Annotated in this window: 50 protein-coding genes and 30 pseudogenes; 36 read left to right on the forward strand and 44 right to left on the reverse strand. The window is 59.5% G+C overall.

Annotation, left to right across the window (positions count from 1 at the left end):
• Positions 1–373: 373 nt before the first annotated feature.
• The 3 genes and pseudogenes from EIO60_RS00005 to EIO60_RS00015 form a co-directional block, all read right to left on the reverse strand.
• A complete protein-coding gene (locus EIO60_RS00005; RefSeq protein ID WP_258575528.1) occupies positions 374–1,360 on the reverse strand; it encodes an apurinic/apyrimidinic endonuclease family protein in 987 nt (328 codons plus the stop codon).
• Positions 1,361–1,489: 129 nt separating this feature from the next.
• The gene (locus tag EIO60_RS00010; protein ID WP_374058063.1) at positions 1,490–1,873 is read right to left on the reverse strand and encodes a DMT family transporter; all 384 of its coding nucleotides are present in this window, start codon (positions 1,871–1,873) and stop codon (positions 1,490–1,492) included.
• 1 nt (position 1,874) lies between these two features.
• A pseudogene (locus EIO60_RS00015) lies at positions 1,875–2,307 on the reverse strand (DMT family transporter).
• A gap of 96 nt (positions 2,308–2,403) precedes the next feature.
• Here EIO60_RS00015 and EIO60_RS00020 point away from each other — a divergent pair.
• Together EIO60_RS00020 and EIO60_RS16305 are read left to right on the forward strand one after the other, a co-directional pair.
• Positions 2,404–2,601, forward strand: a pseudogene (locus EIO60_RS00020) (helix-turn-helix domain-containing protein); the annotation flags it as partial.
• Between the two features lie 19 nt (positions 2,602–2,620).
• Complete coding sequence (locus EIO60_RS16305) at positions 2,621–2,671, forward strand: hypothetical protein (RefSeq protein ID WP_374058070.1); 51 nt, start codon at positions 2,621–2,623, stop codon at positions 2,669–2,671.
• A gap of 8 nt (positions 2,672–2,679) precedes the next feature.
• On the opposite strand, the pseudogene EIO60_RS00025 reads toward EIO60_RS16305, so the two are convergent.
• From EIO60_RS00025 to EIO60_RS00080, 11 genes and pseudogenes are all read right to left on the reverse strand, one after another.
• Positions 2,680–2,923 (reverse strand): annotated as a pseudogene (locus tag EIO60_RS00025) (Lrp/AsnC ligand binding domain-containing protein); the annotation flags it as partial.
• A gap of 57 nt (positions 2,924–2,980) precedes the next feature.
• On the reverse strand, positions 2,981–3,184 hold the full coding sequence (locus EIO60_RS00030) for a hypothetical protein (RefSeq protein ID WP_508278727.1): 204 nt from the start codon (positions 3,182–3,184) through the stop codon (positions 2,981–2,983).
• Entirely contained in the window at positions 3,090–3,515 is a 426-nt protein-coding gene (locus EIO60_RS17195; protein ID WP_258575529.1) for an SLC5/6 family protein, read from the reverse strand. The genes EIO60_RS00030 and EIO60_RS17195 overlap by 95 nt, the downstream gene beginning before the upstream one ends.
• A gap of 22 nt (positions 3,516–3,537) precedes the next feature.
• Positions 3,538–3,996 (reverse strand): purine-cytosine permease family protein, encoded by a 459-nt coding sequence (locus tag EIO60_RS00040; protein WP_258575530.1) that lies wholly within the window; start codon positions 3,994–3,996, stop codon positions 3,538–3,540.
• 19 nt (positions 3,997–4,015) lie between these two features.
• Positions 4,016–4,446, reverse strand: a pseudogene (locus tag EIO60_RS00050) (cytosine permease).
• A gap of 221 nt (positions 4,447–4,667) precedes the next feature.
• A pseudogene (locus tag EIO60_RS00055) lies at positions 4,668–5,920 on the reverse strand (aldehyde dehydrogenase family protein).
• A 74-nt stretch (positions 5,921–5,994) separates the two neighbouring features.
• A complete protein-coding gene (locus tag EIO60_RS00060; RefSeq protein ID WP_258575533.1) occupies positions 5,995–6,168 on the reverse strand; it encodes a hypothetical protein in 174 nt (57 codons plus the stop codon).
• 288 nt (positions 6,169–6,456) lie between these two features.
• Entirely contained in the window at positions 6,457–6,606 is a 150-nt protein-coding gene (locus EIO60_RS00065) for an LLM class flavin-dependent oxidoreductase (RefSeq protein WP_258575534.1), read from the reverse strand.
• Positions 6,582–6,812: an LLM class flavin-dependent oxidoreductase gene (locus EIO60_RS00070; protein WP_258575535.1), complete on the reverse strand. Its 231-nt coding sequence runs from the start codon at positions 6,810–6,812 to the stop codon at positions 6,582–6,584. Before EIO60_RS00070 ends, EIO60_RS00065 begins: the two co-directional genes overlap by 25 nt.
• A gap of 20 nt (positions 6,813–6,832) precedes the next feature.
• Entirely contained in the window at positions 6,833–7,204 is a 372-nt protein-coding gene (locus EIO60_RS00075; RefSeq protein ID WP_258575536.1) for a hypothetical protein, read from the reverse strand.
• Positions 7,205–7,268: 64 nt separating this feature from the next.
• Positions 7,269–7,493, reverse strand: a complete 225-nt coding sequence (locus EIO60_RS00080) for a flavin reductase family protein (RefSeq protein ID WP_258575537.1) — start codon at positions 7,491–7,493, stop codon at positions 7,269–7,271.
• Here EIO60_RS00080 and EIO60_RS00085 point away from each other — a divergent pair.
• The 3 genes and pseudogenes from EIO60_RS00085 to EIO60_RS00095 all read left to right on the forward strand — a co-directional run.
• Entirely contained in the window at positions 7,476–7,601 is a 126-nt protein-coding gene (locus EIO60_RS00085; protein WP_258575538.1) for a hypothetical protein, read from the forward strand. The two genes, EIO60_RS00080 and EIO60_RS00085, sit on opposite strands and share 18 nt — an antisense overlap.
• Positions 7,602–7,649: 48 nt before the next feature.
• Positions 7,650–7,907, forward strand: a complete 258-nt coding sequence (locus tag EIO60_RS00090; RefSeq protein WP_374058071.1) for an FCD domain-containing protein — start codon at positions 7,650–7,652, stop codon at positions 7,905–7,907.
• A pseudogene (locus EIO60_RS00095) lies at positions 7,898–8,282 on the forward strand (manganese catalase family protein); the annotation flags it as partial. The gene EIO60_RS00090 and the pseudogene EIO60_RS00095, both read left to right, overlap by 10 nt.
• 474 nt (positions 8,283–8,756) lie before the next feature.
• Here EIO60_RS00095 and EIO60_RS00100 read toward each other — a convergent pair.
• Positions 8,757–9,411 (reverse strand): annotated as a pseudogene (locus tag EIO60_RS00100) (iron-containing alcohol dehydrogenase); the annotation flags it as partial.
• A 172-nt stretch (positions 9,412–9,583) separates the two neighbouring features.
• Between EIO60_RS00100 and curA the strand changes: the two are divergent.
• Positions 9,584–10,534: pseudogene (gene curA / locus EIO60_RS00105) on the forward strand (NADPH-dependent curcumin/dihydrocurcumin reductase); the annotation flags it as partial.
• Between the two features lie 138 nt (positions 10,535–10,672).
• On the opposite strand, the pseudogene EIO60_RS00110 reads toward curA, so the two are convergent.
• From EIO60_RS00110 to EIO60_RS00120, 3 genes and pseudogenes are all read right to left on the reverse strand, one after another.
• Positions 10,673–10,840 (reverse strand): annotated as a pseudogene (locus EIO60_RS00110) (NAD-dependent dehydratase); the annotation flags it as partial.
• Positions 10,841–10,931: 91 nt separating this feature from the next.
• Positions 10,932–11,069 (reverse strand): hypothetical protein, encoded by a 138-nt coding sequence (locus EIO60_RS00115; RefSeq protein WP_258575539.1) that lies wholly within the window; start codon positions 11,067–11,069, stop codon positions 10,932–10,934.
• 99 nt (positions 11,070–11,168) lie between these two features.
• On the reverse strand, positions 11,169–11,834 hold the full coding sequence (locus EIO60_RS00120; RefSeq protein WP_258575595.1) for an SOS response-associated peptidase family protein: 666 nt from the start codon (positions 11,832–11,834) through the stop codon (positions 11,169–11,171).
• Between the two features lie 1,218 nt (positions 11,835–13,052).
• Here EIO60_RS00120 and EIO60_RS00125 point away from each other — a divergent pair.
• Positions 13,053–13,184: a hypothetical protein gene (locus tag EIO60_RS00125; protein ID WP_258575540.1), complete on the forward strand. Its 132-nt coding sequence runs from the start codon at positions 13,053–13,055 to the stop codon at positions 13,182–13,184.
• Between the two features lie 51 nt (positions 13,185–13,235).
• Entirely contained in the window at positions 13,236–13,400 is a 165-nt protein-coding gene (locus EIO60_RS00130) for a hypothetical protein (RefSeq protein WP_258575541.1), read from the forward strand.
• A gap of 39 nt (positions 13,401–13,439) precedes the next feature.
• Here the strand turns inward: EIO60_RS00130 and EIO60_RS00135 are convergent.
• A pseudogene (locus tag EIO60_RS00135) lies at positions 13,440–14,618 on the reverse strand (zinc-dependent alcohol dehydrogenase).
• 296 nt (positions 14,619–14,914) lie between these two features.
• Here EIO60_RS00135 and EIO60_RS00140 point away from each other — a divergent pair.
• Positions 14,915–15,568, forward strand: a pseudogene (locus EIO60_RS00140) (phage antirepressor KilAC domain-containing protein).
• Positions 15,569–15,848: 280 nt separating this feature from the next.
• On the opposite strand, the pseudogene EIO60_RS00145 reads toward EIO60_RS00140, so the two are convergent.
• The 3 genes and pseudogenes from EIO60_RS00145 to EIO60_RS00155 all read right to left on the reverse strand — a co-directional run.
• Positions 15,849–16,364: pseudogene (locus EIO60_RS00145) on the reverse strand (manganese catalase family protein); the annotation flags it as partial.
• A gap of 56 nt (positions 16,365–16,420) precedes the next feature.
• Entirely contained in the window at positions 16,421–16,924 is a 504-nt protein-coding gene (locus EIO60_RS00150) for a ferritin-like domain-containing protein (protein WP_258575542.1), read from the reverse strand.
• Between the two features lie 58 nt (positions 16,925–16,982).
• Positions 16,983–17,459 carry a YciE/YciF ferroxidase family protein gene (locus tag EIO60_RS00155; RefSeq protein WP_258575543.1) on the reverse strand — a complete coding sequence of 159 codons (477 nt, stop codon included), beginning with the start codon at positions 17,457–17,459 and terminating at the stop codon, positions 16,983–16,985.
• A 471-nt stretch (positions 17,460–17,930) separates the two neighbouring features.
• On the opposite strand from EIO60_RS00155, the gene EIO60_RS15950 reads away from it, so the two are divergent.
• The 14 genes and pseudogenes from EIO60_RS15950 to crtB all read left to right on the forward strand — a co-directional run bounded on the left by EIO60_RS15950 (position 17,931) and on the right by crtB (position 31,052).
• A complete protein-coding gene (locus EIO60_RS15950) occupies positions 17,931–18,329 on the forward strand; it encodes an MFS transporter (RefSeq protein WP_309484659.1) in 399 nt (132 codons plus the stop codon).
• 74 nt (positions 18,330–18,403) lie between these two features.
• Positions 18,404–18,814 (forward strand): hypothetical protein, encoded by a 411-nt coding sequence (locus tag EIO60_RS15955; RefSeq protein WP_309484660.1) that lies wholly within the window; start codon positions 18,404–18,406, stop codon positions 18,812–18,814.
• Positions 18,815–18,951: 137 nt separating this feature from the next.
• Positions 18,952–19,859: pseudogene (gene glsB, locus EIO60_RS00165) on the forward strand (glutaminase B).
• Positions 19,860–19,981: 122 nt separating this feature from the next.
• The gene (locus EIO60_RS00170; protein ID WP_258575544.1) at positions 19,982–20,416 is read left to right on the forward strand and encodes a DUF2946 domain-containing protein; all 435 of its coding nucleotides are present in this window, start codon (positions 19,982–19,984) and stop codon (positions 20,414–20,416) included.
• Positions 20,417–20,489: 73 nt separating this feature from the next.
• Positions 20,490–22,208 (forward strand): DUF2534 family protein, encoded by a 1,719-nt coding sequence (locus tag EIO60_RS00175; protein WP_258575545.1) that lies wholly within the window; start codon positions 20,490–20,492, stop codon positions 22,206–22,208.
• 127 nt (positions 22,209–22,335) lie between these two features.
• Positions 22,336–22,650, forward strand: a complete 315-nt coding sequence (locus EIO60_RS00180) for a pirin family protein (RefSeq protein WP_258575546.1) — start codon at positions 22,336–22,338, stop codon at positions 22,648–22,650.
• 207 nt (positions 22,651–22,857) lie between these two features.
• Positions 22,858–23,028: a hypothetical protein gene (locus tag EIO60_RS00185; protein ID WP_258575547.1), complete on the forward strand. Its 171-nt coding sequence runs from the start codon at positions 22,858–22,860 to the stop codon at positions 23,026–23,028.
• 438 nt (positions 23,029–23,466) lie between these two features.
• Positions 23,467–24,051: a YtfJ family protein gene (locus EIO60_RS00190; RefSeq protein ID WP_258575548.1), complete on the forward strand. Its 585-nt coding sequence runs from the start codon at positions 23,467–23,469 to the stop codon at positions 24,049–24,051.
• 226 nt (positions 24,052–24,277) lie between these two features.
• The gene (locus EIO60_RS00195; protein ID WP_258575549.1) at positions 24,278–25,186 is read left to right on the forward strand and encodes a polyprenyl synthetase family protein; all 909 of its coding nucleotides are present in this window, start codon (positions 24,278–24,280) and stop codon (positions 25,184–25,186) included.
• A 34-nt stretch (positions 25,187–25,220) separates the two neighbouring features.
• On the forward strand, positions 25,221–26,252 hold the full coding sequence (fni, locus tag EIO60_RS00200) for a type 2 isopentenyl-diphosphate Delta-isomerase (RefSeq protein ID WP_258575550.1): 1,032 nt from the start codon (positions 25,221–25,223) through the stop codon (positions 26,250–26,252).
• Positions 26,249–27,463, forward strand: a pseudogene (locus EIO60_RS00205) (glycosyltransferase). Before fni ends, EIO60_RS00205 begins: the two are co-directional and overlap by 4 nt.
• Complete coding sequence (gene crtY / locus EIO60_RS00210) at positions 27,447–28,610, forward strand: lycopene beta-cyclase CrtY (RefSeq protein WP_258575551.1); 1,164 nt, start codon at positions 27,447–27,449, stop codon at positions 28,608–28,610. The pseudogene EIO60_RS00205 and the gene crtY overlap by 17 nt, the downstream one beginning before the upstream one ends.
• Positions 28,607–30,088, forward strand: coding sequence for a phytoene desaturase (locus EIO60_RS00215; protein WP_258575552.1), 1,482 nt, complete (start codon positions 28,607–28,609; stop codon positions 30,086–30,088). The genes crtY and EIO60_RS00215 overlap by 4 nt, the downstream gene beginning before the upstream one ends.
• The gene (gene crtB / locus EIO60_RS00220; protein WP_258575553.1) at positions 30,081–31,052 is read left to right on the forward strand and encodes a 15-cis-phytoene synthase CrtB; all 972 of its coding nucleotides are present in this window, start codon (positions 30,081–30,083) and stop codon (positions 31,050–31,052) included. Before EIO60_RS00215 ends, crtB begins: the two co-directional genes overlap by 8 nt.
• Here crtB and EIO60_RS00225 read toward each other — a convergent pair.
• A complete protein-coding gene (locus EIO60_RS00225; protein ID WP_258575554.1) occupies positions 30,982–31,482 on the reverse strand; it encodes a sterol desaturase family protein in 501 nt (166 codons plus the stop codon). The genes crtB and EIO60_RS00225 overlap by 71 nt on opposite strands.
• Before the next feature lie 249 nt (positions 31,483–31,731).
• Between EIO60_RS00225 and EIO60_RS00230 the strand changes: the two genes are divergently transcribed.
• Together EIO60_RS00230 and EIO60_RS16320 are read left to right on the forward strand one after the other, a co-directional pair.
• Positions 31,732–32,028, forward strand: coding sequence for a glutathione S-transferase N-terminal domain-containing protein (locus EIO60_RS00230; protein ID WP_258575555.1), 297 nt, complete (start codon positions 31,732–31,734; stop codon positions 32,026–32,028).
• A pseudogene (locus tag EIO60_RS16320) lies at positions 32,025–32,192 on the forward strand (glutathione transferase GstA); the annotation flags it as partial. The gene EIO60_RS00230 and the pseudogene EIO60_RS16320, both read left to right, overlap by 4 nt.
• An 8-nt stretch (positions 32,193–32,200) precedes the next feature.
• On the opposite strand, the pseudogene EIO60_RS00240 reads toward EIO60_RS16320, so the two are convergent.
• From EIO60_RS00240 to EIO60_RS00250, 3 genes and pseudogenes are all read right to left on the reverse strand, one after another.
• Positions 32,201–32,880: pseudogene (locus tag EIO60_RS00240) on the reverse strand (alcohol dehydrogenase catalytic domain-containing protein).
• 19 nt (positions 32,881–32,899) lie between these two features.
• Positions 32,900–33,439, reverse strand: a complete 540-nt coding sequence (locus EIO60_RS00245; protein ID WP_258575556.1) for a flavin reductase family protein — start codon at positions 33,437–33,439, stop codon at positions 32,900–32,902.
• 124 nt (positions 33,440–33,563) lie between these two features.
• Complete coding sequence (locus EIO60_RS00250; RefSeq protein WP_258575557.1) at positions 33,564–33,833, reverse strand: hypothetical protein; 270 nt, start codon at positions 33,831–33,833, stop codon at positions 33,564–33,566.
• Between the two features lie 250 nt (positions 33,834–34,083).
• Here EIO60_RS00250 and EIO60_RS00255 point away from each other — a divergent pair.
• The 3 genes and pseudogenes from EIO60_RS00255 to EIO60_RS00265 all read left to right on the forward strand — a co-directional run bounded on the left by EIO60_RS00255 (position 34,084) and on the right by EIO60_RS00265 (position 35,866).
• Positions 34,084–34,634 (forward strand): annotated as a pseudogene (locus EIO60_RS00255) (DsbA family protein).
• Positions 34,635–35,293: 659 nt separating this feature from the next.
• Positions 35,294–35,431 (forward strand): annotated as a pseudogene (locus tag EIO60_RS00260) (transcription antiterminator LicT); the annotation flags it as partial.
• A 63-nt stretch (positions 35,432–35,494) separates the two neighbouring features.
• On the forward strand, positions 35,495–35,866 hold the full coding sequence (locus tag EIO60_RS00265) for a PRD domain-containing protein (RefSeq protein WP_258575558.1): 372 nt from the start codon (positions 35,495–35,497) through the stop codon (positions 35,864–35,866).
• Between the two features lie 66 nt (positions 35,867–35,932).
• On the opposite strand, the pseudogene EIO60_RS00270 reads toward EIO60_RS00265, so the two are convergent.
• From EIO60_RS00270 to EIO60_RS00300, 7 genes and pseudogenes are all read right to left on the reverse strand, one after another.
• Positions 35,933–37,170, reverse strand: a pseudogene (locus EIO60_RS00270) (carbohydrate porin).
• A gap of 294 nt (positions 37,171–37,464) precedes the next feature.
• Positions 37,465–38,438, reverse strand: a pseudogene (locus EIO60_RS15960) (family 1 glycosylhydrolase); the annotation flags it as partial.
• A 342-nt stretch (positions 38,439–38,780) separates the two neighbouring features.
• Positions 38,781–39,245 (reverse strand): annotated as a pseudogene (locus tag EIO60_RS15965) (PTS transporter subunit EIIC); the annotation flags it as partial.
• A gap of 9 nt (positions 39,246–39,254) precedes the next feature.
• On the reverse strand, positions 39,255–39,905 hold the full coding sequence (locus EIO60_RS15970; protein WP_309484661.1) for a PTS transporter subunit EIIB: 651 nt from the start codon (positions 39,903–39,905) through the stop codon (positions 39,255–39,257).
• A gap of 978 nt (positions 39,906–40,883) precedes the next feature.
• A complete protein-coding gene (locus tag EIO60_RS00290) occupies positions 40,884–41,102 on the reverse strand; it encodes a hypothetical protein (protein WP_258575559.1) in 219 nt (72 codons plus the stop codon).
• A 149-nt stretch (positions 41,103–41,251) separates the two neighbouring features.
• A complete protein-coding gene (locus EIO60_RS00295; protein WP_258575560.1) occupies positions 41,252–41,398 on the reverse strand; it encodes a DUF2382 domain-containing protein in 147 nt (48 codons plus the stop codon).
• Between the two features lie 23 nt (positions 41,399–41,421).
• Positions 41,422–41,805 (reverse strand): hypothetical protein, encoded by a 384-nt coding sequence (locus EIO60_RS00300; RefSeq protein ID WP_258575561.1) that lies wholly within the window; start codon positions 41,803–41,805, stop codon positions 41,422–41,424.
• A 165-nt stretch (positions 41,806–41,970) separates the two neighbouring features.
• Between EIO60_RS00300 and EIO60_RS00305 the strand changes: the two genes are divergently transcribed.
• Positions 41,971–42,192, forward strand: coding sequence for a hypothetical protein (locus EIO60_RS00305; protein ID WP_258575562.1), 222 nt, complete (start codon positions 41,971–41,973; stop codon positions 42,190–42,192).
• 357 nt (positions 42,193–42,549) lie between these two features.
• Positions 42,550–42,765: pseudogene (locus EIO60_RS00310) on the forward strand (GAF domain-containing protein); the annotation flags it as partial.
• Between the two features lie 388 nt (positions 42,766–43,153).
• On the opposite strand, the pseudogene EIO60_RS15975 reads toward EIO60_RS00310, so the two are convergent.
• From EIO60_RS15975 to EIO60_RS00350, 8 genes and pseudogenes are all read right to left on the reverse strand, one after another.
• Positions 43,154–43,597 (reverse strand): annotated as a pseudogene (locus tag EIO60_RS15975) (M20/M25/M40 family metallo-hydrolase); the annotation flags it as partial.
• Positions 43,598–43,835: 238 nt separating this feature from the next.
• Positions 43,836–43,970 (reverse strand): hypothetical protein, encoded by a 135-nt coding sequence (locus EIO60_RS00325; protein WP_258575564.1) that lies wholly within the window; start codon positions 43,968–43,970, stop codon positions 43,836–43,838.
• Between the two features lie 15 nt (positions 43,971–43,985).
• Positions 43,986–44,333, reverse strand: a complete 348-nt coding sequence (locus EIO60_RS17040) for a hypothetical protein (protein WP_258575603.1) — start codon at positions 44,331–44,333, stop codon at positions 43,986–43,988.
• Positions 44,307–46,525: pseudogene (locus EIO60_RS00335) on the reverse strand (HAD-IC family P-type ATPase); the annotation flags it as partial. The gene EIO60_RS17040 and the pseudogene EIO60_RS00335, both read right to left, overlap by 27 nt.
• 454 nt (positions 46,526–46,979) lie before the next feature.
• Positions 46,980–47,602 (reverse strand): annotated as a pseudogene (locus tag EIO60_RS00340) (DJ-1/PfpI family protein); the annotation flags it as partial.
• Positions 47,603–47,631: 29 nt separating this feature from the next.
• Positions 47,632–47,784, reverse strand: a complete 153-nt coding sequence (locus tag EIO60_RS00345) for a hypothetical protein (RefSeq protein ID WP_258575565.1) — start codon at positions 47,782–47,784, stop codon at positions 47,632–47,634.
• A 156-nt stretch (positions 47,785–47,940) separates the two neighbouring features.
• Positions 47,941–48,147 carry an alpha/beta hydrolase-fold protein gene (locus EIO60_RS16325; protein ID WP_374058072.1) on the reverse strand — a complete coding sequence of 69 codons (207 nt, stop codon included), beginning with the start codon at positions 48,145–48,147 and terminating at the stop codon, positions 47,941–47,943.
• On the reverse strand, positions 48,056–48,529 hold the full coding sequence (locus tag EIO60_RS00350; protein WP_258575566.1) for an alpha/beta hydrolase: 474 nt from the start codon (positions 48,527–48,529) through the stop codon (positions 48,056–48,058). Before EIO60_RS00350 ends, EIO60_RS16325 begins: the two co-directional genes overlap by 92 nt.
• Before the next feature lie 280 nt (positions 48,530–48,809).
• Here EIO60_RS00350 and EIO60_RS00355 point away from each other — a divergent pair, with 280 nt between their 5' ends.
• The 3 genes and pseudogenes from EIO60_RS00355 to EIO60_RS00365 form a co-directional block, all read left to right on the forward strand.
• Positions 48,810–48,980, forward strand: a complete 171-nt coding sequence (locus EIO60_RS00355) for a hypothetical protein (RefSeq protein ID WP_258575567.1) — start codon at positions 48,810–48,812, stop codon at positions 48,978–48,980.
• Positions 48,981–49,107: 127 nt separating this feature from the next.
• Complete coding sequence (locus EIO60_RS00360) at positions 49,108–49,761, forward strand: capsular polysaccharide synthesis protein (RefSeq protein ID WP_258575568.1); 654 nt, start codon at positions 49,108–49,110, stop codon at positions 49,759–49,761.
• Between the two features lie 189 nt (positions 49,762–49,950).
• Positions 49,951–50,334 (forward strand): annotated as a pseudogene (locus tag EIO60_RS00365) (GNAT family N-acetyltransferase); the annotation flags it as partial.
• A 20-nt stretch (positions 50,335–50,354) separates the two neighbouring features.
• Here the strand turns inward: EIO60_RS00365 and EIO60_RS00370 are convergent.
• Positions 50,355–50,711 (reverse strand): AzlD domain-containing protein, encoded by a 357-nt coding sequence (locus EIO60_RS00370; RefSeq protein WP_258575598.1) that lies wholly within the window; start codon positions 50,709–50,711, stop codon positions 50,355–50,357.
• A pseudogene (locus EIO60_RS00375) lies at positions 50,708–51,057 on the reverse strand (ABC transporter permease family protein); the annotation flags it as partial. The pseudogene EIO60_RS00375 and the gene EIO60_RS00370, both read right to left, overlap by 4 nt.
• On the opposite strand from EIO60_RS00375, the pseudogene EIO60_RS00380 reads away from it, so the two are divergent.
• From EIO60_RS00380 to EIO60_RS00390, 3 genes and pseudogenes are all read left to right on the forward strand, one after another.
• Positions 51,057–51,522, forward strand: a pseudogene (locus EIO60_RS00380) (helix-turn-helix domain-containing protein); the annotation flags it as partial. The pseudogenes EIO60_RS00375 and EIO60_RS00380 overlap by 1 nt on opposite strands.
• A gap of 88 nt (positions 51,523–51,610) precedes the next feature.
• Positions 51,611–51,966: pseudogene (locus EIO60_RS00385) on the forward strand (GNAT family N-acetyltransferase).
• 293 nt (positions 51,967–52,259) lie between these two features.
• Entirely contained in the window at positions 52,260–53,156 is an 897-nt protein-coding gene (locus EIO60_RS00390; protein ID WP_374058073.1) for an NAD(P)/FAD-dependent oxidoreductase, read from the forward strand.
• Here EIO60_RS00390 and EIO60_RS00395 read toward each other — a convergent pair.
• A pseudogene (locus EIO60_RS00395) lies at positions 53,053–54,384 on the reverse strand (aldehyde dehydrogenase family protein). The gene EIO60_RS00390 and the pseudogene EIO60_RS00395 sit on opposite strands and share 104 nt — an antisense overlap.
• Positions 54,385–54,647: the final 263 nt, after the last annotated feature.

Raw genomic sequence — 54,647 nt, forward strand, 5'->3', positions numbered from 1 at the left:
CGGCTAAAGTGCGCATAATGTTTATTATGTTAAATAAGTTGCACGTTTACAAACCTTGTTATCATTCTCGCGGAAAAAGGCGTTAACTGTAACAAAATTTTTTTGAATATTTCTGTACACATTTTCTTTTCGATGTACAAATTGTCAATTTTTGACTGATCATCGTTTAACTCATTTTCGGGTTAAAATCATGCGTCAGAGCAACAGCCTTCTCTCATCTTCAGAAGATATCGCACACTATTTTCGTGGATTGATCCCCACCGTCGCGCAGGCGGTGAGTTAACTGCAGCAGCTGCAGGGCGAGCAGGCCGTGCACGCCCGCACCTATATCCTTCAGACCTCCGAACAGATCGATATCCCTATCGCCGCGCGATTACGGCGCAGCTGGGCTAGGATCGATAACCTGCGTCGCCAGCGCATAGTCATAGAGCTGCTGTGACGCAAGGTTCTTCATCCTCACTTCGCACATAATATCGAAGCCGGTAAACGACAGTGCCCAGCCGTTGAGGGTTGGATTGAAGTAGTAATCCGAATGGGCGCGCAGTTTGGTTTTCGCTAAGCCAAGCGCCTCCTGATCGGGGAATCCCTGTTCCGGGATCAGCCCCTCTTGCGAGATGGAGTAGTGCAGCACCGGCCGTACGCCGCGCCACGACTCCTCAATCCGTGCGATGCGTGGGTCATCCGGCAGAATAAAGGCGTTTTCCTTTACCCAGTGGTGATGGATGTCGATCACGATGGGACAGAGCGCCCTCGCCTGCAGCACGTCGTCCAGCGAGCAGGAGATTTCGTCATTCTCGACCGTCAGCATATTGCGCGCCGCCGGGCTGAGCCGCCCAAACGCCTCGCTGAAGCCCTCGAAGCCCCTTTTGCCGTTCATATGGATATTGATTTTGAAATCCCGAAACGTTTTGCCGTAGCCCATCATCACGGCGCACAGCACATGGTACTCCAAATCCTCGATGGCCCGCTGCACCACATCAGGATTATCGGAGGCCAGCACCGAATATTGTCCCGGATGGAAAGAGAGGCGGATGTTGTGCTGTCGCGCCAGCGCGCCGCAGTGCGCGAACAGCGGCGCAAGATCGGGCAGAAATTCCTGATAGAGCGGCGTCGCCTCGGGCACGGTATAGAGCGGTAGCAGATCGCTGCCGATGCGCATCATGCGCAGGGTTTCCGGCTGCGTCGCCAGGGTTTCCATCAGGCCGGCCAGGTTCGTCAGGTTGATACGGGCGAGACCGGCGATCAGCGCGATCTGCTCCTCCCGTGTCAGGCTGAGAAAGCGCGTGCGGGTGGTGCTTTTGAACGGAAAACGTTGTTTGAGGTCTGCATCCAGAAATTTACACGCGAAGCCTAATTTCATATTTCCTCCTGTTAAATACACAAAGTAAGTGTAACCGCTATTTTAAAACCGGCAGGCGGCGGGCGGCTGAGCGCGGTAAAAGTGGACAAAACGCCTGCGCGAGACAGACGTTGAGGTTACTGATGTTTTCTATTCGGGCGGTTGCTGCTGTAGATAAAGAACAGCGCCACGCCCAGGCAGGCGGCCGGGCGAAAAGGCGATCGCCGCATTGCCCAGCCAGCCGAAGTTATCGATCAGCATGCTCATGGCTAGCTGGCCGAAGATCACCGCTACCGTCGTAACAGCGGTGCCGATGCGCTGCACCGCCATGATGACGATATAGGGTACGCCGCACAGCGTGTGCGGCGGCTCGAAAAAGAAAATCAGCAGCGCCGTGACCACCGCGCCCAGCACGAAGGTGAGAAAGTCGCAGCGGAAGACGCCTACTTTGCCGCCGAGCTGGCCGTTAATGGCGGCCTGAATGCTCAGCAGCGCGCCGCCCAGCACGGCCAGACAGATCATAACAATGGTCATATTACCCCTTAGCCACCAGCGCTAACGCGATGATCATAAACAGTAGCTCAATGATGCGTCTGGCATCGATGCGACGGTGCGGCGTGCCCAGCAGACCAAAATGGTCGATCACCAAGCTCTTGAAAACCTGCCCGGCCAGAATGCCGATCATGGTCATGGCGATGCCGATCATCGGCGTCGCCAGCGTCAGGCTCACCACATAGCCGGGACCGAGAATGCCGCCCAGCAGCTGCCAGCCCGGCTGGGCAAAAACGAGGGGTTGTTGCGCGGGCTGAAAACAGTATCAGCAGAAAGGTCAGCACCGCGCCGACGCCAAAGATGCTGAACGTCGCCCAGATATCCCCTACCTGCTGGCCCAGCGGCCCGAGCAGGCCCGCCTCTACCGACAGCCCTATTCCACCGGCGATAACCAGAAAAATAAAAATAAGTTGCATAACGGCTTCCTTTGTATCGAGGCGCAAGAGCATAAAGCAGCGTATTAAGAGAAAAAACGCTATAGTTCGGCAAACACCTTTGCAGGAATTGCATTAATGGACAGTACCGGCTCAATTGACCTGCGGGCACTGCGCTTTTTTCTCAACGTGTTCGATGCGCAAAATTTTTGTGTGGTGGCGAGGCACGAAGGGGTCTCCGCCTCGATGGTGTCGCGCACCATCCTGCAGCTGGAGGATACGCTGGGTCTGCAGCTCTTCTACCGCAACACGCGCGCGGTGATCCCTACCAGCGCATAGCCGACGCTGGTGCAGCATGGAGGTGTGCGGCAATCGCGCCAAGGCGGCGCGCTCGGCGGAGCGGTGAGCGTGGGCTTAGCACGGCGCACCGCCCAGCGGCCAGGCGCTCAGCCCTTTGATCTCCTTTAGCACAAACATGCTCCGCATCTCCTTCAGGCCCGGCAGGCGACTCACCACCGCCATCGCGAAAATCGGCGTAGCTATCAAGATCGGCGGCCACCACCTGCAGTAAAAAGTCGGTGTCGCCGCCGATGCTGTAGCAGGCCACCACGTTCTCCAGCGCGCTGACTTTCTCGGCGAACTTTCTTGCCTGCGCCTCTCCAGGCGCGTGACCGCGCCCAGGCCGCCCATCGCCATAGTCAGCAGCGGCTTATCGCTACGCTGACGCATTTGCCAGGTCACCTCCATCAGGCGGTTGACGTCCAGCGGCGTCTTCGGCATTACGGCGATTTTCAGGATGTCCGAGCCGTGCGCCTCCTGCCATATCAGGCACTGCAGCAATATCGGCATTTTCCGGCGTCCCCTGGAAATCGTGCCAGGAAAGAATCACGGCGACGTGGCGACGGTGCGCCTGCGCCACCAGCAGCTCTACCGGCTGCGCGCCGATGCGCATTTCGATATCGATCAGGCCGGCGAATATGGAACAGCAGGTAGGCACAGCTGGTCACCGCCAGGCTGGTCCCCCAGGAGATATCCGCGCCAGGGATCAGGTGCGCGTAGGGGCCGGTAAAAAAGGCGTTCTCCACAAAGGGGATCTGCACCACCACGCCGCCGAAGTAGATCAGCAGCGCGTTGGTGTTCACCAGCCCGTAGCGACCGCCGTCGGCGCGGAAAATCGCGGCGATGTCGTAGCGCTGCTGCTTCACCACATAAAAGTCGAGCAGGTTGATCATGCTCCACGGGATCAGCACGCCGATCAGCGCCCAGATCAGTTCAGGAAGAAAGTGACGAAGTCGGCCGAAGCCGGCAGCTAGGCCAGACGGAAGGTCTGCACGGGGTGATCAGCGACAGCACCGAGCCATAGAGATTCATTGAGTTGTGACAGATGATGTTCATCAGAAACAGCAACATCAGGATCGGCCCAAGCCAGCCGGTGGCCTGCCGCACCGCCGCCATCGCATCGCCCTCGCCGCCCAACAGGTTTACCGCCACCACGCCGAACAAAAACGCTAGGATCGTGCCGCAGCAGGCGCTGAGCCAGGTGCAGATAAAGGGCCGAAAGACGCCGATATTGGCGGGCAGATAGCGGGAGTAGTCAGAGGTATAGGGCGAAAAGCTGATCTGCCACACCGCGCAGATGCAAAAGGTGGCGAACCAGCCGTTCAGGTTGAAGGTGCCGCGCTGCCAGAAATCGGCAGGCAGCGGACGATCGAGCATCACGATTAACCCCACACCACCAGCGCAATGCCCATTACCCAGGCGCCGACCTTGTCGCCACCGCGCCGAGCACAGTGGCGGAATGAATTGGCAGCGCCGGGATCACGTTATTGATCACATTGCCGGAGAGCGTCACGTTGGAGATAAAGAAGCCGAGATAGATCGCCGTGGTAAAGCAAATCACTAGCAGCGAGCCGTAGCGGCCAAACTGAGTGCGGCTCTGCACCATCTGCGGGATGCCGACGCGCGGCCCCTGCTCACCAGAAACAGCCCGCCAAATAGGTGACCAGCGACAATCGCCGCGATCGCCGACAGGATATTAAGATGGTAAGTCTGGGTTGAAATCGCGCCGGTCACCACCGCCAGCGGCGCGATATTGGTGCAGAACCACAGGGTAAACAGGCTGCGCGCCTTGCCGTGCCGCTCGTTTTCCGGCACATAGTCGACCGACTTATTCTCTATCACGTTGTTTTGAGAAATGTTTATCCTCCGCGCTGGGGATTTTTATTTTTTAATCTGTAGGGTTTGTTACATGAACTGCGGCAAAGCCTGGCCGGAGGCCGTCATGACCCCGACAACAAACGGGCTTCGGGATGCATCCTTTACGTCAGGCGCGCGGCCGACATCCGTGCGGCGCGCGCCTGCGGGTAGCCTCGTCCTGAGGCGGTTCCTGGTATGAAAAGCGGTTAACGTATAACGAAAGGATCGCCGATCGGCTCGTCACTGGTGCGCAGCCACACCGTTTTGGTAGTGATGAACGCCAGCGCCGCTTCCATGCCGCCCTCGCGGCCGTGGCCGAAGAGGCCGTAGCCGCCGAACGGCACCAGCGGCGACACCATGCGGTAGGTGTTCCACACCACGCCGCTGCGCAGCCCTCTGGTCACGCGGTGGGCGCGTGCGAGGTTCTGTGTGAAGACGCCCGCCGCCAGCCCGTAGGCGCTGTCGTTGGCGAGGCGCAGTGCATCGGCTTCGTCGCGAAAGCTGACCACGGAGAGCACCGGGCCGAATAGCTCGTTAACCACGCTCGCGGCACGCGGCGCGGCGGAGCAGTCGAGGATCGTCGGCGGATAGTAATAGCCGGGACGGTCGATGTCATCGAGGCCGGTCACCAGCCGCGCGCCCTGATCCAGCGACTGCGCTACCAGGGTTTGAATACGAGTTTTCTGCTGCGGCGTGCAGAGCGGGCCGAACTGGGTCGCCATCTCGTCGGGCGCGCCAATCACGATACGCTCGACGCGCGCAGTCAGCACTGCCGAAAGCGATCTTTAATGCTTTCCGCCATCAGCAGGTGCGAACCGGCGACGCAGCTCTGGCCCGAGGAGGCGAAAATCGCCGCCACCTGTGCGTTGACCACTCTCTCCAGATCGGCGTCGTCAAAGACGATAAATGGCGACTTGCCGCCCAGCTCCAGCGTGGTTTTGCTCAGGTTTTCCGCGATGTTGCGCACGATATGGCGCGCCGTCTCCGGGTCACCGGTAAAGGCGATATGCGCCACCTGCGGATGGGTGGTAAGCACCGAGCCGCAGCTTTCGCCAAAGCCGGTGATGACGTTGCAGACGCCGGGCGGAAAGCCCGCCTCGGCGAGCAGCGGCGTCGGCACGCTTTCTGCCGCCTTCACCACTAGCGTGCAACCCGCTGCCAACGCCGGGCCGATCTTCATCGCCAAGAGGAACAACTGGCTGTTCCACGGGATAATTGCCGCCACCACGCCCACCGGCTCACGCCGCGTCCAGGTTTCGGTGTCCTCCTTGTCGATGCTGAGCACGCGCCCCTCCAGCTTATCGGCGTTCTGCTCCACCAGATTCGCTAGCCGCATCAGCAGTTTGCCGCGTGCCGAGGCGGTCAGGTCGAGCCAGGCGGGCGCGTTGAAGGCGCGGTTGACCTCTTCCGCGCGCGCTTCGGCGATGGTCGCCCACGGCTGGCCGCTGGCGGGGTTCAGCGAGTAGAACGTCGCGGCACCGGACTCAAATTAGCCGTTAATAAAAAGTTTGAACGATTCCATCATGCCACCTGTTAATGAAATTCAGGCATTACTTGGTTGATAAAGCGCGTCAGCGATGCCTTTTTGCGCTCGAAGGTCATGCCGCTGTCGATCCACAGCGCGAACTCATCATAGCCCAGCGCTTGGTAATGCTTGAGGCGGGTGATCACCTCGTTGGCGCTGCCGATCGCTAAGTTTTTGCGCATCGCCGCAGCGGAGTAGTAGGTGTTAGCGGCGATTTCGGCCTCGCTCAGCTGCTCGATCAGCCCCTGGCTGACCGGACGCGCGTTTTTGAACCAGGCGCCGAAGTAGTTTTAGACGCGGTTAAGCTCTTCTGCCGCCGGCTGCGCGTCCGCTTCGTTCTCCGCCACGTAGCAATACTGCAACAACATGATTTTCAGCGACTTTTCCGGCGCCAGACGCTGGCGCATTTCGTGGAAGCGGTACCAGCTCGCGCATGCGCTGCCCCACCTCCCAGGCTTCCAGCACAGGCATCATGCGCTCATATTCATAGCTGTAGGCGCCGCGCGCGATGCCCACAGCTCCAGCCGCCCGCCGGTGATGATGTCGGTCATCGCCGCCTCGCCCACCAGGCGCAGCAGATGATTGAAGGGCGCGATCACCGTGCCGGTGCCGAGCCGCACTTTTTGGTCCGGTTCGCCAGATCCGCCAGGTTGATAAAGGGATTCGGCGCAATGGTGAAATTCATGCCGTGATGCTCGCCGGTCCAGATGGCGTGCATGTTGCCCTTGTCCGCCATTTCGCACAGTTCCATCATTTCACGGTAAAGCTTGTCCTGCGGCTCATCGGGCGAAATGTGTTCCATATGGATAAAGAGTGACAGTTTCATAGGATACTCCGGTACAGGTTTCAGCTGGCGAATTGTTTTATGGAGCCGTTGATTTCATCGCCGTAATAGATGCTGTAGTTGCCGACGCTATTCTCTCTGACGAAGCGGTTCATCAGCCATTTCAGTGCCGAATCCTTGATGGAAAGCGCAGAAATTTTTGCCAGATCCAGCCATTCGCCCTGCCTGAGCGCGCCGGGTGCGCTGTCGGTCGGCAGCGCGCAGAGAAAGACGATATGCTGCTTGCCGGTCGAGCGGTCGTCATAGATTGAGTAGACGAAGCCCGGCGCGGCGTTGACGCCCAGATCGGCGATCAGCGCGTTCGGGGTGTCGCTGACGCTACCGTCGGTCACGTGGCGCGACGGCAGGCAGACGGTGCCCGCTTGCTGCACCATCACTGCGTGGCCGCTACATTCAATCAGCGCGCTGACTTCGACGCTGCGCCGATCGAGCAGGGTTTCAGCATTGCGATAGGGGGGTGAAATAGGCGCCGCGGTAGAGAGTAGCCCAACCCGGCGGTCGCCTGCAAGCGAAGCCCTCGATGCGGCCAATCATCAGCGCATGGTCGCCCGCGTCCACCACCTGATGCAGCGCGCAATCGAACCAGGCCGAGCTGTCGTCCAGCAGCGGCGTGCCACGCCACCAGCGCGAAGCGATACCTTTAATTTGATGGTTAAAAGCCATTCTCTGAAAATCGAAAACGCGCCGATGACCCTGCGCGAGCTGGCGCTCAATAAGGTGCGTCAGGCCATTATCGCCGGCTACTTCAAGGCGGGCGATCGGCTGGTATAACGCCAGCTGACCGAGCAGATTGGCGTCAGCCGCAGCGTGGTACGCGAGGTGATCCGCTATCTGGAAGCGGAAGGGCTGATTGAGAGCCTGCCGAAGAAGGGACCGATCGTGGCGCGGCTGACGTGGGTAATCGCCGAGCAGATCAACAACATCCGCCTGCTGCTGGAGCAGGAGGCAGCCTTTAGCTGCGCGCAGCGCGCCGGCGAGGCGGACAAGGCGCGGCTGCGCCAGCAGATGCAGGAGATCGCCCAGGCGTCGCGCGAACATAACGACATCAGGCGCGTCGAGGCGTCCCGGGCTTTCTGATGACGCGCGAAGTAGCGCATCAGCTCTCATTCGAGAAGGAACTCTACTCTGATTCGCAACAATTTCCTTCCGGGCAAATTGCCGCCGATCGAGCAGTATTCCAACGTCTACTACAACATGTCAGCCGGTGAAGGCGACATTTGCGGCAGCTGGAATTCTGACGAGAACTTTGAGTACGTTGCCGATCCGATGCCTGCCGTAGACGGCGGCGACAGCGGAGCCAGCGTGATGCTGCCCTCCGATCAGGCGGTGGACGTCACCAGTCTCGCTACACGCACCGCCTCCGATCGCAGCCTGAACCCGACCACCGGGGTGGAGCTGGGATCGACTCTGGGCGAGGCTAATCAGCTCCAATCAGACAAGCCGTGTTCGTAACCTATCTCGCGTCAGTCAGGCAACTGGCTGACGCGCTACGCTTTTCTCCTCTTGCTTTTTGCTTCACGCCATAACGTCATCACGACGTTATCGTGCTTTGTTAGTGAAATTCCGGTTCAGGAAAGTGGCCGCAGTCATTCTGACTGAGAGCAGTGCCAGGCTGGCAGGTTTGCTGACGGGGTTCTGCCGAGGGCTCCGGCTTTTCCGGTGCCATTAGGCCTGAACGACAGGCGCTCAGCAGAGTCATAAACAGGGCAACTACGAAAAAACGCATATCCGCTCCTTGTGATGTCAGGGTTATGGACAAACAAACGTCGGTGGTCAGCCGGAATGGCCGTGACCAGCGGCGCAGATATAAGTGTAGCTGGCGCGGAGAAAGTAGCGAAAAATCAGAATGAAGCTACCGTGCGGCCAGTGGCGTTAAAACAGGGCGAACATCAGGGCAATGGGAAAACTCATCGACTAGGTGGCGCCGACCAGAAAGGCGCTGGCGACGCCGTGCGGCACGTGTAGAAGGCGCCCAGCGGATGCGCCATGCCGTGCACCAGGCCCAACCCGACATTAGAAAAGTCCATGCCCGCGACCTACTGCCCAAGCGCCATCTGCTCGACCGCGTCGGGATCGCCGTTTCGGCATGCTCGCCATCATCTCCGCGTCGACGATGGCGACCTGGGGGATGTCATGCGGATCGATGCAGACAAATTTACGCCGTTGCTCCTCGTCGGTAATGACGTAGTTGATGGTGACCCCGGCGGCGGTGCCGGCGGTTGTGGGAATGGCGAACAGCGTCACGCAGGGATGGCGCGTCGGCGCAAATCCTTCAAGGCTGCGCACGTCGGCGAATTCAGGATTGTTGTTGATGATGCCGATCGCCTTGCTGGTGTCCTGCGGCAAGCCGCCGCCGATGGCCACCAGATAGTCCGCTCCAGCTTGCTGAGTGGGATTAGGCACCACCTCGTCGTAAAGCGCCCACGGCAGCTGCTAGGCGTCGAGCAGATCGGTCGCGCCGTACCGCGCCGGCGGCGATAAGCGCCTTGTTCAGGCCGCGGCGTCTAACCTCCTCCGGCAGATAACGGATGGCGCCTGCGCCAAAGTAGGCAGTCTCGTTCAAAATCATGCGTTGTGCCATGTTCACATCCTTGAGGTAAAAAATTCTCGTTACCTTCCCGCGTTATGCCGCTGTGATTCTGTTGCCTTCGTCACATTCCGGCTGCCGCTCATTTGATGAAAATAAACGAATTAGAGTTTTTTTCGTACAGGCACTGTAGCCTTGCCGCGGCAGCGCGCGGGCGACGGGCAAGGAAGACTTCAACTATGGCGAACTGCCCCTGCCGGCGCTGAGGGAGGGCGATCTGCTGCTGCACACCGTTTATCTCTCTAGATTCCTATATGCTCGGCCGCATGAGCGACGCAAAATCCTACGCCGAGCCGGTGAAGCTGGGCGACTTCATGGTGGGCGGCACCGTCAGCCGCGTCGTGGAGTCGCGTCACGCCGACTTCCAGCCCGGCGACTGGGTGCTGTCGAGCGGCGGCTGGCAGAGCGCCTCCGTCGCGCCCGCCTCGGCGGTGAAAAAGCTGGACAGCGGCCTTGAGCATCCCTCCTGGGCGCTGGGCGTACTCGGCATGCCGGGCTTTACCGCCTATATGGGGCTGCTGGATATCGGCCAGCCGCAGTCGGGCGAGACGCTGGTCGTGGCAGCGGCGACCAGCCCGGTGGGCGCCACCGTCGGCCAGATCGGCAAAAGTGGGGCTGCCGCGTGATCGGCATCGCAGGCGGCGAGGAGAAGTGGCGCTATGCGGAAGAGGTGCTAGGCTTCGATCGCTGTCTCAACCACCACTGGGACGGTCTGGCGGAGCAGCTGAAGCAGGCCTACCCGGACGGCATCGACATCTACTATGAAAACGTCGGCGGAAAGGTGTTCGACGCCGTGCTGCCGCTGCTGAATACCAAAGCGCACATCCCAGTGTGCGGGCTGGTCTCCGGCTACAGCGCTACGGAGCTGCCGGACGGGCCGGGCCGGATCGTCTGTCGCTGCTGATGGGCGATATCCTCAAGAAGCGTTTGTGCGTGCAGGGCTTTATTATTTTTTGACGACTACGGCCACCGCTACGGCGAGTTCCTGGAGGCGATGACGCCGTGGGTGGAGAAAAGGGAGATTCGCTCTGGAGCAGGCACCCGAGGCATTTTTCGCCATGCTGGAGGGCAGAACTTCGGTAAAACCGTGGTACGCTTGGCGCCGGACGAGACGTAACAGCGCGATTCTGCTTGGCGACTGGATCTCACAGCCCCTGCCTGCTGTGCGCTAAACCGCGCCAGCAGGCCATAGCGCACGCCGCGCCTGCGCGGCGTGCGCCCCTCAGCAAAGACCCCGCACAGGACGGGCATCGCATCAGGATGGGGTCAGCTTCTCCTTCTTCAGCCGGTCGAACAGGGCAAAGAGATCGTCACGCGTGCTGTGATAGCCGGTAAAGCCTGCCTTGCGGCTCTTGCTCATATCGGTAAACACCTCTATCGGACGGCCGAGATCCGCATCGGTATGCCACCACGACACCAGCCGGTTAATATCCGCCTCGCGCAGCTGATAGTGCTGCGCCACCGCCTGCCATTACGCCGTGGCATCGGTCATGCGCTGCTCCAGCTGCTGGTTCTCATCCGGCAGCCCGCAGCGCGGCGTAGATCAGCACCGCAACCGGGGTTTTGTCGCGGTTAAGCAGCGTCCGAAACATGCGCTTGCTGGTAGGGATCGACGGAGGAATGTTTACGGAAGAGTGCGCGTCGTTATTCACAATCATTCACTACGGCAGTAAAAGGGGCTTAAAGTGTACTGCAAACGCTTTTTAGCGTCCCGCTTTGTCACATTCTGATGCAGAACAGCGGCCTCTCCGCTACGTCTCCTCGACCAGCTCTTGGCCCTGATTGTGAATATTGCCGACCTTTTTCGTCACCAGATGCCAGCGAAACGCACTTTCCGGCAGCACCGCCTCGTCGGCGATCTGATGCGCACGCTCCGGCGATGTCTCCTGGCTCAGCCACTCCGCGACCGCATCAGCGCGCAGCACCAGCGGTCGTCGGTCATGGATATCCACCATGCCTTTGTTGCTGGCCGCCGTCACGATGACAAAGCCTTCCTGCCCCTGCTCTTTGTCAAAGGGCGCTTTGCCGATGGCGGCGAAAAACAGCGGCTCGCGCTGCTGGTGGTAGATAAACCAGGGCTGCTTGCGGCTACCCACCTTCTGCCACTCAAACCAGCCATCGGCGGGCACCACGGCGCGGCCATGCTGCCAGAGCGGCTTGAACATGCGGCCCGTGGCGGCCGTTTCGCTGCGCGCATTGATCAGCGGCTGCTTGCGCCACCAGTCAGGGCCATAGCCCCAGAAAACCGGATCGAGATGCAGATGATCGTCTCGCTGGTTCAGCAGCAGCACACGCGTGCCTAGCGCGACGTTATAGCGCGTGATGGGTTCAGGATCGTAAATCAGCTGGTCGTCCTCAATGCCGAGCGCGTCAAAGTAGTCGTCCCAGCTGCGGTACTGCGCAAAGCGTCCACACATCGTTGTCACCTCCGCTGTTAAGCATAGCTGCCTCCGCGAGCGGCATGAATTCATTACTAAAGCTTACCGGTTGGTGGCCGTTAATAGTCCTTGGTTCTCTCTGTTCGCCGCTAAACGTAGGCAGGTGGCACGAGAGGTGTTAAAGGACATTAACAAAGGTAAAAACCAGTGAAATTAACCACTCTTCTTGCAGACGCCCTCTCCGTTACGCTGCTAGCAGGCTTCGCAGGCGGCAAAAAACCGACAATCGTTAAAGGTACAGATGGCAGAACGCTGGAGGTCAGTTCGATTCTGGCATCAGCCGACCTGAATCAAAAACGCTACGCCGATGACCATTTGCACATCGTTAGCCCGGCCGTCACCGGCGCGATGTTGGGCAGCTTTAGCTCAGCTATATGTTCGACAAGAATAGCTAAAAAGGCACTAAGGTGGATGAGCTGCCGGAATTCACCAGCCGCTATTTTGCGCCCAAAGCAGAGGCGAAAATTGCCCAGTACCTGAGCAAGTAGGGCGGCAGTTACGCCTATGGCGAGCCGCTGTATATTGCCGCCTCGCGCTGGTCACTGGTATACAGCGATCTCTCCACCGCCAACAGCAATTACGACCTTTCTTACCAGGCGATCTTCTATAAACGCCCGGAAAGCGGCACCATGTTCAGCGCCTTTACGGTGGCAAACTGCGAGCCTACGGTGAAAACGGCGCCCATCGCCGAATGGCGCGCGAATAACTACCAGAAGGTGACGCAGGAGACGGAAAAAGTGATGGATGCCTGCTGGAGCTGGACAATCAGCTGCCGCGCCTGCTGAAAAAATCGGCCTGACGCGCCTTCGCTTATTCACGCGCTGCGCTATCTTCAGCGTGCTTTTTTACTTTCACCGCTAAGATGCTTTTTCGGCCCGTCGCCGCTATTAAGCGCAGCGCGGTAATTTATCAACACGCTATTTATTCACCGCGCCATGAACTCCTTCTGAAAACTGTCTATCCTTTTATTAAATAAATGACTTTCAGGAGGGAAGATGAAGTTTTTCTTTTTTGTATCGCTTATCGCTGCCGCCGGATATTTAATGGCTTTTCTGCCGAAACTCCGCACTAAACTCGAGCCCGTTGCCTACTGGGGATGCTGGTCCTATCTGACAGCTAACGCCGTTCACTGGTCAATTTACGGACTGCGTTTTATTTCCATTTTTAACTGCAGAATAATCTGCCGCAGGAGCAACTATGCCTGAAAATAAGCGCGACCTGATGCCCTGTTTGCTTTACTACTGCCAGTCTCGCCTGCTGGTGGAAAATATTGACGGCCATGTGGTCTATATCGGCGGCGCAGAAATCGTCGGCAACGCCTTTCGCTAGCAGCTGGACGGCAAAGACGCGAAGGGCACCTCCGAGAACGACGCGGACGACATGCTGTGCGACGTGGCGCAGCACCTTCGCTTCCTGTTCGTCGACGGGCAGTTCACCAGCCTGCCGGACGTGCGCGGCGATTATGGCGACCGGCTGGACAATGCGCCGTCGCGCGAAATAGCTCTGTCGGATCTGAACGATCGCGACGAAGGACTCGTGCGCTGAAAGTCGCCAGGCTGCGTTGCGCAGCCTGGACTACTTCCCCTAGCTGGCGGCGCGCTGCGACGCCATGCCCGGCACCAGAATCACCTTCCGGCAATCCTCTTCACGCTTCTCAAAAATCTCATAGCCGTAGGCCGCATCCTCCAGCGGCATATGGTGCGTGACGATCTCTTCCGCGTCAGCAGGCCCTATTCAATCAGCGACAGCAGACGCGACAGGTACGCCTGCACGTGCGTTTGCCCCATTTTAAAGGTCAGCCCCTTGGAAGAGCGTCGCCGAACATAAAGCCGTGAATAAAGCCCGCATAGACGCCCGGCACGCTGACCACGCCGCCGCGATGCACTGGCGCAGCGCTTTGCTGCTGCTGCCTTCCAGTTTCAGGTTGCTCAGCACCGTTTCTGTCAAGCTGCCTTTAGCTTCAAATCCCACTGCGTCGATCACCTCATCTACGCCGCGATGGTTTTTGTGCGTTCGATAATCCAGGCGGCGGGATCGTCGATATCGTCAACGTTGATCGGTGTGACGCCTGTAACGGGCGCGCGCAAACTCCAGCCGGTAGTTGTTATGGTCGATCATAAAAATCTCTTCAGAGCCGACCAGCCGCGAGCAAGCGGCACTCAGCAGGCCCACCGAACCGGCGCCGAAAATCGCGACGCTGGAGCCTTTATCCAGTCCGGCGTTCTGCACCCCCTGCCAGGCAGTAGGCAGGATATCGGAAAGGAACCGCACCTTGTCGTCCGGCAGCGCTAGCGGCACTTTAAACGGGCCGACGTTAGCCTTGGGTACGCGCACGTACTCTGCCTGGCCACCTGGCACGCCGCCATAAAGGTTGCTGAAGCCGAACAGTGCCGCCGGCGGCGTGATGTTCTTTTTATTGATGATAGCACCGCGCCCGCTGTTGGTGGTTTCGCACGCGGCATACTGATGCATATGGCAGAAAAAGCAGTCGCCGCAGGCGATAACGAAGGGCACCACGACGCGATCTCTGACTGCAACGCTGGTGACCTCCGGGCCAGCCTCCACCACTTCGCACATAAACTCATGGCCAAAAATATAGCCCTGGTCGGTGCCGGGGATTTTGCCGCGATAGAGATGGAGGTCGGAGCCGCAGATGGCGGTGGCGGTGACGCGTAGAATAATATCGTCCGGCGCCTGCAGAATGGGATCGGGAACGGTTCCGACGCCAGCCCGGTGCGAGCCATGGTATGTCAGTGCTTTCATAAAGAAATCCTTGCTGTAGGGCTGGGCCGGCCGCCAACCTGCTGGGTAAAGATTTGCCCGGCTGGCACTGTCTCCCCGGACAGGCAGGCGCAGCCTGGCATGATCAAAGGGGGATAGCGTTAAGCCTGGCCGCTGGCGCAGGTTAAGCAAGCACGGCAGCAAACCGATTCGGTTGCGCAAACGGGCGCAGCACCGCTTCGTAACGAAAATGCTTAAAAATACTGGGTATAACCACAGTATGCTGTATGCTTCTTCAACAGCCTGAAGGCTGGGTTCGTTTGCATGAGGTGACGCTGATGATGTTCTCGACTGAAAATCTTTCTGCTCTCAACGCTATGTCCTGATGAGCAGCCGTGAAATCGCTAGGCTGACTGTTATTACCCACGGCGAAGTAAAGCGCCTGATCAAAAGCCTGGAAACCGCGCAGCGGCTCTCCCAGCCGCTGACGATCAACCTTTACGAGCATGAAGGAGAGATGCGTCAGGAGTTTTGCCTGAACAAGCGCGATTCGCTGCTGGCCGTGGCGCGCCTGTCGCCGGGCCTCACCGCCGATCTGCTCGACAAGTGGCAGGAGCGCGAAAAAGTGGCCCATCTGCCCGACTTCACCAACCCTGCCGAAGCCGCGCGCGCCTGGGCGGAACAGTTCGAGCAGCGCCGCGCTGCCGAACAGCAGCTGGCGCTCTCTGCCCCAAAGGCGGAATTTTTTGACCGCTTCGTCGAGGTGACGGATGCGCTCGGCTTTCGCCAGCTGTGCAAAATGCTGAAGGCGAAAGAGCTAGAGTTCTGCCAGTTTCTGCTGGAGCGCAACATTATGTACCGCGACAAAGGAACGCTGACGCCGCAGCATCATCACCTGCAGGCGGGCTACTTCACGCTGCGTTCAGGGGTGGGTGAAAACCAGCACGCCTTTTCTTTCTCAGGCGCGTTTTACCGCAAAAGGGGTGAAATAGATCGCCAGCCTGTGGGCAGGCTATATCGTCATCCAGTCAAAAGGCGTCGAAGCCTGACGGCGCGCCTCATAGCCCGTCGACAATAACGATCATCGTTTCGGCAATGCTGGCGCGCGCGGCGCATCGTTTTGCTCAATCGCCTGGCAGATGCGCGACATACGCTCAAAGCCCGCCACGCTCGCGCTCTGGCCAGGCGAGCGTCAGGGCGCGCAGGCGGCTGTTCATGCGCTGAACGATCTCCCAGGCGATGGTATGCTGCACCACGCTGAACAGGGTTTCATAAAACGCCTAGCGCATTCTTAACGCCTACTTCGTCGGTAATATTGATCAGACGCTCGTAGAGGATTTTTGCGCACGCCTCGGCGGCGATGTTTGAACGTAAATCTGCGGTAATTTTACCGATGGTATCGATGTAGACTGCCGTCCAGGATATGCCGCCGGAGTTAATCAGCGGCGGTCCGCCACCGTACAGCAGCGAGGTTAAGTGGCTGTCATTACCGGCACCGGTAATAGTGCGATACATCTCGCCTTCTTCCTCGGTGCCTTTCGCCCCGTTGTTCGGCATCCCCACCAGCGATCCAATGATCTCCAGGTGGCTCAGCTCTTCAGTGGCGATATCCATCAGCATATCTTTGCGGCCTGGATCGTCATCTCCCAGACCCTAGGTGAAGTAGCGACATGCTGCAGCGAGTTCGCCCTGCGGACAGCCAAACTGCTCTAGCAGCAGATTGGTCGGTCCGGGATCGGGCTTCTCAACCCGGACGGTATACTGCAGTTCTTTTGCGTGTATGAACATGGCTCATTCCTTTCCAGTTGGAGTCGGCCCTCTCTGATGGAAGGCTTCTCTTCACGCTATTTTTTCGCTTCAACGCCCACTGCATCACGCGTCATAAACTGCTGGGTCACATCTGACAAATGGGTCAGACACCATTCCGCCATAGCGATTTCCTGCTCGCGGATCTGCTCAAAAATCCGCACGCCTTGCTGGTCGCCTACCAGCTGGGCCGCCGCGATAAGCGAAGTGTAGTTGGCAATCTCAAACTGTTCAAACACGTAGCCGCTGATGGCAACCTTTACCACTTCGTCATCGGCAAACATGCCGACCATCGCCTGGCCCATGGCAGAGAGCTTGCCCATGGCATCTTTAAAGGCGGAGCGCGAGGTGTCATTAAGGTCGATGACCGACTGCAGCAGCGACTGCTGCTGACGCGTTTCTTCAATATGCTGCTGAATTCGCGCTTTTAAATCGGGATAGTGTTCCAGACGAGACTCCATTTTTTCCAGCATGCTTTCCGCCTGTTTTTCCATAGCGTGTGCATCTTTCAGCCAGGCAAGATAATTCTCTTTGTGAGTCATAATTTACCTCTTTGAAAAAATGAATAGCAGCAAAGCCCTTGATTCCCCGCAGGGAACCTTAGCTGGTTTTCTCAGCAATCATATTTAGCTTTTCGTCGGTGGCTTTTTCTTCCTGTAACGTTTCGACCAATAATGAGGCCGCTTCGTTAAAGCAGAGTTTTTTAGCCATTGCGGCAAGCGTGCCGTAAGCGGCAATTTCATAGTGCTCTACCTTCTGCGCGGCACCAATTAGACCAGCATCGCGCACCGGGCCTGCCTCAACAGAGTCGATAATTTCCTGCGCCTCTTCCACCAGCCCTTCAAGGGCGTGACACTTCATACGGAGAATGCGAACTTCTTCTGTTTTTTCAACTATTTGACCAAGACGTTCGACCTGGCCGCGCGTCTCTTCCAGATGCGCGTCAAAGGCTGCCTTCAGCGATTCGTCCGTTGCGGCGCGTGCCATTTTCGGCAGTGCACGCGTAATCTGTTTTTCCGCACTGTAGACATCAGAAAGATCATGAATAAAAAGATCTACCAGTGTTTTAATCGCCATTACAAGTTCCTCTTAATGTATAAGTAATTGCTTTCCTGGCCAGGACGCTACAGAAATTAATAATAGATGCTCAGCACGATTGCGCAAATTTAATAAAAGCGAAGCGCGAGCCTTAACAGGTTTAATTATTAAAAATTATTTTTAATTCAACCGGAACTGCCGATTCTTTTAAAGATCGACCTGAATCCGTGCTATATATTCACGCACGGCGGCTCGCTTATAATCGAGAGCGCAGAGGCAGACGCCAAGCATAATTAAAGCGGCGTCACATCGCCAACGTCTTGTTATTTCGCGCGTCTTTACAGCTCCGGCGGAAACTAGTAAGAGTAGCGCGCAGACATCGGCATCCCCGGCGCGTAAGCGTTAACGTAAACCAACGCACCACAGCGGCTCTGCCGCCTTTTGTGATGCGGATCAATAACCACTGGACAGACCTCTTCCCTGCGTGCGCCCATTACCGCCGTCGGGCCGGTGCTCGACAATATCCGCCACGCCTTCGGCCTGAGCGCGGCTCAAGCCGGGCTGGCGCCGGTGGCCGCCGCGCTGGGAAACCGCTTTGGGCTGGAGCGCAGCCTGTGGGCGGCGTTGCTGTTAATCACCCTTGGCTCCGTGGCGCGCTGGCTGCCGCTGGAGAGCACCCTCTGGTTCGGCACCACCACCCTGAGCGCCGGCATCGCCGCCGCCAATGTGCTGCTGCCTCCGCTGATCAAACGCGACTTTCCCCAGCGTATGGCAAAATATATCGGCCTCTATGCCGCCACCATGTTCGTCACCGCCAGCCTGGCGTCGGGCGCCGCCGCCACCTCGGCGGACTGGCGGCTGTCGCTCGGCGTCTGGGCCGTGCCGGGAATGGTGGCGCTGCTCGCCTAGCTGCCGCTGTTAGCGCCGCCGCACCAAGCGCCAGCCTCTGGCGTTCAGCGGCGGGCTGGCAGGTTTCGCTGTTTATGGCGCTGCAGTCGCTAGCCTTTTACACCCTGATTGACTGGTTCGCCCCCTACGCGCAGGCGCACGGCTACAGCCAGCGCGACGCCGGCTGGCTGCTGTTTCTCTATCAGGCGATTGCGATTGTGGCCAACCTCGGCTGTATAGTGGCGCTGAAGCGGCTGCGCGATACGCGCCTGACGGCGGTCGCCGCCTCGGCGGCGATCTTTTGCGGCGTGCTGCATGAGCAGAGCGGCGACTGGACTCTGCCGCTGGCGCTGCTGGCCAGCCTCAGCTTTTTCCAGCTGCTGCTGGCACCTTTCGCCGGCAGCAGCCGACAGCGCGTAGTGGATCGCCAGCCAGTTGGTCGGCTCATCCTGGCTGGAGTAGTGGAACAGGCTGAATACCATATCGTCTCCTCGGCGTCAGGGTAAGCGGGCCGCGCAGCTGTGAGCCAGCGCCGCTTTTCTCTCTAGTGTCGTGCGTTTTTCGCCGTTTCGCACATCCGCATTGATTCGGCGCGCGGGCGCGTTCATTATGCGGCGCCAGCCCCCCTATAAATGGAAATTTCATCGTGACCGAACTCAGCAATGCGCTGCTGGAAACGATCCTCGAACAGGTCCGCACGCTGACCGCACGCGGCAACGTCGCCAGCTATATTCCCGCCCTCGCCGAGGTGCCGGCGAGCGCGCTGGGCATCGCCGTCGTCACCACTGACAGGCAGTGCTATCAGGCAGGAGAAGCGCAGACCCGCTTCTCTGTTCCGTCCATATCTAAAGTGCTGCCGCGGAGCGTGACGCTGTCACGCTACAGCGACAAAAGAGCTGTGGCAGCGCGTCGGCAAGGAGCCGTCTGGTCAGCCGTTTAACTCGCTGGTGCAGCTAGAGCTGGAGCACGGCAAGCCACGCAATCCCTTTATCAAAGCCGGCGCGCTGGTAGTGTGCGATATGCTGGAGACGCGCCTGACCGCACTGCGCCAGCTGAGCGGCCAGCCGGACATTCACTACGATCGCCATGTGGCGCGCTCGGAGTATGAGCACTCCGCCCGCAACGCGGCGATCGCCTAGCTGATGAAGTCGTTCGGCAATTTCCACAACGGCGTCAGCGACGTGATGCAGACCTATTTTCACTACTGTTGTGCGCTGTCGATGAGCTACGTCGAGATAGCGCACTGATTTCTTCATCTGGCGAACCTAGGCAAGACCGCTGACGGCGCCGCCTTTATTACGCCGCGTCAGGCGCGGCAGATTAACGCGCTGATGATCACCAGTGGCATGTATGACGGCGCAGGCGAGTTCGCCTGGCGCGTCGGCATGCCAGCGAAATCGGGCGGCGGCGGCGGCATTGTCGCCGTTATCCCCAATAAATAAAATGAGCATCGCGGTGTGGTCGCCGGGGCTGGACGCTGTCGGCAATTCGCTGGCGGGCACCGCCGCGCTGGAGCTGCTGAGCGAGCTTCTCGGCAGTTCGGTTTTCTGAGTCAGGCTGCCTGCTGCTCACGCAGGCAGGCGCCGGGGCGAATAATTTTTCCAGTTTTCGTCCCGCTCCCCCTCTTTACGCGTTAAAATGGCCCCTGACGTTTCTAGCTTGTGATGTTTTAGATGACCTTGTTTACCCCGATGCAAAAACGACTCAGCGCCTGCCTGGCTATCCTGGCGGTGCTGCTGCTGTTTGTCGCACCGGTGGTTTCTCAGGAGCTGATGGCGCGCCAGAGCAGCGCCATGCGCGCCGCAATGTTGCACCACGCGATGCCGGTGGCGCATCACAGAGACGCCGCAACCTCGCACGACGCCATGTCGATGGCGAACGCCGCGATGATGCCCCCCGGTCATATGATGGACTTGTCGGGTTTCGCCTGCGGCTACTGCAAACTGCTGGTGCATGTGCCGCTGATGATCTGGGCCGCCGTGCCCCTGATCTGGCTGACAATGATCGTCTCGCGCGCGCCGCCGCCCTTACGCGCAGTCTCGCCGCCCCGCCGACGCGAACGCCGCATTTACCGCCCTCGCGCCCCGCCTTGCCGCTGCCGCGCTTAACTGAACGTTCTGCTTTTTCGCCGCGTGACGCGACGGAAAACCCCTGTTTTTAACTGAATAAAATGGATGCGCTATGTCATCAGTTCAGGAAACAGTACGCCCGCGCGGGTCGCTATTCGGCTTATTACGCCGCCTGCATTTCTATATCGGGCTTTTTATCGCCCCCTTTATCTTTGTCGTCGCGCTCACCGGCACGCTCTATGTGCTGACGCCGCAGATTGAGCATCAGCTCTACGCCTCTGCCCTCAACACCGAGGCGCAGGGCGTGGCGCAGCCGCTGTCGGCGCAAATCGCCGCCGCGCGCCGCCATATCGGCGAGGCGGCGCGCATCTATGCTGTGCGCCCGGCCCCGGACTCGCATGAGACCACGCGCGTGCAGTTCAGCCAGCCCAACCTCGGCCCGTCAGAGTCGCGCTCGGTCTTTATCGATCCCTATACGCTACGGGTCACGGGCGATATGACGGTCTATGGCACCAGCGGCGTGCTGCCGCTGCGCATGTGGCTGGATCAGCTGCACCGCGGCCTGCTGCTGGGCGATGTCGGCCGCGCCTACAGCGAACTGGCCGCCTCTTGGCTGTGGGTCGCGGCGCTGGGCGGCATAGTGCTGTGGCTCGGCACGCGGCCGCGGCGAGCGGATAAAGCGAAGCGCGTTGGCTTCGCCTTCGCGCGCCACTGGCATATCAAGCTCGGCCTGACGCTGGCGCTGGGTCTAGTTTTCTTCTCCGTGACCGGTTTAACCTGGTCGCAGTGGGCGGGCGGCAATATCGACAAAATGCGAAGCGAGCTGGGCTGGCTGACGCCGCAGGTGCGCACCGCGCTGGATGCGCATACTCCCGTCGCGACGGCTGATCCCCATGCCGATTACCATGCGATGCCGCAAATAGCAGGCATGGCCATGGGCGGCATGGCAAGGCCCACTTTTCCGCCCGCGCTGGCGAACGCGGCCAACGGCGACTGGGACGGCGTGCTAAGCGCCGCGCGCCGCAGCGGCATTCATGCGGCGAAGGTCGAGCTACGGCAGCCGAAAGGCGACGGCCAGGCCTGGACGGTGAGTGAAATCGATCGCAGCTGGCCCAGCCATGTTGACGCCGTCTCCGTCGATCCCGCCAGCTTCGCCATTGTCGATCGCGTCGAGTTTGCCCATTTCCCGCTGGTGGCCAAACTCACGCGCTGGGGCGTCGATGCCCATATGGGCGTGCTATTCGGCTTGCCGAACCAGCTGCTGCTCGCCTTTTTCGGTGTCGGACTGTGCGCCATTATCGCACTGGGCTACCGCATATGGTGGATCCGCCGCCCGGCGCTGCCAGCGCTCAATCCGGCGCAGACGCTGCTGAGCGCCTGGCTGGCGCTGCCGCGCTATGCGCAGGAGGCATCACTGATTGTGGCGCTGGCGCTGGGCTGGGCCTTGCCGATGATGGGCGCAAGCCTGCTGGCGTTTCTGGCCATCGACCTGCTGCACTGGCGCCGCGCCGCCGCGCCACAGACCTATACGCCGCCTGACCAGCAGTCGCCGCTGGGCATCGTGCGCGGCCGCTTCGCCAAGAAGCAGAAAGAGATGCGCTATTTTCTGCGCAGCGTGGCCGTGCTGTGGCTGATTGTTGGCGCGGTAATGGGCAAGGCGATCGTCAGCGGGGTGATTGAGCAGTATCAGATCGCCTTCAGCGACTGGTCGCTGTTGATGTACGTCACCCAGGCGCTGATGGTGCTGCTCTATACCTCGGTGTTTACCGGCCTGATGTCGATTCCGCTCTGGTATTTCTTCCTCGGCGAAAGCGACGAGCAGGGCAAGTAGAACCGATTCGCTGCCCGCTTAGCGGCGGGCAGCTTGTTCAAAAAAACTAAAACTTCTCAGCAAATCTCCCGCCTTTTTATATTTTTCAACGGTTTATCTCCCTATTGGCTTACAGCAGGAGAGAATCATGAACGTCGTACGCGCCCATCGTGGCCAGCTGTTTGAATATGGTCCCTTTACCATTCGCCGCCTGCGTCCGGGCGAACGCTTCGGCCCGCTGGCAATTGTCGATATGACCACGCTGAAGCTCGGCGCGCGCATTCCCATGCATAAGCATGTTAATGACGACATTCTCAGCTATGTCTGGCGCGGCTCCGTCCAGCACACCGACGTCAACAGCGCGCGTACGCCGTTTTCGGCCAAACGGGTGATGGTGGTCAACGCGGGCGAAGGCCTGCGCCATGAGGAATCCGCGCCGCTGATTGAGGCAGAAGTGCTGTAGGCGTTTATCCGTCCGGCGGAGAGCCCAGAACCCAGCTGCTGGAGCACACCGAGGGGGTGTCACCCACAACGCCTGGAGCTGGCTGGCCAGGAAAACAGCGCGGCGCCGCTGACACTGCGCCAGGCGGTGCATATCTATAACGTGCGCCCTGAACGCGGGAACACGCTGGCGGTCCCCACCCTGCCCGGCTTTGCGCCCTAGCTGGCAGTGCTTGACAGCGTGGTCAGCCTCGACGGTCAGCGCTTACACAAAGGCGACGTAGCGGGTGACACTAGCGGCCTGCCGCCGGTCACCGCCAAGCGCGATGCAACGCTGACCTGTTTTCTGGTGGATGGGGAAGCTACGGGAGTGCTGAGCGGGACCGTCAACGGCAGCTAAGAAAAAAAGGGGGAAGGCCTTGGCCTTCCCCCCTTTTCAGGACGCGTGATGATGGTGTCGCGCGCGCTGTAGCGTGTGCCTGAACTGACGCACCTCTTCCCGCGCCCAGCAGCGATCGCGAAAGGCGACCTTCTCCAGCGGCGCCTGAAGCGGCAACCCTTCCAAGGTGCCACGATTACAGCAGGCGCGAACCAGTCTTGACGGCGACACCTCAAGATCGCTGCCACCTCCGTCAACGTCATCACTTCACTTTTCATACCCGCCCCCTTATTGCTTGCGGCGTTATGCATCTTCAACCTGTCCGCAAAAAATTTTTTGATCTGGCGCAGTGAATAAGCGTCGCTTTTTTGCGCAAGACAGAAAAACCAGCTTTTGCCTGCTGGCAAAGCGGCAGTTTTTCGCCTATGCTTACCCTTTTCCCGCTCTTTGCGAGGTCGCGTGAAACCCTACCCTCTGTTACTTGCCTCTCTGCTTTTCTCCGGCGCGGCCAGCGCCTTTAACGTCGAAATCGGCAAGCCGCTTCCGCTGGTATTTATCAGCAACGAGGGCGAGCTGGTGCTGAATCAACAGGATCTGAGCTACCAGCGCTGGAGCAGCCAGTCGCTCACCGGCCAGGCGCGCCTGGTCATTCACGTCGCCGGAAGACTCCCCGCGAAGGCGCAGAGCGCGCCGCTGATTGCGGCGCTGCAACAGGCGAATTTCCCTCGCAGCCTGCAGAGCACCACTATCGTTAATACCGATGACGCCATTCCGGGCAGCGCCATCTTTGTCGAGCGCAGCATCGCCTCCAGCAAGCGGGATACGCCCTGGCAGCACTTTATTCTCGACAACAGCGGCGTCGCGCAGCGCGCCTGGCAGCTGACGCCGCAGGGTTTGACGGTAATTATTATTGATGCGCAAGGCCTAGTGCGCTTCGTCAGAGATGGCGCGCTCACCTCGGCGGAGCTCAAGCAGGCGATTGCGCTGCTGCGCCAGCTGCTGGCCGATCCCACCGGGCAAACGCAGACCGCACTTCGTTCGTGAATAAAATTAATTGTTTATTTTCATTTATTTCCGTTTTGACGCTCAGCCGGCAAATTCTCGACTACGCTTTATTCACCGCCGCGTCAAAACCAAACGAGTACTCTCAGATCATTGCGGCCATTAGATAACAGACTTAACTTTTTCTGATGGCTCCTTTGCGTGCGCCACTTCGTTCATCGCAATCACGATAGGCCGACGCGCTCACCTGCAAGTAAGGACTGCCATCATGACTATTTTTGCTGAAAGAGATCACGCCATTATTCACAGCGATCCCCTGATGCTATTAACCGATATCGAGCAGCGTCTCGATCGGCTACTGCCGGTTGAGAGCGAGCGCGACTGCTTGGGCCTCGCCATGCGCGAAGGCGCGCTGGCGCCGGGCAAGCGCATTCGCCCGGTGCTGCTGATGCTTACCGCGCGCGATCTCGGCTACTGCGACGATCACAGCGGCCTGCTCGACTTTGCCTGCGCCATTGAGATGGTGCATGCCGCCTCGCTGATCCTTGATGACATTCCCTGTATGGACGATGCCGAAATGCGGCGCGGCCGCCCCACAATTCACCGCCAGTTTGGCGAACCGGTCGCCATTCTGGCTGCCGTGGCGCTGCTGAGCCGCGCCTTCGGCGTCATCGCGCTGGCGGACGGCATCAGCAGCCAGGCGAAAACCCAGGCAGTGGCGGAGCTTTCCCATGCCGTCGGCGTGCAGGGACTGGTGCAGGGGCAGTTTCGCGATCTGACCGAAGGCAGCCAGCCACGCAGCGCCGATGCCATTCAGCTTACCAATCACTTCAAAACCAGCACGCTGTTCGGCGCAGCGATGCAGATGGCCTCTGTCGCCGCCAGCGCGCCGCTGGCGGCGCGCGAGAAGCTGCATCACTTTGCGCTCGATCTCGGCCAAGCTTTTCAGCTGCTCGACGACCTGGCGGACGGCCTCAGCGATACAGGCAAGGATCCCTTTCAGGACGCGGGCAAGTCGACACTGGTCAACATGCTGGGCAGCCAGGCGGTGGAAAAGCGCCTACGCGATCACCTGAAGCGCGCGGATCGTCATCTGGCGGCCGCCTGCAACAGCGGCTACGCCACCCGGCACTTTGTTCAGGCCTGGTTCGACAAAAAGCTCGCCGCGGTCGGCTGACCGCGCGTTTTCCGTCTGACGATAGGGAGCAGCAATGCAGGACACGGACCTGACGAAACGCAAAAACGATCACCTCGATATCGTCCTGGGCGGCACAGCCGCCGCAGGCAGCTTCGGCCGCTGGCGCTTTACCCACTGCGCGCTGCCGGAGCTGGACCTAGATCAAATCGACCTGCGCACGCAGCTGTTTAACCGCAGCATGCAGGCCCCCTTTCTTGTCAGCTCCATGACCGGCGGCGCCGCGCGCGCCCTGAGCATCAATCACCATCTCGCCGAAGCGGCACAGCGGCTCGGGCTGGCGCTGGGCGTCGGATCGCAGCGCGTGGCGCTGGAGAGCGAGAACAGCTTCGGTCTGACGCGCGAGCTACGCCGTATTGCGCCGGATATTCCGCTGCTCGCCAATCTCGGCGCGGCGCAGATCCTTGGTGCGCAGGGCCGTCAGCGCGCGGTCGACGCGGTCAATATGATTGAGGCCGATGCGCTGATCGTGCATCTCAATCCCTTGCAGGAGGCGCTGCAGCGCGGCGGCGATCGCGACTGGCGCGGCGTGATGCAGGCGATCGCCGAGCTGGTGGCGACGCTGAAGGTGCCGGTGGTGATAAAAGAGGTCGGCGCGGGCATCTCGCCTCAGGTGGCGCAGCGGCTGGCCGAGGCGGGCATCAGCATGATTGACATCGCCGGCGCGGGCGGCACCAGCTGGGCGGCGGTCGAGGGCGAACGCGCCAGCAGCGCGCAGCAGCGCGCGGTGGCGATGGCCTTCGCCGACTGGGGCATTCCCACAGACGAGGCGCTGTGCGCGGTGCGCGCGGCGCTGCCCACCATGCCGCTGATCGCCTCCGGCGGCATCCGCGACGGCATTGACGCGGCGAAAGCGCTGCGGCTCGGCGCCGATATCGTCGGGCAGGCAGCGGCAGTGCTGACCAGCGCCCTGCACTCCACCGACGCGGTGATCGCCCACTTTGAAACGCTGATTGAGCAGCTGCGCGTCGCTTGTTTTTGCACCGGCAGCGCCAACCTACGCCAGCTGCGCCTCGCGCCGCTGCAGCGCGCGGGAGATCCGGCATGAGCCATTTCGCCGTGATTTCACCGCCGTTTTACAGCCATGTGCGCGCGCTGCAAGCGCTGGCGCAATCCCTAGTAGCACGCGGCCACCGCATCACCTTTGTCCAGCAGACGGACGTTGCCGCATTGCTGAACGATCCTCGCATCGGCTTCCATGCGGTCGGACTGGCGACGCATCCTGCGGGCGCGCTCGACCATACGCTTCAGCTGGCGGCGCATCCGGGCGAGCCGGGCATCCTGCGCCTGATCCGCGATACGGCCGACAGCACCGATATGCTGTGCCGTCAACTGCCGCTGGCGCTGCGGTCGCTCGGCATCGACGGGGTTATCGTCGATCAGATGACACCCGCCGGCGGACTGGTGGCGGAAGACTTAAGACTGCCCTTTGTCTCTGTCGCCTGCGCGCTGCCCATTAACCGCGAAGCGCATTTCCCGCTGCCGGTGATGCCCTTTTTATGGGGAACCGACGCCGCCGCGCGTGAGCACTATACCTCCAGCGAGAAGATCTACGATTGGCTGATGCGCCGCCACGACCGCGTGCTGGCGCGCCATGCCGAAGCCTTCGGCCTCGCCGGTCCACGTCAGCCGCATCAGTGCCTGTCGCCGCTGGCACTGATCAGCCAGCTGCCGCAGCCGCTCGATTTTCCGTGCCGCGCACTGCCTGAGCACTTTCACGCTGCGGCCCGCCGCCGCGCCGTCCGCGACGCCGCTGTTCGGCGACAGCGGTCGGCCGCGCATTTTTGCCTCGCCCGGCATGCTGCAGGGCGGGCGCTACGACCTGTTCGAAACGCTGGCGAAAGCCTGCCGCGAGCTGGACGCCGAGCTGCTTATCGCCTACTTCGGCGGCCTGAGCGATTTCCAGGCGCGCAAGTTGCTACGCGCCGGCGCGGCGATTACCCACGGCGGACTCAACACCGTGCTCGACGCCATCGCCAGCGGCACGCCGCTGCTCGCCATCCCGCTGGCCTTCAATCAGCCCGGCATTGCCGCGCGGCTAGTGCACCACCTGGGTATTCGCGCTTCGCCACCAGCCACCAGCTGACGCGCCATCTGCGTCATCTGCTGGAGGAGCAGGAGGTCAACCGTTGCATGGCGGCGCTGCCGCCACAGCTGGCCCACTGCGGCGGCGTCGAGCGCGCTGCGGAGATTACCGAGCGCGCGCTGCTGACGCGTCAGCCAGTGCGCGCGGAGAAGTCCTATGACATCGCAGTATGATCTGCTGCTGCTCGGCGCCGGCCTGGCGAACGGCCTGCTGGCGCTGCGGCTGAAGCAGTGCCAGCCCGCGCTGCGGCTGCTGGTGCTGGACGCCGAAGCCCACACGGGCGGCAATCACACCTGGTGCTTCCACGCCGAGGATCTCACCGCGCAGCAGCATTACTGGATCGCGCCGCTGGTGGCGCACCGCTGGCCGCACTACGAGGTGCGCTTTCCCCGGCTGACGCGCCAGCTCGACAGCGGCTACCTGTGCGTTACCTCGACGCGCTTCGACGAGGTGCTTCGGGCGGAGCTGCAGGATGTGATGCGCCTGAATCAGACCATCGCCAGCTGCGGCGAAGATCACGTGCGGCTCGCCAGCGGCGAAATTCTGCGCGCGCGCGCCGTGATCGACGGCCGCGGCTATCAGCCCGACGCGGCGTTGCAGATCGGCTTTCAGGCATTCATCGGCCAAGAGTGGACGCTGAGCCAGCCGCACGCCCTCAGCGGACCGATCCTGATGGACGCCACGGTGGATCAGCAGGAGGGCTATCGCTTTGTCTATACGCTGCCTCTCTCCCCGACGCGCCTGCTGATCGAGGACACCCACTATATCGACAACATGTCGCTCTCTGCGGCGCAGGCGCGGCAGAACATCTGCGACTACGCCACCCGTCAGGGCTGGATGCTGGAAACCCTGGCACGGGAAGAGCGCGGCGCGCTGCCGATTACGCTGGCGGGCGATTTCAATCGCTTCTGGCAGCATCGTCAAGGCTGCGTCGGGCTGCGCGCCGGCCTATTCCATCCGACCACCGGCTATTCGCTGTCGCTGGCAGCCTCGCTGGCGGACGCACTCGCCGCCCGCCGCGATTTTTCGCCCGAGACGCTGGCGCCATGCATTCACCGCTTTGCGCAGGACGCCTGGCGGCGTCAGGGCTTTTTCCGCCTTCTTAACCGTATGCTGTTTCTGGCCGGCGACGCCGACCAGCGCTGGCGCGTGATGCAGCGCTTTTACGGGCTGCCGCAGGGGCTTATCGCCCGCTTTTATGCCGGCAGGCTGACGCTGGCCGACCGCGCGCGCATTCTTAGCGGCAAGCCGCCGGTGCCGCTGCTGGCGGCCCTGCAGGCCGCTTTTACTCAACCTTCTGGACGAAGAGCATCACGATGAAGCACACCACGGTAATTGGCGCAGGATTTGGCGGACTGGCGCTGGCGATTCGCCTGCAGGCGGCAGGCGTCCCGACGCGGCTGCTGGAGCAGCGCGACAAACCGGGCGGCCGCGCCTATGTTTATCAGGATCAGGGCTTTACCTTTGATGCCGGCCCGACGGTGATCACCGATCCCACCGCGATCGAAGAGCTGTTTACGCTGGCGGGCAAGTCGATGCGTGACTATGTCGAGCTGCTGCCGGTTACGCCCTTTTATCGGCTGTGCTGGGAGTCTGGCGAGGTGTTTGACTACGACAACGACCAGGGGCGACTGGAGGCGGAGATCCACAAATTCAATCCGCGCGATATAGCGGGTTATCAGCGCTTCCTCGACTATTCGCGCGCGGTTTTCGCCGAGGGCTATCTGAAGCTCGGCACCGTACCCTTTCTCTCGTTTCGCGATATGCTGCGCGCCGCGCCGCAGCTGGCACGCCTGCAGGCGTGGCGCAGCGTCTACAGCAAAGTGGCGAGCTTTATCGAGGATGAGAAGCTGCGCCAGGCCTTTTCGTTCCACTCACTGCTGGTGGGCGGCAATCCCTTCGCCACCTCGTCAATCTACACGCTGATCCACGCGCTGGAGCGCGAATGGGGCGTCTGGTTTCCGCGCGGCGGCACCAGCGCGCTGGTGCAGGGCATGCTGAAGCTGTTTCAGGAGCTGGGCGGCACGCTAGAGCTGAATGCGCGCGTCAGCCATATTGAGGCGCACGGCGAGGAAATTTCAGCCGTGCACCTTGAAGATGGCCGCCAGTTTGCCACGCGCGCCGTCGCCTCCAACGCCGACGTGGTGCACACCTATGCCGATTTGCTGGCGCAGCATCCCGCCGCGGCGGCGCAGGCCAGCAAGATGAAGGGTAAACGCATGAGCAACTCGCTGTTCGTGCTCTACTTTGGCCTCAATCACCACCATGATCAGCTGGCGCATCATACCGTCTGCTTCGGCCCGCGCTACCGCGAGCTGATTGATGAGATTTTCAACCATGACGGCCTGGCGGAAGATTTTTCCCTCTACCTGCACGCCCCCTGCGTTACCGATCCGTCGCTGGCGCCGCTGGGCTTCGGTAGCTACTACGTGTTGGCACCCGTACCCCATCTCGGCACCGCCGATCTGGACTGGAGCATCGAGGGGCCGCGGCTGCGCGACCGTATTTTCGACTATCTGGAGCAGCACTACATGCCGGGCCTGCACAGCCAGCTGGTGACGTACCGCATGTTTACTCCCTTTGACTTCCGCGACGAGCTGAACGCCTATCATGGCTCCGCCTTTTCGGTTGAGCCGATTCTGCGTCAGAGCGCCTGGTTTCGCCCGCACAACCGCGACAGCCATATCCGCAACCTCTATCTGGTGGGGGCGGGCACGCATCCGGGCGCGGGCATTCCCGGCGTAATCGGCTCTGCCAAGGCGACCGCGAGCCTGATGCTGGAGGATCTGCATGAATAATCCGACGCTGCTGCATCACGCCATTGAAACCATGGAGGTCGGCTCGAAAAGCTTCGCCACCGCCTCAAAGCTGTTCGACGCCAAAACGCGCCGCAGTGTGCTGATGCTGTACGCCTGGTGTCGCCACTGCGACGACGTGATTGACGATCAGGCGCTTGGCTTTCCCGGCGAGGTGCCGTCGGCGCAGACACCGCAGCAGCGGCTGGCGGGCCTGACGCTGAAAACCCGTCAGGCGCTGGCGGGCAACCAGATGCATGAGCCCGCCTTCGCCGCCTTTCAGGAGGTGGCAATCGCCCACAATCTCTCCCCCGCTTACGCCTTCGATCATCTTGAAGGCTTCGCCATGGACGTGCGCAGCGCGCGCTATGAGACCCTGCAGGACACGCTGCGCTACTGCTATCACGTGGCGGGCGTCGTGGGGCTGATGATGGCGCAGATTATGGGGGTACGCGACGAGGCGACACTGGATCGCGCCTGCGATCTCGGCATCGCTTTTCAGCTCACCAATATTGCGCGCGATATCGTTGAGGATGCGCGCGTCGGACGCTGCTATCTGCCGGAAAACTGGCTGGAAGAGGCGGAGCTGGATCGGCTGCACTTTGCCGACCGCGCCCATCGCCCGGCGCTGGCGGGGCTGGCGCGCCGTCTGGTGAGCGAGGCGGAGCCTTACTACGCCTCCGCTTCGGTCGGTCTTGCCGGTCTGCCGCTACGCGCCGCCTGGGCCATCGCCACGGCGAAAGAGGTGTATCGCCGCATCGGCATCAAGGTCTACCGCGCGGGTGAGACGGCCTGGGACTGTCGCCAGTCCACCAGCAAGCAGGAAAAGCTGCTGCTGCTGGCGGCTGGCGCGGCGCAGGCGGTCAGGTCTCGGGCGGCCGATTCGCCGCCGCGTCCTACCGATCTGTGGCAGCGTCCGCGTCAGGACGACGGCCGTGACGCTGACGCAGCGTCGCCTGCAATTTAGCGAGCGGCGGCGCATAGAGGAAGCCAAAAGAGACGCACCCTTCCCGCCCGCGCACCGCATGATGCATCCGGTGCGCCATATAGAGCCGTTTAAAGTAGCCGCGTCGCGGAATATAGTTGAACGGCCAGCGCTGGTGCACTAGTCCGTCGTGCACGATAAAATACAGCACGCCGTAGAGCGTCATCCCCGCGCCAATCCACTGCAGCGGCCAGACGCCGCTGCTGCCGAGATAGATCAGCAAAATCGCCAGCAGCACAAACACCACCGCGTAGAGGTCGTTGACCTCAAACCAGCCGGAATGGGGCTCATGATGCGACCGATGCCAGCCCCAGCCCCAGCCGTGCATAATGTATCTGTGCGACAGCGCAGCGGTGATCTCCATCGCGACAACGGTCAGTAACACTATTAAAGCATTCCAGAACCACAGCATAGTTTCTCCCGTAAGTGCATCCTGCATACCCGCCGGTAACGGACGGGTTAAGCGTTCTGCGGCGCGCCGCAGGCGAACCTTAAGTCTAGGCTATCGCCCGAAATTCGCCCCCTGTTTCAGGCGCGCCACGGCGCGCGTGCGGTAAAAAAAGCGCCGTATTTCCGTACATTAGCACAAAACGTAATGGCGTCCGCCTGCGGCGCTGCCGTAGACTACGGCGAGATTTAACCAACCAAGGATAAGCGCTACATGAAACTCTTCTACAAAAAAAAAGCGGGCGCCTGTTCGCTCGCCACGTACATCGTGCTGCACGAAACTGGCCTGCCGCATACCTCGGTGGCGGTCGATCTGAAAACGAAACGCACCGCCGAAGGCGATGATTTTCTGGCGATCAACAGTAAAGGCTACGTGCCTGCGTTGCAGCTGGATAACGGTCCTGTGCTGACCGAAAGCGCGGTTATCGCGCAGAACCTAGCGGACCTGAAGCCGGAAAGCAATCTGCTGGCCGCCAGCGGCGAAGCGCGCTATGCGGGCTGGAGTGGATGAACTTTATTTCGACCGAACTGCACAAGGGCATCGGCGCCTTCTTCAACCCAGCGCTGACGCCGGAGTGGAAAATGGCGGCCACCACAATGCTGACGAAACGCCTCGACTGGCTGGCGGAAACCCTGGGGGAGAACCACTGTCTCTATACGAATCACTTCACCATCGCCGACGCCTACCTGTTCAACGTGCTGAGCTGGTTCCGCGTAGTGGATTTCAGCCTAGATCGCTGCCATGCGGTCGGAAGGACTGATGTAAAAAAAGCGCGCAGGTGCTCGAGCACATCGTTGATCTTCGACATTGGGAAGTACTCCACCGTCAGCGCGATATCCGCGCGCGACGCCAGGCGCAGCAGCGAGCGCAGCTGGCCCGGCGATCCGGTAGAGGAGCCGGTCACCGCACGATCGCCGAGGATAAGGGTAAATGCCGGCACCTCAAAGGGCTTCATCACCGCGCCAACCTATTGATGGTGCTGACGTTGTTAACGCAGCAGTTGACCTGCTCGCCGTTATTAATGCAGGCGTCGCAGTGCTGGCAGCTTTTGGCGGTCCAGCCAATGCCGACGCGCTGGCCGATGCTCAGCCCTTTATTTTTCGCGCTGTCGCCCAGCGCTTTAACGCGGCCGATAACCTCATGGCCGGCAATCAGAGGATAGATGGAGCCGCCCCACTCGTTGTCGATCATCGACAGGTCGGAGTGGCAAACGCCGCAGTATTCCACTTCCACTTCCACTTCCACTTCCACTTCCACTTCCACTTCCACTTCGACATCTTCGGCCGCCAGCGGGCCGGGATCGTATTCGTAGGGCTGGAGTGCTTCTCCCGCCTGCATGGCGGCGTGGCTGTTGAATTTCATGCTTTTTCCCCGCTAATTATTATTTGAATGCTTCAGGCTTGCAGGCGCTGAAGCTCTGCGCAACCCTCACAAATTCCCCACCGCCAAGACGATGCAGGGTGTGCAGGCTGTCCGCCGCCACCACTTCGCCAAACAACGAGTCATACTGCTGTTGCGCTTCCGTCGCGGGCAGCAATCGACACTCCAGCCAGGCGACGCAACTCTCTTCCAGCAGCGGCACGCCCAGCTCTGGGCCGCTGATGGCCTGAATCTGGTAGGCCGCAAACTTGTCCATGTCGCGCCCGGTGGTGTTGCCCATAGCATAGATCAAATCGGCGAAGGCAGCGGCGGGCACGCAGACGCCGAACGCGCCGCTCGACTCGATCAGCTCGCGCGTCCAGGTCGATTTATCCACAACAATCGCGACGCGCGGCGGCGTAAACTCGACCGGCATTGACCAGGCGGCGGCCATAACGTCACGCCGTTGGCTGTGCGGATCCGTGCTGGTAATAAGGATAGTAGGACCGTGATTAAGCAGGCAGCTGGCGTGCTGAAGCGCCATCGGACGAAAATGGGACATAGAGAATCCTTATGGATGGCGACGCAAGGGGCACAGCGTAACGGGTGCGGCGTAAATAGCTGTAAACGTTTTACTTTAAACGTTAATGCCAGCGAGCGCTTACCGCGATGTGCCCAGAGTTTTTTTACAGCAGATCGCAGTTAAGCGGTGTGCGAAAAGCATGGCGCGCTGCGGTCATCAGCTGGGAGGCGGTGACGGTGGGCGGTAGTCGCGTCAGGACTTTACTCGCCTGCCAGTAACATAACACCATCACTTCATCCGTTTCGCTTTCGGCAAGCTCGCGCAGGCGTGCGCGCAGCGACGGGACGTTCAGCGTCTGCTGTTCATCCAGCATCTCTTCGATGGTTTTGAGGATCACGTCGTGGATCGTTTTCCAGGAAAGATTAGTAAGCAAAATCAACCTCTTCTAGCGCTCTCCGGCTCCGGAATTCTACTGCCTTTGTCTCCTGCAAGCGGACTGCCTGCAAATGAGAGTCTGTTAACCTAGCAATAACTATAGATCACAGTGGAAGCGTTCTCAAAATGTGAGTTATTTCGCATTAAAAAGCGCAGTCAGACTTCCCTTTTTCCCTTACTCTATAGCTGATTAACCGACCGCCCACACAGGCTAATTCCATCCATCTTTTTATTAAACAGGAGCAACAATGGCTGAACCGACTTTGCAGGCCGACGCGTTGGTATGGGGACACGGGCCGTACGTTTTCGAGGTTTTTCTGGAACCTACCTGCCCGTTTTCCGTCCGCGCGTTCAATAAATTCGACGCCCTGCTGACGCAGGTCGGCGAGGATAAAATGACCCTGAAAATTCGTCTGCAGTCATAGCCGTGGCATCTCTATTCCGGGGTAATCGTGCGCTATATCCTCGCCGCCTCGACGCTGCCGGCAGGCAAGGCGGCGGCGAAGGCGGTGCTGAAGCCAGTGGCTGACCACCGTGAGGAGTTTGAGGATCACTGCCATGGCGACAATATGCAGACCACGCCTGCGCAGATCATTGGGCGGCTGCAGCGCTACAGCGGCATCGACGCCACCACTCCCTTCGATCGCGCCGATCTGCAAAATCTCATCAAATGGCACTGTAAATATGCGCGCCAGAATGGCATCCACGTCTTCCCTACTTTTATGATCGATGGGCCTAGCAGCCTGACATCGGCAGCGGCGACGATGTCAGCGAGTGGGCGAAACGCATTCCGGCCTGACGGCCTTTTCCGCATGCACAGGACACGCCCTGCGAGGTGGGGTACAGAGGCGCGCAGGCGGCACCTTTGTGACGCGCGCGGCGCGATGGTTCTGTTCTTCTTGCCGTAAAACGGCCACTGCGTCATGACGGCAACGTGGTTGCATCGACTGTATCGACTGCGTCAGCACGCTATCAGAATAAAACGCGTTACCGCACGCTTTTACGGCTTCTAATAATCCCCGATTTTATTTGTCTACCATTTTACTAGACGCGTCACACATTATTATGAATAGCCTTGAGCCTTCCCGGTATCAAATTAAGGTAGGGCTTTTCTCTTTTACGATGAAATAGCGCACGCTTTTATTTCAGCTCCTCTTCAGGCGTGACGATGAAAATAGTTAAAATCCTTAATAACAATACCGTGATTATTCATAATTCCTAGGAAAAAGAGCAGGTGCTAATGGGAAAAGGACTCGGTTTTCAGAAAAAAGTGGGCGACGCCATCGATGCCGCGGCGACTGAAAAGATCTTCTCCCTGCAACAAAACGCCTGGTCGCAACGGCTGAGCGAGCTGCTGGCGGAAATTCCGCTGGAGGTCTTCACCACCACCGAATTAGTGATCGCGCTGGCGAAAAAGCGCTGTCTGACGCGTTACACGAAAGCTTTGCCGTTGCCCTGCTGGATCATTTTCATTTCGCCTTCCAGCGCCACCAGCAGCGCCTCGCATTACCTCCGCTTTTTAACGGCGAAACCAGGCTGCTGCATCCGCGTAAATATAGTGTCGCCCTGCAGGCGCTAGATATTATCGAAAATCGGCTGGGCGTTCGGCTTGCCCGGGATGAAGCGGACAGCATCGCCCTGCATCTGTTAAATGCGCAGTTGCACAGCGACCTCAGCGATATTATGCGCATCACCACCTTGATGCAGCAGGTGCTGGAGATCGTTCGGGGCTATTTCAATATCGACTACCCGCCGGATGCGCCCAGCTATCCACGTTTCGTGATCCATTTAAAGTTTTTCGCGCTGCGCATGCTGAACAACAGCGCGGCGGTCAGCGACGATACGTCGCTGCACGATATTGCGCGCAGCCGCTGTGGGCAGGCCTGCGGCTGCGTAGATAAAATCGAGCGCTATCTGGCCGAGAACTGGTGCTACCACTTAAGTGCCGAAGAGCGCATGTATCTTATCCTGCATATTGAGCGCATCAGAAAAGAAGCGGTGGCGCAGATAAGAGATTGCGGTGAAGCCTGACCGCCCGGCAGCGCCTGACGGGCTAGAGAGAGTGCATAACCGGCAGCGGCTGCCGGTTATGGCGCCTCAAAAGGTTACGGTGGTTTTCAATCCCGTCACCCAGGCGTCCTGCGTCGTTTTCAAGCCACCAGGCCGGTACCAGTACTGTAAGTCAGGCTGGGGATGGTGGCGCGGGTCGCGGTAGTCGTCGATGCCCTCCGCCTGATTAAGCGCCGCCTGGTTGTGTCGATAGCTACGGCTCAGTTTAATCCAGGAAAAGCACAGCCCTACGCCATCTTCCGGGCGCGCGTCAAAGGGCCCCTGATAGCGTAACGACAGCGCGTTCACCAGCTGCAGCGGATTTGTACGCTGGTCGGCGAGGCTCATGCTCCATGAGAGGCTTAGCCCGCGCGCGACGTTGTCCTGATGGCGGGAGAGCTGCTATTAAAGCCGGCGTATAAAAACCAGCTACGGCGATGCTCGCGTTAGCCCTGCGGATCGCTGGCCCCCTGCGCCTGCGTCTTGCCCACGTAGAGATCGTTTTGTCGGGCATTGTTGAACAGCACGCCAAGGTTATAGATGCCAGGCAGGTCATGCAGATGGGTTTTCCACTCCAGCTCGACCGGCAGCAGTATGCCTTTGCTGCCTCGCGTTGAGGTGTTCCTGGCCTGACGGCGCAAGGGCGCCATCGGGTTTTGCTCGATGATGCCGCCCTTCAGCGTCAGGCGGTCGCGCAGTCGGTACTTCAGCGTAGTGACCCAAGTATGCACGTTCCAGTTGTACCAGCTCATCGCATTGGCGGATTTGCCACCGCACTGCGAAAGCAGCTGAAAGTCGCAGGGAATGATCTGATCGAAATCCTGCACCTTGTTGATCATGCCGATGCGGCAGTGAAGCTGCCGCTGATCAAAACTACGGCTAAAGGTGAATCAGCCCAGCCGCGTGATAGAGCCGCGTCCCGCGCTCTCCTGCACCATATCATTCAACGCAACCCGGCTGTCTTGCAGTCGCCCGCTGGTAAGGCTGTCATCATGATTGCGGTTGACGATATTGCCTTCCAGCTTCGCGTCGGGAATAGCCGTCAGCGCCTCCAGATCCTGCGTAAAGGTCAGCGCGAACTGGTCGATATAGGCCGCATGGCAATCGTGATTGTCGCCGCCGCCTGAGTTATAGGCCGCCAGGCTTAAATAGCCGAGATCGTACTGAAAGCCCCTTTCTTGCAGCTAGAGCCGCACGCACGCCATATCACCGGTTATGCCTTTATCCGGTGGCATAAATCCCAGCGCACGCCCGTCCCACTGTTGCGCCAGCGCCGCCGAATACATAAATAACAACGTGGCCGCGGTGTTACCCAGCCAGGCTAAGCGTTTTTTATTTTTGTGCGCATAAATTAACAGATTAATTTTAGTAACAAGTTTTTTTTAAATAGCGTAGTAAATACAGTGTTTCATTTTTCGTTCCCTCTGTTTTCAGCAATGAAGACACCGCCCCGGAAATAAGAGGTGAAACAGGCGTGATGTAAAAGAGGACAGATTCTGCCCTCAGAAAATTTATTTCAGCGATGCGCCGTTGGTCTGAATAACCTTTTGATACCAGTAAAAGCTCTTTTTGCGTTTCCGCTTCTGATAGCGGTCATAGAGTTCGTTCAGCAGCAGACGCAACCCCAGCGGATCGATCTGCCAGCCCCACTTTGAGGCGGGCAACCAGGGATTCTGCACCATATTGAGAATATTGCCGCGCCGCTGTTCCGGCGCGGGATCGGCCGTCGTGCAGCCCGTCATGTAGTAGCTAAAAGAGACAAAATCGATGGTGTGGCGCAGATCGGCGCTGTCCTGCTTGCTGATGTCGAGCGCGATAGCCACCTCGCGAAAGAAGCGCGCCATGTAGGCGGGATACGCGCCTCGCGCCTGCACGTCGCCGAAAAACAGCCACGCACGGTTTTTATGCAGCGGCGCCAGCTCGCGACAGGCGGCGACGGCGCGAGCGCTGGCCACCAGCTGATGGTGGATCGCCTGCTGGCTGCTCTCTTCAGGCAGACCGACGCCGGTAAAGGGTGCGTGCAGCGACATGTCGATCTCATTAAAGGTGAGTCAGTATTTCACCTTGTTTTTGTAGTGCGCAAAAAGCGTGCGCGCGTAGCGCTTGAAAAGGCGATCGTCTGGCGATTGCCCCAGCCGCCATAGTTTTTCACCAGATGATAGGGCATCTCGTAATGCGAAAGGGCCACCATCGGCGCAATCTCGTACTTCGCCATCTCATCAAACAGGCTATCGTAAAAGGCAAGACCCGCCTCGCAGGGTGAGGCTTCGTCGCCGTTGGGGAAAATTCGCGTCTAGGTGATGGAGATGCGCAACAGGCTAAAGCCTATCTCGGCGAACAGCTTAATATCCTCGGGATAGCAGTGATAAAAATCTCTCGCCACGTCTTTGATGCTGACGTCGCCGGGCTGGAGCTCCGCCCACTTGCCGAAGATGCCGTCTGGCTGAAGATCGGCAGTGGAGACGCCTTTCCCCGCCGTCTGCCAGGCGCCCTCAGCCTGATTTGCGGCCAGCGCGCCGCCCCATAAGAATGTGTCTAGAAAACGTTGCGTCATCTTTATCTCCTTAATTATCAACGATACCGGGCCAGCTGCCCGGCCTGATTTGCCACCGGAGACCGCTGCGCCGCAGGCCGATCGCGGCGTCCTCCTCTGACGGCGCTGGGCGAGGCAAGCGCCCGCCCGACGGGCCGGCGCGGCAGGTAGCCCTGCCAGAAAGGTCGCCACCGCGCCGAACAAAAACGCCAGCCGCGCGCCCGCGCAGGCGGTCAGCACGGTGGCGTCAATCCCGCTTTTCGGCACCGCCTGGAACAGGATAAAAATATTCGCCAGCCCGAACGAGTAAACTTTGCTCTGGCTGAAGCCGATCAGCGCAGCGCCCAGCACGCCGCCGATACAGCCGAAGATAAAGGGTCGCCGGTTGGGCAAGGTGACGCCATACACTGCAGGCTCGGTAATGCCGAACCAGCAGGCGCTGAAGGCGGAAGCGGCGATGCCTTTTTGCCGCGGATCGCGACTGACCCCCAGCGTAGCGCCTGTCTGGCCCATTACGGCGGCCAGCATCAGCGGCGTCATGGTGTCCTCGCCGTAGATGCTGAGGTTATTGATCTTCAGCGGCACCAGCCCCCATTGCAGCCCGAAAATCACCAGCACCTGCCAGACGCCGCCGATGAAAAGCCCGGCCACTAGCGGACTCAGCCCGTAGACGCCGAGGTAGCCGTTGGCCAGCAGTCGGCTCAGCCCGGTGGCGAGCGGACCAATCAGCAGAAAGCTCCGTGGCACCACCAGGCTCAGGCAGATAAGCGGCGTGGTAAAGTTGCGGATAGCATCAGGTAGGCGCGCATTCAGCTGTCGCTCCAGCAAGCAGGAGACTCACGAAGCCATGATGATGGGGATCACCGACGAGGCATAATTAATCATGATCAAGGGGATGCCGAAGAAGTCGATGCTTGCTGCACCGCGCTGTTCCTGACTGAACGCCTCCAGCATAGTGGGATGGATCAGCGCCGCGCCCAGGGACATGCAAAGAAAGGGATTGCCGCCAAATTTTTTCCCGGCGTAGTAGCCCAGCACCACCGGAAAAAAGTAAAACAGCGCGCCGCTGGCTTCCTGCATCACGCCCAGCGCTATCGCCAGTGCCAGCAAGCCTTTCAAAATCCCTGACGCGGCCATCACGCCGAGGAAGGGTGTGACGATGCCGGACACCACATAGATAAAGCGGTCGAGCAGGCGCTGCTTCTCCGCAGGCGCTGAGGGTAGCTCTCGGGCCTCGTCATCCAGCAAGCCCTCTAGAATAAGCGCCTGAAAAACCTCCCTTACCCGGTTGCCGATAACCACCTGATACTGACCGCCGCTCTCGACGATGGTAATTATGTTGGGATAACGCATCAGGTGCTGCGTGTCGGCATTGTGCAGGAAATTTAGCTTAAAGTGCAAGCGCGTGGCACAATGAACAACAGAAATCACATTTTCGCTGCCTCCTACGGCGGCGAGAATCTCCTGGGCCAGCTGCCGATCGTTCATGATGAGCGCTCCTTTTCACGATTCCTTTTGCAGTGACTGACAGGCAAAAAAAACTAAACCGCCGCTCACTGGCCGAAAGCGGGGGTTTAGGTTTTGCCTGATAAACAGTTACAATCCTGAAAATCGGGAAAATCATTACCCGTGATGCTGCCGATGACAAGCGGTTGTAACTCGCGCGTCGCCATTACGTGAGGCGCGTTTTATTTTTGCGCAGCGCAGGCGTACAGGCGCGGGTCAGGACAGGAGGTTTTCAGAGGATAGTGCCGCGATAAAGCGGCGAAGGAGCGGCGACAATCCTTCGCATTAATGTTGTCGTACCGCTTACAAATGCAATTGCGCAGACTTACTGCGCAGTTTTTTCATATTCGTAAGCAGGTGTTTCTGCATCATCCGGTAACAGTTCGCTATCGGGACGCTGTGACATTTTATCTCCTTTCGTTGAGGGACAGGCAGACCACGTGCTGAAGCGGTTGCACACTTGCCCGGCGATATAACAAGAGACTGCACAGGCGCAGATGGTTCCGGCAAAGGATAAACGCCTGCTGCTGCGACCTGCTCAGTAACAACATAATAATCTTCGGGTTTGTTTGCCAACGACGCTTTCAGCCAGACCTACCTTTTTCAGGTAACATTTGGCAATATAATAAACTGTTCGCTGCGGCAGCGATGTCGATAAATTGTTGCCTGCAGTCGGGGAGGTAGGCCGCAAGCCAACACCAGGGCAAATGCGCCAACTTCCCTGCTGCAGCTTGACTGCCTGTTGGGGTGCCGCGGGTGTACTATGCCGCAGCGGCGCCTGCCCCCCTTTCTGGTATTCAGCAAGACCACCTACCACGCCGCTTTTAACGCTTTTTTATCCAGCTTTCGGAAATTCGAATAAGCTGTAGACAAAACGGGCGCCGCGACGAATCTGCCTCGTCAGCGACGCCCGCTTCAGCCCGGCACAGGCTGCCGGGCGGGAGAAACCTTAGCGACGCTTCAGCAGTAGGTCGGTTTCATCCTCTTATCTACCGCTGCGGCACCGCTTCGTTCTACTATGTCATCGTCAGCGCCGTTCGTGCCCAGTGTGCCAGCCGTTGTGGCCGTTGCACCTGCGGTTTTAACCGAGGTATCGCCCGGCAGTACGCTGCCAACCGCAAGCTTGTCGTCATTAGCGTGTTCGATATCCACTTCCTGACGACGGACAGAGTCAGTCACATTCTCAACGCGGTCTCTCTGGTCTTTACATACCCTACATCTTCTTTGATATGCGCCGTTTTGTTAATCACCGACTGCTCGTGCGTCTCAGCGACTTCAATGGTTTTCTCATCCCAGTCAATGTCGACGGTTGCCGCCAGATCGCCGGTCTAGCGGTGGAAGATATCTGCGTGCTGCTCACGCAGAGAGATATCTTCTGAAACCTGATCGGTTACGGTATAGCGGCGCACGCGCGTGGTACATTCGCTCACCAGACTTTTGCCCACTTCGAGACGCTCTTCAACCAGGCGCAGCACCTCTTCTTCGCTTTCGTCACCAGTTAAAGAAGTTCGTACCGGCGTGGTCGGACTGCGTGCGTCGTCGTAAACCAGACCGGTAGTGATGGTCTGCGTGGTAGAGACGGTATAGCCATCATCCTGCCCCAGGCCGCGCTAGCGGAGGTGGACTGGAAGTCGCCGGTATCGTGCGCATCCAGAATGCTGTTGGCGCGCGGCAGCTGTTCCTCTTTCGCACGCAGCATCAGTACTATGCTGCCGGAATTGATGGCATCTTCATATACGCCGCGCTGTTCTTCATCCACCGTTTCACCAAAAAGACGCTGCCAGAAGCTCGGATGACGCGCTTCGTGACCTTCCGACTTCAGTAGTTCGCAAGAAATCACATCAATATCGTGTTCGGCAAAACCAGCTTTAATCATCTCCATGGAAAAAACAGTCTGTTTGACGCGTGAAATATCAAAACACTGCGACCTGCATCAGATCACAAATAAACGTAGTGAAATGTGTTAGCGCGTTAATCTTTACGTCTGTCAGAGAGATAACTTTGCATAGTAGCGCCTCCGTTTCGGCGTGACGCAAGTCCCTTAAAGGTGCGCTACGCCGCCGCCTCAGCGCGTTTCGTCTGTCGGGAATGCGGCCAGACGCGCAGCGTACCGCTGCTGGCGTGTAGAAAAGGAAAACATTCCCGCGTGGCACTTTTGATGCAAAATCGCCTTTATTTGTTTAGCCGTGTTGAAATATTCCGCGCGCCTGTTACTTATGCTTTTCCTGATGAAAAAAGAGGCAAAATAATGCCTTTTATTATTTGTTGAAAATAGTTATGATAAGGTGATGCGTAATGCGTATTCTGATGCGATTGTAGACCATCCCAAATGGCTTCCGTACCCGTCTAGTCCGGTGAGTCCTCTGCTCCCTTATACTGACTGGCTAATAAACATGCGCGAACTGTGGGATAACGTTTCCGGTAAACATGGTGACAACGAAATACAGCAACTTAAAGCCTATGAAGCCGAACGCGATCAGGTGCTGAAAAATTTCGTGTTGCTGGCGAGCCAGGTTTTAGGGATCCCCGCCGGTTTTGTCTCAGTGCTGGATGAAAAAAATCAGTATATAAAAGCTTCGCATCACTTTGCGCTTGAGCATCGACGCGCAGCGACTCTGTTTGCCGCTATGTGGTTGAAAGCGCCGCGCCAGTGGTTATCCCGGATACCTGGCTCGATGCGCGCTTCGTCACCCACCCTTTCGTGGTCGGCGCACCCTTTATTCGCTTCTACGTCGACATACCGCTCAGCAATCCTAGCGGCGTGGCGATCGGCACCCTCTGCCTGACCGATACCGAGCCGCACACCTTTTCTGCCCAGCAGGTGGCGACCGTGAACATTCTGGCCGGACTGGCCAATCACCGCAGGCTGATTCGCGATCTGCAGTTTCTGAAACAGGCGGAAGATGAGGCTGCGCGGCGGCTGGTGATCATCGAATGTCTTGATCTGGCGCGCTCGCTCGGCGTAGAACCGGCCAGCAATTTGCTGCGCGATCTGGCGACGCTGCTGCCGTTGCGCCTGCGCCTGATGCCGGGCAACCTCTTTTATGTGCTGTCGGCGGGCCGCTTTGCGCTGCTGACCAGCGAAAACAGCCGCCTCAGCACCGCCTGGATTGCGGGCAAGCTAGAAGGGATCACCGCCGACATCGACGAGGGGCTGTCGGTTTCCCTCGCGCCGCACTCTGGCGAAACCGGTTTACCGCCCGCGATCAGATCCCCGGCGAGATTATCAACGAGGCGGTGCTGCTGCCGCGCGTCAGCGCTACCTCGCCAGCCGCCAGATCTAGCTTGTTGTGCAGCGTCACGGCTCAGTCGATGCCATCGGCGTCGCGGTGTGCAAATCGTGGCCGCAGGCGTGCATTTTGCCGGGAACGGTGCTGCTGAAGGGCAGCCTGGTTTGCTCCTGAATCGGCAGCGCGTCCATATCAGCGCGCAGCAGCACGGTTTTACCTAGCATCGCGCCGACGATTCCACCATCACGCCGGTTCGGCCTACGCCCGTTACGAGCGTCAGTCCCTAGTGCGCAGCCAAGCGGCGACAATATCAGCCGTGCGCAGCGTGTCGAAGCCCAGTTCCGGATGGGCGTGAATATCGCGCCGAATGACGATCAGCTGCGCCTCGAGATCTTCCACACGGGCGCGAATTTCGTTGGCCAGCGTTAATTTTTCATCAGTCATCTGGTGCCTGCAAAAGCCCGGTCAGCGGACGGTGGTCGCAGCGGTTAATGCCGCTGACCAGTATGTTGTGTTTGCAAGGCTTTATTTATTCACAGCAGAAAGCAGAAAGCAACGCGCAGGCGGGCAGAGATAACTGATTAAATTCAAACAGCTACTCAGAAGACCTTAGGGATAGTGCGAGAATGCGGCGGTTCAGCAAGATTATTAATAATCCAGCACGCCACATCATATTGACTAATTATGTTACTGAACAAAATAAAGCGCGCAGCTGGCTGGCCAGTACGGCAGGCTGCTCTTCAGGAACAAAATGCCCGCAGCGCGCTATCGTCACGCCGGTGACCTGCTGCGCAAATTGACGCAGCGGCGCGGCCATATCGGCAATGGAGCCTCACTCCGCGCTCACCGCCAGCAGCGGCATCGCCAGCCCGCCCCGCCGCAGGCTGGCCTGGTTCTGCGCTGCGGATTCGCCCACCGCGCGATAGCAGGCGAGCACGGCGCGTAGCGCGCCGGGTCGCGTCAGGATACGCACATACTCCCGCCTGCTCTGCGCGCTGAATGCCTGCGGGTTGTCCGCTTTGCTGCTCAAAAACCAGTCGATGTAGAGCGCTTCGCGGCCGGCGATCAGCGCCTCGGGCAGATCTGCCACCAGGTGAAAGGCAAAGTGCCAAGTTTTCCAGGCGCCTGACGACGACATCGGCAGCGCGTCCGGCAGCGTGGCGGAGGTAGCCATATTCATCAGAGCATCCAGAGGATCTGCACCGGCGTCAGCAGCAGCAGGTTGCCCATTAAAATCGCAATGATGATCAGCATCCCCTGCGCGAAGCAGGTCGGCATAATAAACAGAATGGTCTTTTTCAGATTGTTGTAAACTCGCCGCCCCTCTTTCACCACCGCGGCGATAGTGGCGAAGTTATCGTCCGCCAGGATCATATCTGCGGCCTCTTTGGTGACTTCGGCGCCCTTGATGCCCATCGCGATGCCGACGCTGGCCTGCCTGAGCGCCGGCGCGTCGTTTACCCCGTCGCCGGTCATGCCGACCACCTCGCCGCTGGCCGCCAGCGCCTTGACCAGCCGCAGCTTATGCTGCGGGCTGGTGCGCTCGAAAATATCATACTGGCGCACCGCCTCGCCGAGCGCCGCGTCGTCCATGTGCTCCAGTGCCTGGCCCATCAGCGCCTTGCCGCTGTTGCTGCCGTTTCCTTATGGTCGCCGGTGATCATCTTGACGCGGATGCCCCGCCTGCTGGCAGTTGCGGATCGCCGCCACCGCTTCGGGACGCGGCGGATCCATCATGCAGGCGAGGCCGAGCATCACCATATCCTGACGCAGATCCGCAGGCTCCAACGTGGTCACCGCCTGCGGCACCCGCTTCCAGGCGGCCGCGACGGTGCACAGCCCTTCGCTGGCGTAACGGGTGATAGCGGTATCCCTGTAGGAGCGATCTAGCGGCTCCGCGCCGCTGGCGGTCTGCTGCTGCGCGCAGAGCGACAGCAGCACATCCGGCGCGCCAGTCATCAGCACCCAGGCCTCCCCTTCGCTCTCGCCGCTCACCGCTCACCGCTCACCGCCATATATTTGTAGAGCGAATTGAACGGCAGCTTGCTGGCGAGGGTCAGTTGCGGCGCCGCCACGCAGCCCTTCGCCGTCAGCACCTTCAGCGCGCCTTCGGTCGGGCCGTCCAGAATGCGCCAGCGGCTAACCGCATCCTGCTGCAGCTGGCTGTCGTTGCAGATATCGACGGCGGTGAGAAAGCGCGCCATTACCGGATCCTGCGCCGCGCAAAGCCCGCTGCACGACGCTTCCGCCAGGATAGTGCCTTTGGGTTCATAGCTGTTGCCGGAGACGCGCCACTGGCTCTCCGCCAGCACCACCGCTTTTACCGTCATCTCGTTCATGGTGAGCGTGCCGGTTTTATCCGAGCAGATCACCGACATCGCACCGAGGGTTTCCACCGTCGGCAGCTTGCGGATGATAGCGTGTTTGCACGCCATTGACTGCACGCCCAGCGACAAGATGATCGAGATAATGGCGGGCAGCCCCTCCGGCACGGCGGCCACCGCCAGGCTGATCACCGACAGCGACAGCGCGCCCAGCGAAATATCGCGCAGCAGATAACCGAAGATGAACTGGCCCGCCATCATCAGCAAGATCAGCGCGAAGATCGCCTTGCCCGGCTTGTCGATCTGCACCAACAGCGGCGTTTTCGCCGTTTCCACCAGGTTCATCATCGTGTTGATCTGACCCAGTTCGGTATCGCGACCGGTGGCGATCACCACGCCCGACACCGTGCCGGCGCTGACGGTGGTGCCGGAACAGGCGAGATTAAGGCAATCCCCCAGAGCTTTTTCTCCCGTCAGCGCGTCGCTGCTTTTCGACACTAAGGTGGATTCGCGGGTGAGTATCACCTCTTCCACGCGCAGGTTGTGCACGTCAAAGAGACGCAAATCTGCCGGAATGCGATTGCCAGACCACAGTATGACCATATCCCCGACCACCAGCTCCTCCCCCGGCACCGTCGCCGTCGCGCAACGCCAGCGCCTCGTTCGAGAGCATATTCTGAATGCCTTGCAATGACTTCTCGGCGTTGCTTTCCGGAATAAAGCCGATAAACGCATTGATGACAGCAACGCCGAGAATGACAAAGGTATCGACCCAGTGCCCCATCAGCGCGGTAATGACCGCCACCGCCAGCAGGATATAGATCAGCATACCGTTAAAGTGTGCCAGAAAGCAGCGCCACGCCGGCTGCGGTTTTTTCTGCGGCAGCGTGTTAGGGCCGTGTTGCGCTAGGCGCGTTTGCACCTCTTCTTCGCGACTCAGCCCTGCTGGCGTACTGTCGAGCCAGGCAAACGCCTCTTCGGCAGTCAGCTGGTACCACGGCCGCGCGGCTAACGCGGCGTGGTGAAGAGTCTTGCGGTCATTATTCATTTATTACCCCGTACAGAAAAACGGCTATCAGATCGCAGCAAAATTATTGGGCGAGCATAGTGCGATAAGTTAAATAAACTGTTACTGACTCAGGTCATATTTTTGTGGCTTACCTTTGGTAAGACTGCTGCTGTTTTTATTCTGCCGCCGGCATTATTAATCCCTTTTATTTTGGGCTGCATTTATAAAAAAGCTTGGCTATCAAAATTTTATTTTTTGTCGCTTTTGCCGTTGCGGCCACCAGCGCCGTGGGCTGGTTAACGTTTCAGGTGGTAAGTTATCTTCTTTAAGCAGAAAAAATCCAACGCCAGCGCGCTATATTCGCGCTATCGAAACTGTGCGTATTAATAACCCTAAATCCTGCATGGCGGTTAAATAAAGCGAGGCCGTTAGCCGCCTGAACCTAATTACTGTTTCGCGTGACGGCCTGCAGCCTCGCTAGAGAAATAGCTTACTGCGCGCGGGCCGCCTCGACCTGCGCAGGCGACGCCGACTGCGGCGAACCGGCGTTGAACGGCGGCTGCGGGTCGTACTCCATCTGTAGCTGGATCGCCTGCGCCACCTCGCTGCCGCGCAGCTCCGCCACCAGCGCCAGCGCGAAATCGATGCCGGAAGTGACGCCCGCGCCGGTGAGGCGATTGCGGTCGCGCACCATGCGCGCCTCCACCGGCTCCGCACCCAGCAACTCCAGCTGATCGCAGGAGCTCCAGTGCGAGGTGGCGCGATAGCCCTGCAGCAGCCCCGCCGCGCCTAACACCAGCGAACCGGTGCAGACCGACGCGATCAGGCGTGCGTGCTGCGCCTGCTATCGCAGGAAATTTAGCGTCTCCTCATCCGACATCAGCGCAATCTGGCCCGGCCCGCCGGGCACACAGATCACGTCAAGCGGCAGACAGTCGCTGAAGCTGTGGGTGGGCTACAGTATCAGGCCGCGGTCGGATCGCACCGGCTGCACATCCTTCCAGACCAGATGGCAGGCGACGTCAGGCGTGCGGGCGAAAACTTCAAAGGCCCCGTCAGATCAAGCTGGGTGACGTCAGGGAACAGCAGCAGGCTGATAGTAATTGGCGTGGTCATGGCGGCGATCCTTAGCGTGAGAAGGAAGATTAAAAGCTGGCGACAACTTCAAGCGTCGCGTCCAGCGAGGAAGGCAGAAGCTGGCCGTGTGTCTGGCCGGGAAAGCGGATCTCGCTCACCCTGACGCCCTTGTCGCGCAGCGTGGCGACCAGCTGGCGATCGGCCGCGTTCAGACTCGCCATCTCTGCGGCCTGATGACGATCGCTTTACCCGTCGCCGGTGATCATCACCAGGTTTTTCCCCTTCGATCGCCTGCGCGGACGCCTGCTACACCAGTTCAACAACGATGTGCTGATGCCGCAGCCGAGCGACGGCGTGGCGCTGAAGTAGTGGCTAAACTAGGCAGTGTCGTACAGCGTATCCAATACGAACAGGCCGCCGAAGGAGTGTCCCCACAGCACGCGGCGCTGCGAATCGCTCGCCGCCTGCTGTTCCGCCCAGGGCACGATTTGACTAAGCAGCAGCGCGCGAAAAGCGTGACTGCCGCCGCCCGCATAGCGTTCGCGTCGCGCATCGCCGGGCTGGCCGCCTGGCGGGCGCGTAATCGAGCACGCGCGCCTGCATGTCAAGCGGCAGCGGCGTGTCGTAGCCCACCGCCACCAGCACCAGCGGCGTGCCGGTCGTCAGCTGCTGCAGCCGCCGCTCGCTCAGGCGCGCCATCGCCGCGTTGCCGTCCAGCAGATAGAGCACGGGAAAACATGCAGCGGGCGCGGCCTGCCTCGGCACGCCGATCCAGACCTTATAGTGGCGCAGGCCGTCAGCGGAGGTAAATGTGCAGGTGGCGAAGCGGTAAAAGGCGGAACCGCGATCGGCGATATTGTCGCCCAGCGGCTCCATGCGCGGTCTGGCATTCACCCGCGCGGCCGGCATCAGCGCGACGCTCAGTGCCAGCAGTGCCGCCCCACCCCATTTCACTCTGTTATCCATTGCATCATCCTGATTGATCACCGTAGCGGGCCATCCCAGCAAATCGCGTTAGAGAATGAGAAGCTTTTTCAACAATATCGCGGCCCGTTCAGGCCAGCTTATCGATCCGTCTGGCTAAACTCTGATTTGCCGCGCCAGGGATTGCGAACCGCCGTCACAGATCGGTAAATTTCACGCTTCAGCCCGACTTTCCTCTATTTTGATGCCGGACTTCAGCGACGCGTTTTCTGCTGCTTTCCCTTTATTGACACCAGCAAGGCCATGAATCAGAGGTTTTGAAATGGGCCGCCTTAACTATCAGATAAGGGTTGTGCGCTTTCTGGCGCTCTATGTGCTCTATCGTCTGGACCTGTTCAAATTCAGCGTTCTTTCCTATACGGATGAGCAGGAAAAGAGGCGGTCGATATTGTCACCCGGCATGAAGCGGGGAAAAGCGCCATTCCGAAAGTGATCTGGATGTACTGGGATACGCCCGCGCCACCTGAAGCCATTATGGCGTTTTATAACAAGATGAAGGCGATAAATCGTCAGCATGAAATTATTCTGCTCGATCGTAACATCCTGAAAAATATATTCCGATGCTCAACTTTGACCATCAGGCGATTGGGCTGGCGCACAAGTGCGATGTGATCAGGCTGGCGCTGCTCAAGCGATATGGCGGCATCTGGGTTGACTGCACAACGCTGGTCTATCGGGATTTTAGCTGGGTGCACCAGCGCAGCGGCTACGACCTGGTGGGCTACTACATCGACGCCAACACGCTGGAGAGGCGTTTTCCCGTGATTGAAAGCTGGTTTATGGCCGCACCGCCAGACAACCCCTTTATCAGCCACTGGCTGACGCTGATGATGCCGCTGACCAAAATCAGCGCTGAGAATTATTACAAGCAGATAAAAGGTCGTCCCGATTTTGCGCGTACCAAACCGGCTGTTCCGCGCGGCAGCACTTTCACCACCCAGTGTCTGAGCCAGCTCGCGATGCGCGAATCTGACGGCGTGAACCTTTATCTGAAAAAATGCGAAAGCTCTGCCTTCTATTATCAAAACGTCTTTAAGTGGAACAGCCTGAAAATGTCGCTGTTTCTACTCTGCATCCGTCAGCCCGCGTTCCATCCGAATTTAATTAAGCTGTCCCACAGCGACCGCCAGTTTTTATCGCTGGCGCGCAGGCTGTGTATTCTCGAAGCGGAAAGCATTCTGGGAAAAGTGATGCTGGAGCAGCAGCGCCCTTAACGGACAGGCGCCTTAGCTGAACGCTACCGTGCCGCTGCTGAAGGCGTGGGATAAGCGGCGCCTGTTTCGCTTTTCCGATTTGGCCAGTGCAGTCCACCATGACAGCTCTCTCCCTGATGCCTTCCCCTTGCCGCCAGGCTATGTTGTGGAGCGCGCGTCAGTCGACGTAACAGAACAGGATGAGAATTCATGCAGATCACCACCGAACGCCTCGCGCTGCGCCCCGTTGAGGCGCAGGATATCGATTCGCTCTACCGCATCTATGGCGACCCGGCGACGAACGCCTTTAACCCGGTGGGGCCGCTGCGCAGCCAGGATGAAGCGCGCGTGCTGCTAGACAACTGGCTGGCACACTGGCAGCGGCAAGGCTTCGGCAATATGGTGATCGCCCTGCGCCACACGACGCAGGCGATCGTCAGCTTTGGCGGCTTTGGCCTGCGCGAGTTCGGCGGTCGGCCGGTCAATAACCTGGGCTACCGTCTGGAGACGGGCGCCTAGGGCCGCGGGCTGGCAACGGAGTTTACACGCACCATGGTGCGATACGGCTTTGAGGAATATGGCCTGCCGATAATTGACGCCGCGGTGCAGCAGGATCATCTGGCGTCGCAGCGCGTGCTGGAAAAGTCGGGCTTTCTGGTGAACGGCCATGTGAACGACGTGCCCGACGCGCCGCCGAGGATCACGGCGATCGGCGGCGCCCTGCGCCAGGCGAGAAACAGCGCAAAGGCGACGCCGAGCACGCGCGCCAGCCCGGCAAAGTGCGCCCCTTCAAACAGCGCACTGGCGGCGGCGACCGCCAGCAGCAGCACCGTGGCCGCATCTGACAACAGCGTCTGCGTGCGTTCGGTAATCGACAGCCGGTTGCCCGGCCTGACGCCCGCCAGACGAATCAGGTAGGTCTCGGCGGCCAGCAGTGCGATACCGGCGACAATCAGGCTCTTAAGGCTCATTTATGCATCCTCCAGCTCAGCAATCCCAGCAGTGAAAAAAGCACCGGCATCCCCGCTGGCACCCACGGCGTCCCCAGCAGCGCGCCGACCGAAGCGGGCAGCAGAGTGCGGCGCAGGGCGGGAAAGTATCAGGGCGATTAAGATAGCCGGAAAAACCGCGTCCAGCCCGATGGCGGAGACGTCAGGGATAAACTGTCCGACGGCGGCGCCGGTTATCAGACAGTGGCCAGATCAGGGCGATCCCTGCTCCGCACATCCAGAAGGCGACACATCGCTGTTTCAGGCCAGACTGCGAAATACCGAACACTATGCTTTTGTCATTCATAATATGGTAGCCAAACAGGCCGCACGGGCATCGCCAAATCAACGCTGTCGCAGCTTGAGGCCGGCAACGGTAACCCTAGTATCGAAACCCTGTGGGCGCTTGTGCGTGGCGCTGAATATTCCCTTTGCGCGGCTGATGGAGCCGGAAGAGAAGCGCATGCAGGTGATCCGCCGCGGCGAAGGCCCGACCGTCACGGCTGAGCTGGCGGACTATCAGGCGGTGCTGCTGGCGACGTGCCCGCCCGGCGCGCGGCGCGATATCTATTTGCTGAACACGCAGCCAGGCAGCGAGCGCTGTTCGCAGCCCCACTCGCCCGGCACCACTGAGCATCTGATCGTCACCCAGGGACGGGCACTGGTTGGCCCGGCCGCCTCGCCGGTGGAGCTGCATCCCGACGATTACATCTGCTATACGGGCGACGAACCGCATATCTTTCGCGCGCTGGAGCCGAACACGCTGGCGGTGCTGGTGATGGAGTACAGCTGAGCCATCACATTTTCCTATGACCCTCTCCGCTGCCGTCGCGCGACGGCAGCGGTAAGATAGCGCGATCGACAATAACGACGAGAACGCTATGCATATTATCCCCGCCACGGCCGCACACATGCCCGCCGTGCAACAGATCTACGCCTGGCACGTGCTGCACGGCAGCGCGACCTTCGAAACCGAGCCGCCGGAGGTTGAAGAGATGCAGCAGCGGCTGCGCGCGCTGCTGGATAAGGGTGGCATCTGGCTGGTGGCGCTAGAGGCGGATCGGGTTATCGGCTACGGCTTATCTTACCCCCCTATCGTCCGCGCTACGCCTACCGCTTTACGCTGGAGGATTCCATCTATCTTCATCCAGAGCATACCGGCCGCGGCGCGGGCCGCGCGCTGGGATTCAGCGAGGCGGGCATGATCAAGGCGGTGGGTTACAAGCATGACCGCTAGCTGGATACCCGTTTTATGCAGCGCTCGCTCGACGCGGGCGACAGCGCGCCGCCGGAGCCGCTTTAGGTTTCGCCTTGCCGAGGTGGCCGGTTCGCCAGCCAGCTGGCAGCTTTGCCCGCTCTCCCCTGCTTTCGCCTGTTATGCCGTAAGAACGAAAAGCGATTGGCCCGCCGCCTGCCCGGTTTGCTATAACGCTGTTTTAGCCAACCAAAGAAGAGAGTGCTATGACGCAGCGTATCGCCGTTATCGGCGCGGGCGTGCTCGCCCTGTAGGGTGCGCAGGCGCCCTGGCTGCTGGAAACCGGCACTTGGGAATGGGCGGCCGATCCCGCGGTGCAGGCGCACTTTCCCGAGCTGCAGCTCGCTTCTCATATTCAGCAGGCGGTTTTCTTCCCCACTGAATGCCCGCTCTATCCCAGCCTGCTGATCGGCTGGCTGCTCTCGCAGGTGAAAGGATCCGGCGAGTACGCCGACGGCGCAGCGCTGGAGCTGGCGAGCGGTGAGCAGTGGCGCGGCAATCGCATTATTCTGGCGACGGGCCGCTGGTCGCCGGAACTGCTGATGCAGCTGGGGCTGACGCTGGCGATGACCGATGCCAACCTACCAGACAAGGTTGCCTGCAGTTTTCTGGCGCATACCGATCCACTGCCGATCCAGATCAACAGCAATATTATCTCACCTGAGCTGAACGTCAGGCCGGACGGCGGCGGCAGGCTAATGCTGCAGGAGCTGGACGACTACGCCGATCCGGCCAGGCCTGCAAGCGTTGACGGCCTGATTGGTCAGGAGTTTCTGCGGCGGATGTTCAGCCAGACGCAGGGCGCGCGCCTTGCCAGCATTGAGGTGGGCCAGCGCTCGCGTCCGGCCGACGGCTTGCCTGCGATGGGCTATGTGACGCCGCGCCAGCGGGTCTATCTCATGGCGATGCACAGCGGCATGACGCTGGCGCCGTTGCTGGGTGAGCTGGTGGCGGAAGAGGTGATCGCCGGCAAACGGTCGGCAATGCTCGCCGATTTTGCGCCTCAGCGGCTGCTGACGCCCTTTAACGGCAAAAGCGGGAGCTTAGCTCCCGGCCGCGCAGTAGAGATTAGTGGCGGTTTTTCCAGACTGTCTGAATGTTGCAGAACTCATGCACGTCAAAGTGCGGTAGTTCACGGCCGTAGCCGCTCTTCTTCACGCCCCCGATGGTGACGCGCGGATCGGACGCGCCGTTGCCGTTGATAAACACCGCGCCAGTTTCGCGATCGGCGATGGCGCTGTCGTCTGACCAGACGGTTGCTCTCAGGCCGAATTCGCTGTCGTTAGCAATCGCCAGCGCATGGTCCGCATCGCGGGCAATGGCAATGGCGGCGACGGGGCCGAACATCTCCTCACTGAAAGCAGTCATGTCGTTCGTCACGTCAGAGAGGATAGTTAGCGCATAGTGGTTGCCCACGCCGACGATCTTCTCGTCGCCCAGCACCAGTCGCGCCCCTTCCTGCAGCGATCGTTCTACCTGCTGATGCAGCTCGTCGCGCAGATCAAAGCGCGCCATCGGCCCGAGGAAAGTGTTTTCATCCAGCGGATCGCCCAAGGTTAACGCCTGTACCACGGCGCTGAAACGCGCTTCGAATTCTTCCACAACGGCGGCTTCGACAATAAAGCGTTTGGCGGCCATGCAGACCTGCCTGGCGTTCTGGTAACGCCCCGTGACGGCGGACTTCACCGCTTCATCCAGATTGGCGTCAGCCAGCACGATAAAGGGATCCGCGCCGCCTAGCTCCAGTACAGTTTTCTTCAGCGCGGCTCCGGCCCTGACGCTGCCGGTAACGGCCACCGCGGCAATGCGAGGATCTTTAATCGCTGCAGAGACACCATCGTTGTCGACATTAATCAATGTAAAAGCATATTCAGGCAGATCGGTGGCGGCAAACAGCTCAGCCATCAGCGTGGCGCTGCCCATTAACGTTCGGCGCGTGCTTGAGCACGTAGACACTGCCTGCCAGCAGCATGTCGACCGCACCACGTAACACCTGACAGAACGGAAAATTCCACGGCATAACTGCGAGGCGTCGATCGGTTTAAAGCGTTGCCAGGTATTCGCGACCTGCGTAGGCTGGTCGACCAGCATTGCAGGACCGTGCTCGGCGTACCAGTCGCAGAGCGCGGCGCATTTGAGGATTTCTGCGCGCGCCTGTGCGACGGGCTTGCCGATCTCCAGCGTAATGGTGCATGACAGTTCAGGTTCACGCTGACGCAGTACTGTTAAGCGTTCAGCCATCTCGCTGTTACGCCACTGGCGGTAAGCGTCAGCACTCTGGCTCAGCGCGTTGTCCAGTTCAGCCGGTGATTGCATCGGATTACGGGCCAGAAACTCGCCGGTAGCAGGATTGGTTGGAACAGTGTAATCGGTCTGTAATCGATCATAGAGCCTCTCAATCAGTGTTAAGGAATAGTGACTTTACCCTACGCTTCTCAGTTCTTGATGAAAAATGAATAATAGTGAGCAAGTTATTTTTGTTTTGTGAATAGGAAAGTCAGGCAGGCCGTTTGTGACGATCGCGCCGTTTTTATCTCAGGCTGCTCGCTTTGAGGAGTTATCCACATATACAGAAAGTAGATCCCAGTAAACGATCATATAGAGACCCTAAATAGATCCAAAGAGATCCCTGATCGTCGCAGGCCTTGCCAGACAAGGGCTGA

Source organism: Candidatus Pantoea persica (genome assembly GCF_013753875.1).
GTDB classification, from domain to species: domain Bacteria; phylum Pseudomonadota; class Gammaproteobacteria; order Enterobacterales; family Enterobacteriaceae; genus Pantoea; species Pantoea persica.

Excerpts from the sequence above, each read along its gene's own strand:
- EIO60_RS00360 (WP_258575568.1), top strand. The coding sequence starts at position 49,108 with ATGCTCAACTTTGACCATCAGGCGATTGGGCTGGCGCACAAGTGCGAT.
- EIO60_RS00230 (WP_258575555.1), top strand. The coding sequence starts at position 31,732 with ATGAAACTCTTCTACAAAAAAAAAGCGGGCGCCTGTTCGCTCGCCACG.
- EIO60_RS00350 (WP_258575566.1), bottom strand. The coding sequence starts at position 48,529 with ATGGATAACAGAGTGAAATGGGGTGGGGCGGCACTGCTGGCACTGAGC.
- EIO60_RS00195 (WP_258575549.1), top strand. The coding sequence starts at position 24,278 with ATGACTATTTTTGCTGAAAGAGATCACGCCATTATTCACAGCGATCCC.
- EIO60_RS15970 (WP_309484661.1), bottom strand. The coding sequence starts at position 39,905 with ATGAACGATCGGCAGCTGGCCCAGGAGATTCTCGCCGCCGTAGGAGGC.
- EIO60_RS00125 (WP_258575540.1), top strand. The coding sequence starts at position 13,053 with ATGCCTGAAAATAAGCGCGACCTGATGCCCTGTTTGCTTTACTACTGC.
- EIO60_RS00300 (WP_258575561.1), bottom strand. The coding sequence starts at position 41,805 with ATGGAGATGATTAAAGCTGGTTTTGCCGAACACGATATTGATGTGATT.
- EIO60_RS17040 (WP_258575603.1), bottom strand. The coding sequence starts at position 44,333 with ATGAATATGGCTACCTCCGCCACGCTGCCGGACGCGCTGCCGATGTCG.
- EIO60_RS00180 (WP_258575546.1), top strand. The coding sequence starts at position 22,336 with ATGAACGTCGTACGCGCCCATCGTGGCCAGCTGTTTGAATATGGTCCC.
- EIO60_RS00010 (WP_374058063.1), bottom strand. The coding sequence starts at position 1,873 with ATGACCATTGTTATGATCTGTCTGGCCGTGCTGGGCGGCGCGCTGCTG.
- crtB (WP_258575553.1), top strand. The coding sequence starts at position 30,081 with ATGAATAATCCGACGCTGCTGCATCACGCCATTGAAACCATGGAGGTC.
- EIO60_RS00225 (WP_258575554.1), bottom strand. The coding sequence starts at position 31,482 with ATGCTGTGGTTCTGGAATGCTTTAATAGTGTTACTGACCGTTGTCGCG.
- EIO60_RS00130 (WP_258575541.1), top strand. The coding sequence starts at position 13,236 with ATGCTGTGCGACGTGGCGCAGCACCTTCGCTTCCTGTTCGTCGACGGG.
- fni (WP_258575550.1), top strand. The coding sequence starts at position 25,221 with ATGCAGGACACGGACCTGACGAAACGCAAAAACGATCACCTCGATATC.
- EIO60_RS00080 (WP_258575537.1), bottom strand. The coding sequence starts at position 7,493 with ATGGCTTTTAACCATCAAATTAAAGGTATCGCTTCGCGCTGGTGGCGT.
- EIO60_RS00155 (WP_258575543.1), bottom strand. The coding sequence starts at position 17,459 with ATGGCGATTAAAACACTGGTAGATCTTTTTATTCATGATCTTTCTGAT.
- EIO60_RS00170 (WP_258575544.1), top strand. The coding sequence starts at position 19,982 with ATGACCTTGTTTACCCCGATGCAAAAACGACTCAGCGCCTGCCTGGCT.
- EIO60_RS00120 (WP_258575595.1), bottom strand. The coding sequence starts at position 11,834 with ATGTGTGGACGCTTTGCGCAGTACCGCAGCTGGGACGACTACTTTGAC.
- EIO60_RS00355 (WP_258575567.1), top strand. The coding sequence starts at position 48,810 with ATGGGCCGCCTTAACTATCAGATAAGGGTTGTGCGCTTTCTGGCGCTC.
- EIO60_RS00325 (WP_258575564.1), bottom strand. The coding sequence starts at position 43,970 with ATGGCCGCGCCGCTGCGTCAATTTGCGCAGCAGGTCACCGGCGTGACG.
- EIO60_RS00215 (WP_258575552.1), top strand. The coding sequence starts at position 28,607 with ATGAAGCACACCACGGTAATTGGCGCAGGATTTGGCGGACTGGCGCTG.
- EIO60_RS00345 (WP_258575565.1), bottom strand. The coding sequence starts at position 47,784 with ATGGCGAGTCTGAACGCGGCCGATCGCCAGCTGGTCGCCACGCTGCGC.
- EIO60_RS15955 (WP_309484660.1), top strand. The coding sequence starts at position 18,404 with ATGGCGCTGCAGTCGCTAGCCTTTTACACCCTGATTGACTGGTTCGCC.
- crtY (WP_258575551.1), top strand. The coding sequence starts at position 27,447 with ATGACATCGCAGTATGATCTGCTGCTGCTCGGCGCCGGCCTGGCGAAC.
- EIO60_RS00245 (WP_258575556.1), bottom strand. The coding sequence starts at position 33,439 with ATGTCCCATTTTCGTCCGATGGCGCTTCAGCACGCCAGCTGCCTGCTT.
- EIO60_RS00370 (WP_258575598.1), bottom strand. The coding sequence starts at position 50,711 with ATGAGCCTTAAGAGCCTGATTGTCGCCGGTATCGCACTGCTGGCCGCC.
- EIO60_RS00005 (WP_258575528.1), bottom strand. The coding sequence starts at position 1,360 with ATGAAATTAGGCTTCGCGTGTAAATTTCTGGATGCAGACCTCAAACAA.
- EIO60_RS00150 (WP_258575542.1), bottom strand. The coding sequence starts at position 16,924 with ATGACTCACAAAGAGAATTATCTTGCCTGGCTGAAAGATGCACACGCT.
- EIO60_RS00070 (WP_258575535.1), bottom strand. The coding sequence starts at position 6,812 with ATGAAACTGTCACTCTTTATCCATATGGAACACATTTCGCCCGATGAG.
- EIO60_RS00075 (WP_258575536.1), bottom strand. The coding sequence starts at position 7,204 with ATGGTGCAGCAAGCGGGCACCGTCTGCCTGCCGTCGCGCCACGTGACC.
- EIO60_RS00060 (WP_258575533.1), bottom strand. The coding sequence starts at position 6,168 with ATGCGCAAAAACTTAGCGATCGGCAGCGCCAACGAGGTGATCACCCGC.
- EIO60_RS00175 (WP_258575545.1), top strand. The coding sequence starts at position 20,490 with ATGTCATCAGTTCAGGAAACAGTACGCCCGCGCGGGTCGCTATTCGGC.